A 56,983-nucleotide genomic window follows, 5' to 3' on the forward strand; every position below is an offset into this window, starting at 1 on the left:
TCGATACGCACGCTACAGGGGGCTTGCAAAAATTCAAGAGCAATGCCTCCTAACTGCTGTGGCTCAAAACATAAAAAAGTTGGCTATGCTGCTTTTGAGAGCAGGTAAGGGAGGTGGTTTTAAGTTTATATGGGTTGATATTCATCCATTAATTGTTTATATCCCTTTTATATACCAAAACCCTGCGATCAACAAAGTTGATTCGCAGGGTTTGTCAACATTCTCAGACTCTATAAAGAGTCTTTTATGGTGTAACCCTATTAATGTCTCTAGGAAACAAGCTTGTATTTCTAACGTTTTGAAAACCTAATAATTGCATGGTTAACCTTTCCAAACCCATCCCAAAGCCTCCATGCGGCGGCAATCCATGTTTATGAATCATCAAAAACGATTGCAAATCATCAGGGTTAAGGCTCTTTTTCTCGATTTTCTTCAATTGCTCGTTATAATCATGAATGCGTTGCCCACCGGTTGTAATCTCTAATCCATTTAACAACAGGTCAAAACTTAGCGTATAATTTGGATCGTTTGGATCGTCCATAGCATAGAAAGGTCGTTTACTGGATGGGAAATGCGTCACAAAGATAAATGGGCAGTTATATTCCTTCTTTGCAAATTCACACAACAAACGCTCTTCCTCTGGTTCCAAATCCTCGAAATCGGCGATATTACGCTCAAACTTTTCAGCAAGAATTTCTTTCGCTTCCATAAACTTTACACTGGGTATCTGATCAATCTTTTGCAGAGTTACTTTTAAAAGTTCTAACTCATTCTTGTACTCCGAGTCTAGCAGCTCAAATATATGCTTAAATAGGTCAGTTTCAAGATTCATGATATCCTCGAAGCCCTTAATAAACCCCATTTCAATATCTAGGGACACATATTCATTTAAATGTCTCGATGTGTTATGTTTTTCCGCTCTGAATACAGGTCCGACTTCAAAAACTCGCTCAAAAACGCCAACCATCATTTGTTTATAAAACTGTGGACTTTGAGCAAGAAATACCTCTTTTCCAAAATAGTCAAGTGTAAAAATGTTTGAACCACCTTCAGCGCCAGCGCCTACAATTTTGGGGGAATGAATTTCCGTGAATGATTGTTTTTGTAAATAATCTCTAAATCCACGAACAATACCCTCTTGCAATTTAAAAATAGCCCGCTCACGAGGATTACGTAGTGCCAGGGGTCTGTATTGAAGGTTTGTATCTAAGTTGACATCTAGTTTTTTGTAATTAATGATGATGGGCATTTCTTCGTAGGGTTTCGATAGCACTTCTACATAATGCATTTGAATCTCACAGCCTATAGGGGATCGTTGATCTTCAACTACTAATCCTTTAACCACTATGGAAGAACCTTCGCTGATGGAGTTTAGATCAAACTTAGAGAACTCAACAGAATAAACCGTTTGCATCAGGTCTCTTGCAGATCGTAATATGACGAAAGCAAAGCCACTCATCTTGCGTATTTTATGAACGGTTCCTTGAACTTTAACAACTTGTCCAATATGACTTTTTGCTTCTGAAAATCTTATCGCTTCTGACTCGATTTTCCCCTTAATGAAGTCCATTTCCTATATCAACTCCGATACAATTCGAATTATTTAATAAATTGTATTATAAAAACAGCTTTGCATCAAGAAATCTTTGATTTTTTAGGCTCTTGTTACCTACAACCAATGTCTTATCTAATTTGCGTATTCAAACATAGTGTCTATAGATTAGTGGTGATAGTGAAGAGTAAATTTCATCAACATCAACACTCAAATTTAAAGCTAGTTTGTGTATCGAGTTGAATTTATCAAACAAAACTATACTTTCCCTTCGAATAAATACTTCTTCCTCGCAATATAACCAACTTGTATTCATGCAAGGATAGCAAGGAAGTACAAATTTTTTTCTCTCAATGAAAATAGGGGTTTGATTCTCAAACATTTGAGCGAAAGAAGGAAAGTCACCATAACCGATCGCTACCAACAAGCATGTTCCTTTTGATAGTTTTACACGGCTGGATGTATACCCCACATGAATTGGTTCTCTAATTAGAGTTTTAGACAAAATCCGGGCATGTAATTCAAGACAAGGTTCTGTTACCCTATTTCTTGATCCTAATAACTCCATTAATAACCTTACTTCCAAAAAAGGAAAGTGGAGATTGGGCTTATTTATAATATTGCTTCCGCCGATATTCATGGACATATTGTTTTTCTTTGTCCACTGATAAATTTCATTTATAACAGCTTCTTCCTTAGCATTTATTGATTCATTAAGGTGAATGAGAACCCCTTTGCAGGCGTGAACCTTGGGTAAAGACATAGCCTCTTCTTTAGATAATCCGTGAAGCCCTAAAAAGGGGTCTATTCTGACATAACTCTTTGCTTCATAACCTTTCCTTAGAACAAAAGCCCAATCTTCCTTTTTCATCACCGTAATATACAAATTTGAATGTTCCCCCAACTGTGTCAGAATCCAAGGATCATCATTTAATACTGGGTATAGTATCAAAACGGGTTTCGAATCTCGAACAATCTGTACAAATCTCTGATAATCTCTCCAATCATTTAAGACAAATGATAGATTTTCATTTGCAAGATGCGATAGTAAAGACATTCCAAATCCATATACGTTATTCTTACACACCATAAATAAAGAGGATCTATACGGTAATTGTTTCGTTAGTTTTCTTATATTGCTTTTTATCGTGTCTAAGCTAATCCGTAAATACAAATTATTATTCATAGCCATTGCCCTTCATTACACGTTGTACCGTTCGTTTATTCAACCATATGCGAAACAATTCCGTATCAGGAACTTGGAGGGATGGACCGTCTTTAATAAATAAGGTCTCCCATTGCTGTTTTTCCAAATCATAAACAGGCCAATTGCCATAACAAGCTAATACAGGATGCACCCTATCCCAATGATAATCCTCTTCGAATGGAAGCCAAGGCACATTTCCTTCAACCAGTCTATCCTTTAAGCATCGATTATAATCAATGGCAATGAGAGAAATAATTTGGCTTTGTACCTCTTCCCATTTCTGTTCATCTTTTTCAAACTTGAAATTAAGATGCGGAACCTTAATCTGTGGAACATTATATTTTTCCTTCAGTATCTCAATGAATGGGCCAGAAAACTTGGTGGATTCAACATCCACCAAGCTATATTGGCTCCAATTAATATCTGGGTGTTGATTGATTGACTGCCAAGCATACAATGATCCAAACAAGAAGTTGCCACTTTCAATCTTTAAAGTAGGCGACCAAGAAAGATAGTCCTGATTAAAACAATACTCAAATATAAACTTTAATCTCTGGCATTTAGGACAGCACCCACAAGGTTTTCCCTGGAACAGATATGAATGCCAACAAGAATCCAATTCCATTAATTTCTCGATCCCCAATATCTTGGACAAAACTTGATATACTCCAACAGTGTGTAAAGATGCGATTGGAGAGATGAGCTTGAAATTGACAACATTTAATGCATGAAACAAATCCATCAGGATTTTTAATGAACAATATGTTTCAGTTGGAACTAAATCACACAACCCCTCGTTGGGAAAAGTATGAATTACATCCCATGGTAGCCCCACAGCAAGATAGGCTGGCTTACTGGAATTGAGATCAAAGTAAGGAGCCGCAAACGTCACATGAATATCATCGGCTTGATGAAAAGACACATTACCCAATTGGCGATTTGCTCCTACCACAGATACTTTGTAATATTCCTCTGGTTGACTCAAGACAAAATTGATGTGACCTTCTTCGCTATGTTGGTCATTGTCATAAGTAACTAAGTAATGAACTGTTTTGACCTGTGCAACATCCAATAGAATCTGGCATAGTGTCGAATCTTTTCCACCTGTGTATCCCAAGAAATACGCATTTGAATCAAGGTAAAAAAATGGGGTTTGCTGTTCATCGCCAATCTTTTTAAACAACAAAGATGCAGTTGGACGGCCATACAAGTGAGTGTATGTTCTGGTAACTAAATCATAGTGTTGTTGAATATAGATTACTACTCTAGGGTCCAAATCGTCCGATAAAACAACTTCTTGTGCAAAACAAAGATCAATTGTAGCCCAAGATAACAACGTCGCTCGAACAAGTTCAATTCCTATTGGGTGAGGTTTCTTCTCTGACAAAAACTGATAACGCCCAAGATGTACCTGATCCGCCCAAGCATCAACATAGACATTTCCCTTATCAAGGGTACTTTGCAAACGTACAGATAACATCAGGCTATCTCCACCTTTTTGGGGAATTGGGCAATCGTCTTCGCAATTTGCTGCCTTAACTCGTCATCTGACTTTCCATCCAGTCTAATGTCATGTTGTTCGAGGTAATCTGGGTTGAATAGTGTATCGATGTATTTTAAACCACAATCGGGTAGTACCGTCGTAATAATCGGCTCTGGATTAATAACTTCTGTTCTTTCGAAAAATTTTTTAATCCCGGCTAATACACATCCTGAAGATGTTCCTGCGCAAATTTGCTCACGATCTAATAGTTCATAACATAACCGGAAAGAATCTATATCTTTTACAGATATGATGTCATCGACAACGGAAAAGTCCATATTTTGGGAAATAAAGTTATCACTGATTGAATGAATGAGATGATCGGAATATAGTGGGGTTTTTTGGAGGAATGTATCACGATAAATCCCGCCTTCTGGTTCTACACCAATAACTTTAATACTTGGATTTTTTTCTTTAAGATATCTACCGATCCCGGAAATAGTCCCTCCAGTACCAATAGTAGAAAAAAAGTAATCAATCTTACCTCTCAATTGTTCATACAACTCTGGGCCTGTTGTCTGATAATGTGCAAGTGGATTGTTGATGTCAACAAATTGATCAATAAGGACAGAATTTTTTATTTCTTGGCTTAAACTCTTTGCTACCCATACATAACCGCCTTCTTCATCCGAAGGAACATCCGAATCACAAACAACAACATGCGCACCATAAGACTTTAGTAACGCAATTTTTTCTATAGAAACTGAATCAAAAACAGTGCATATAAGATTTAGTTGATTAATCTTACATGCCAAGCACAAACCAAGTCCCGTATTCCCACTTGTAGCAGCAATAACTGTATTGCCTGGATGAATTTTTTTCTTTCGAACGGCTTCTTGAATCATATAATATGCTGGACGATCCTTTATTGAGAAAGTGGGATTGAGGTACTCCAATTTAGCAAACACATTTAAGTCTCGAAACAAACGACTTATCCTCATCATAGGCGTATTTCCCAAAAAGGATTCAATCCCTTCAAATATCACCAAACCACTCCTTTTACTATAAAGGAGAATAAAAGAACTTCACAAAACGATGGATGAATTACAAGATCATACAATATCAAAGGGTACGATTTCCAATATTGAAAAAGCGAAAGGCAAAGTATCCCCAAAAACCCTTGAAATCTATTTAGACAAATTAGAACTAACTGAGGATGAAGTTCTACGGAGAGTTAAAATAGTGCAAGAGGAAATGAATGAGTATTACGACCAGTTGGAGGCAATTGAAACAATTCTTAACAGGGGTTTTTTAGATACGGCTAAAAAACAGCTAGAACGGTTTCAACTTGAAGAATACCACCCGTTAACCCCATTTCTATTTTTCTTACAAGGTCGGATTTGTTTTGAGGAAAAAGACATAAAGAAAGCGGAGGATAACTTCCACACTGCAATTAAACTTTGTAAGGATTATAGATTGAATCCAAAAGACAATCTAATTGCTGCTTGTTATGCAGAATTAGGCCGATCACGCCATAAACAAGATGACATGAAAAAAGCTATTAAATTCGTTGATCAAGGCCTCTCTAATTATGACGAAACAAAAGGAAAAAGAGAAATCAAGTTCAGATTATTAGGAAACAAAACCCTTTACCTGTTAAAATCGTCCCAAAATGATCAAGCATCTTGGTTATTGGACAAAGTTTGGACTGAGGTGGAAGGGAATTTTTATGATGACTACTCTGTATTAAATCTGTATAAATTCAGGTCAATGTTTTTGCGGGATAAAAAACTATATGACGAGGCTCATCAATGCTGTCACAAAGGCATGCAAATTGCCAGGAACCATTGGAGCCATAGAATAGGACGCTATCTCGATTTTCTGATCATATCAGGTAGCATTTATTTAAAACAGGGAGAACTCAAAAAGGCACTAGACCGATTTCAATTAGCATTAGACTCTGATGTAGATTACCGCGCACCTCGAAGACATATGGATGCCCACACATACCTCGGTATTCTATTCAACACTAAAAAAAAGTGGTCCGAGGCTACCATTCACTTAGACGAAGCGATCAGAATCGGACGTGAAGAATCAGATGCTTTTCGTCTAGTAAAAGCACTGATCGTTAGAGGGAATGTATATTTTCTTCAAGATCAATTTTCAGAGGCTCTTCCATATTACGAAGAAGCTGTAGAGATTTCTAAAAAGTATGGGTACAAACAAAGGGAATATACAGCTTTATTGAAATCAGCGGATTGTTTTGATAATCTAGACGAGAAGGAACGACGCCGTGATTGCTTAGATAGTATGTATCGCCTTCAAAAAGACCTTCAGATAAAAAGTGAGGATGAGATCTATGAAGTATAACCTTTTCATTTCTTCATCCATGGTCGGCGACGACGATGATGATGACTAGACAACCATAAGTTATAACAGAATTCATTTAAATACGTTATTAAACAAACAGGGGAGTATTTAACATCTCCCCTGTTTTTAGTTATTACAGCTTTGTAAGATATATTTTATTTGCGTTCTTATCAATTGCTTTAATTACAGCCTCAGCAATTTTACCCTCATAAGCTGTATCATAAATCAGCTTTCCGTTTACCTCCACTCGATACATCGGCTTCGGTTTGGTTACTTTCTTTTTCAAACCAAGTGCCTCTGCCAATCCTTCAACAATTGCCGCTGCCAATCCATCCAAGAACTTTGGATCGCGCAACAGCTTATTTTCTTTTGGATTGTCAATGAACAGACATTCCAGTAGTACCGCAGGCATCCGGGTATCACGCAAAACGGCAATTCGAGAACGCGCCGCCTGACTATCATTTTTAGCCGGGTTTCCATGCGCACCAATTCCATAACCCTTGAGATAAGACAATACCTGATCATTAATCACTTTTTGGATTTGTTTGGTCCGAGCCGGTGCGTTATGAGCCACAAATGACTCAAAGCCCGAACCTCCCCCCGCATTACAATGCAGAGATAAAAAGAAGTCAGCGTTTTTGCTATTTGCAAAAGCAATTCTTTTGCGCAGTCCCTCTGGCGGTGCCGGATAGGTTGGAGAAGTGTTCTTATTCCGAGTCATTGACGTAGCCGCATTCGCATAATCACCAAGATAGTTATTAACCAACTCCGCAAGCCGTAAGGCTACGTCTGCCTCCTTCAAACCATAATCAACTGCGCCAGAATCTTTCCCACCATGTCCTGGGTCAATTACAATCAAGTTCATAAATGAATCCTCCCCTTTTTGATAAATGAAAAGGGAACAGCTCCGCGTTTCGCGCCGCTCTCCTTCGTCGATCAGCCGCTTTCACTTGGAGGTGTTCCCTTGCGCTAATCCACAGCACTTAGACTATCAATTAATCGCTTTTGGGTTGTACACAAAAATCCCCAATGCAACGGCAAGGCCACAGAATGAGTTAAAGACCGTCTCATAAACCGCCCATTGTTCGGGTGCAATATTCAAGCCTAAAGCACCTAGTAGCAATTTAACAAACGCGAAAAGCAATCCCCATACTTTCGGATCACGCAGTCTCAGCATGATATTTTGCATTTTTATTTAACCTCCATTAGATCGATTTTTGAGCAAAAGAAAAGAGCGCCATTATAGCGCCCGTAACCAATGCCCCAATCACCACGCGCCATAGCCAGACTTGCTGGCTCTCCACTTTTTGCGCGATGTTATACGCTTCATCCGCTTTGTAAAGGGCCTCTCTTGCTCTTTCCTCCGTTTGGCCCACGCCTTCCAGCTTGGATTCCATCACACTGAGGCGAGTAAGAATCTGCTGTGACGTGGTACGAAACTCATTCCCTATGTCTTGGATCGATTCATACATTTCTTTAACGGAAATAAAAAAGCCCGCATCCTTTTCCTGCAATTAGACCACCACCTTAAAAAACGATGGGGTAAACTTTTGTTACCCCACCCCTAAACCACCCATTCCAATAAAGCCGCTTTTAATTCATTTAACTTTGCCTTTAACTCGTCAGTGGATTGGGCACCATCAAAATCAATTTGGTCAATCTTTTCCTGTGGCGTCATTGGTGGGGGTGGGGCCGTAGGAATGTGGGCATTGACTACCGCGCTCACTAATTCTTCCGTCACGGTTTCATCTACTTCTATCGTTACATCTAAACAAAATCCTACCTCTGCATTTGGATCAGGCGTTCCAAACATCGTAATGGGTTGAATGGATGCCGCTATGAATTCGTCATATAGCTTGGAAATGAAATTCCCTTTCTCATAGAAATATCGTGGCATTGTCTCACCCCCTAATAAACAATATTGATAGGGGCCATCCATGTGGCCGCCGCTTCAACTAGGTTAATCGTCATGTTACTCCCAGAATCCTGCATTCCTTGAATCTGAATAAAGTCCCCCTTTGCCATTTTTGCGATTCCTGTGCATGAGAGATCAAGAGCCGAACCATTTGTGTAAACTTGATTCACCGCTACAATATAGAAACCATTATGCAACAGCCTTACCCCCCGGCGACTAGCAGCCGCACCCCCGACAAATTGCACCCTTCCATAAATAAAGAAAAAACCATCCTGCGGCGCGATGATTCTGCTCAAATCACTTTGATCCATCATACTGGTGGTGGTATACCACGATGTGGTTTCGATACTTAGCGTTGTATAGTTTCCGCTACTGGTTAGCACTTGCGTAGCTGTGGAAACTCTTTTCGTTGATGGGGCCAGCGCATATGGAATGGTAAATTCCCGTAAATCCTTGATGATAAATTGAGAGGCGTCTGTGGCCCCATTGGGAATGGTCAGTTGTGCCAAAGGGATTTCCCAAATGGTTGCCGTTTGGGTTAATGTAGTCGAGTTTTCCAAGATGGCATATATAATGGTATTGGCGGTGAAATCCGCTCGCAGAACGACTGTATCCGTTCGATTTGCCCCCGTGTTGTTGGGACTGATCGACATTAAATAATCACTGCCTGAGTGTTTGAAAAGGTGGCCCTGTATATAGGCATACCCATTAGAAATTCTGATATGGAGACCCGTTCCCGCTGTAACGGATAGGTCAGAATCCTTGGTGTCCATGATCGATCCCCGCGCGATCACGCCAGGACTGCGGAAGAACTTCATCAAGTCTCGCCAATCCGCTTCTAAGCTGGCCTGAGAATCCCAAGGGAAACTTTTTAATGTGGCTGGCATCTTCTCACCTTCTTTCCAAATTTCCAAGCCTTGCTTCTAAATTGCGATATTGATCAAAGAGCCGAAAACGGGTACCCACTCCGGGAGTGCCCACTTGTGGCACGATTTGCTCCCCGTCTTTGCTAAGGATCAACGTGATAGAGCGGATCACGTCTTGAATCTTTTCCTTTTTAATCTCTACGGTGCAACGATCCCCCAAGTCATAATCCAGAAGGTAGCGAGTTGGGAAAACATCCAACGGTGAAATTTCTAATCCCGTCTTTTCCGTATTATCAGTAAGAGCCTTAACCAACGCTTGTAACAATTCGTCTTTGTCGCTTGTGCTTCGATGATCCACAAACATCTCAATGGTTCCGTACAGGCTCCGGCTTGGCTCATCTCCACTATATTGGAAAGTCCGGGCTTCCTTCTCACCGCCGCCTCCAACGATGCCAAAATTAGCCGTAGGTGCTTCCACACTGTAGCGGTATGGCCCAAGGTTGCCGCGATCCCTTGAGAAAACAACTACATTGGACTTCTCATTGGGTCGATACACTTGAAATTCCAATACCTTGTTATTGATTTGGATCACGCGGAATCCCAATCCCCCACCCGTCACCCCCGCTTCTTGGAGCTTGGAAACGAGTGGATGAAGGCGAGAACGGATTGTCACCGTTTGCCCCCGTTGTTTATCGGAAGCCGTGGTAAGACCGGGAATTCGCCTCGATGCGGATGCTTCTTCTGCCGCATTCTTTCTAACAAGGTGAATCATGGCCGATTCTGCTGGCCCTTTGAACATGTCATAATCATAGCCCGCCCCGGCAATCGAGTAATAAGGTGGTGGAAACGCCAGTCTTGCCGCTAACAAGCCATTATCATCCACACCATAGAAGGTATAACCATCATCCTCTTTTTGCTCATCCTTTAACTCAAAATTTTTGATAGGGCCGGAAAAAATAGGGGCACCGTCTCGCGTGACAAGAATCCCGGCAATTCCTCCGCCTTGCCGCCTCACTTCCAACAACAATTCCACATCCGGCGAATCAAGGGGGAGTTCCAGCGTCCATTTCCCCACGTCATTAAACTTCATGACCATCTCCAATTTTGTAAAGTGAGTAATAGAGCCTACCCGGTCTAAATTTCGATCTCTGATCCACAGTTCATACAACGGCATAGCATCAAACTCCTAAGTAACGCTCTTGAAAAGAAAGTTCTATTTTTGAATCCGCCGTGGCCCCGGACATCTCTACCCGGACGATGTTGGCCCCGGCTCCAATCTTCCACAGTGTAGAGCCAAAGGCTAAAGACGGATAAAGGCTTGTCCCATCATCCGGTTCAATTACTCTCTGTTTGGTGTCTATCGTGATATATTGGCCCTGCGTTAATGTGACATTGTTAAAAGCCAATGAATACCCGGTAGTCAAATTAATGATTTTCGGATTCTGACCCGGTCCGATGATCTTCCACACCGGGAACGTTTCAATATCTCCCCCGTTTGTAATCGTGATTTCCCCCGTAACGGCTTCACTTCCCAAGCGAAGTGGAAGCAACGGAAACCACTTGGGCGGGTTGCTGTCAATTTGGAATGAAGCCGAAAAAATGTTATTGGAATAGAAAAAAGGATCGAAAGCCCGAAACGTGAGCGTCATTTTCCGCCACGCTGCCATGTCGTTGGCAGAGGTTTGTCCTTCCATCCCTTTGGCATACACACAATGGACGTACCTTTCTATTCCATCCGGCGCGATCACCTTTAACCTTCCGATCCCTTTGTAACTATTGAACATGGTCCGCAACTGCCGCACCTTTTGGAATAGATCAGCGCGGTTTTGTCCAAACAGAACCACATCAATATCCATCTCACGCAGTGGCGTTCGCACCATCTTCAGTTGCGTCCCATAATCAAACGGTATATCACTTTCTACATATTCAAAGTCAGCCATATCAAAGCCGCGCCATCCAGCCACATCTAACCACCCTTGCCCCGTCAATTCTTGCTCCTGACTGTCAGGCATAATCCAGATGATCCGTTCAATGTTGTCAACCATATAGCCATTCCAACCTTTGCAATTCGTTAGAGATCAGCTTTTCTGATGGCTGATTAGACCCATAAACATGAAAAGTATATTGGTTGTTTTGGGTAGATGTGGGCATTGGTGATGAAGATGAATGGCGAATATCGGGAATCCCCGCCGCTGCTAGACCGTTTGCGGCCCGCGATACCATTAAGGCGGATTTCTCTATACCAAGTGCCAATCCTTGGCCTACATAGGCACCAAGTTTAAAAGTCACACGAGATGGTGAGTGAATATCCAGCGCGCTTTTTATCGTATTTTTAACGGTACTTGCAATGGATTGGGCTTTGCGAACGACGGCACCCATCAAGGAACTTAACCCATTAAGAAGCCCCTGAATGATATTCCTCCCGATCCCATAAAGGTTGATCCCACGAAGATAAGAAACCGCACTGCCCCATCTTGAGCGAATCGCGCCCAATACATTTGACATGGAAATAGAGACAATGGAACGAATCGAACTCCAATTCCCAGTAACTACGGATTTTAAAATCTGAGAAACACTTTTAACAACGGATGAAATTATGGGAAACCGAGCTTGCACCAGTCCAACCACAAAGTTTACCCAGGAAGTAAAAGCACTGCGAAGGCCCGACCACATGGATTTAATAAGGGCAAGCCCGCCTGAAACGAGTGCTTTAAACCCTTTCAAGATTCGCCCTAAGAACAACAGGTTCATAAGATTCCAGATGAATTCCTCCGCACCAGAAAAAAGCTGTTTTGTTCCGGCCCACATCGCGGAAAAATTCCCGGTGAACAGTCCGGCAAACAGCTTGACCAACCCCAATATCACATTTAAAGCCCCACTCACTATGCCTTTTACGTTTTCCCAGATGCTCACAATTAAAAACTGGACTATCGGCATCACCACAGAAACAATCGCCTGTATCCCAGTAAATACATTGCGGGTGGCTTGCAAAATCATTTCCCCGTTCTGAGTCCAAAAGGTTTGTATCTGTGTCGCAATCCCCTGCACAAAGGTAAGAACAGCCTGAAGTGCCGGAGTAATGACAGGCAGAAGCGCCGCAAATGCTTGGCCCAAGAGACTACCCAACTTGCCAAAAACAGCACCGACAAAAACAAAAAAAGACTGAAGCAATTGAAATAGTTGCGTCAGTCCGGGAGCAAGCGATTGAAATGAGTTTTTAAGGCTTTCCACGGCCCCTTTACTTTGGGTAAACCCACTAATGAAACCTTGTACCAATGTCACGATGGGCACATGCGAGAAGGCTTCACTCAATGCATTTCCTGCACTCCCTAAAATGGATGGCAGTTGTTGCACCATCTTGATGAGACCAGGCAATTGACCTTTGATCCTTTCAAAAAGTGGTTTAGTCATTTGGGCCGACACTTGTTTCCATGTATCATTCAATGTTGCCATCAATCCGTTAAAGGTGGTGGCTTGTTTGGCCATCGACCCACCAAAGGATTTTTCCATTCCGCCAATCAGTTTAGGCAAAGCATCTGAGGCCATCAGCTTCCCCTGCTCGGATAACTTCATTACCTCTTTGACACTTAATCCCATCGCATCGGCCAACAACTGCCAACTGGGGATTCCCCTTTCCGCCAGTTGCATCATTTCCTCAGCAGAAATTTTCCCCTTGGCCCCGATTTGGAACAAGGCCATTGAGCCCCTTGCAACTCTTCCTGACCCCCGACTGCGGAAACCGCGTCGCCCACAATCGTGAGGGTCTTTGTCAATTCCTTTCCTTGGAACCCGGCCATGTGAAGCAACTTCGCGGCCTTGTCCAGCCCTTCAAACTCGAACGGGGTTTTGGCGGCGAGTTGTTGCAGGTCTTTCATGGTTTGGGCCGCTATTTCTTGGGATTTGGTCAGCGTTTCCCATGCAATAGCCGACTGCTCCAGCATGGCGTTGTATTGGACTCCCGTTGTTACCGCTTGAGACATGGCGGCAACCCCCGCGCCAATTGCCACAGTAATGGCAGAACCCACCGCCGCCATTGCCCCCGTTGCTACAGCCCCAAACTTGCTAAACTGAACCCCTAACCCATTGATCTGCTGATCGGCGCCGCGATCATCAATTTTAAGCGTTGCGTAAAGCTCCCCAACCTGAAGGGCCATTTACTCACCTCCCCCGCACAAAGTTTAAAAACTCCTGTTCCGCTTCGTCGTGATCCGTTATTTTTTCGTCATGCTCGCTGAACGCTTGCAGGGTTCGACTCTCTCCACTCAGACCAAGTAACAGAGACACAAAACGCCGGAATGTCATCCCATCCAACGACTGAACAAGATTGATCCCATATTCCCGTTGAAAATCGGCCTCCACCAAGTACCAATGTTCAATGGCAAAGCCGAAAAAATCTTTACCGTGGGGCCGTCCTACTTTCCCACTGGCCCTTGCTCCGTCATGGACTTGGATTGTTCCTCAATCACAAGGCGCAATAGTTGGGTTAATTGGTCAAAACTTAACTTTTTAGATATTTCCACAAGGGTCTCGCTTGAAAAGATCCCTTCCAGCATGTCCACCGTCTCTTGCATACTCAATTCCGCGCCTTTCCCCTTGCGTTGCTCAAGTGAAATGACTTTAAGCATCAGATCAGCACGCGGAGCCGCCGGAATCGCATAGTTTTTGCCACCAACTTTAATTTGAATGGATTTTTGCTCACTCTCTTGAATAAAAGAATCAAAATCAATAAATGACATCTGTTTTCCTCCTAGTCGTTAAACTCGGTCAAGTCTGTTGCCGTTGGGGTAAACTCTTCAATTTTCCCATCGATCACCCATGAAAAGTTCCAACTGGCAATGTCATTGGTTCCCCCACCCATGTCTGAAATGGAGGGAGCGCCTAAGATATAAAAGCCGTGCTTCTTGGATGGGGTAATCATCTTTAGCCTCGTCTGGGCGGCTTGGTCCAACTCTTTCGCCAATTTATCAATCAAGGCCTGTCCCGCGTCCCGCTCACCCGTTGCAATGTCCTCCAAGTAATTGGCCTCAAACTCCAGTTTCCAACCGCGTTGCACGACCATTTGCCCTTTAAATCCTTGCTTACAAAAACTGTTGGTTTCTGCCGTCTCATCTTCCCCGCCAAATTTAAACGACGTGATTCCACACAATTTAAGCCACTTGGGGGTGGTGGGATCAGTCAATTTGTCTTCAATGGAGAAGAGGAATTTTGACGCAACCATCTCTTTACCCATCGGTCATTTCCTCCAATCTGACGACAAAATTAATTGAGAATTCATGGCGTCCATTTCGATCCACGCCAATGTGTGCCGGAGGATAAGAAAGAATCAAAGAAACATAATTCCCTTCCGGCATCAGATAACCGGAAAAGTGGTTCACCGCCTGATAAATGGCATACGCTTTTTCTCCAGCCGCTAAGCTGTTGATGGCCCGGACAAGAATTTGCACATGCTGGCGAAAGTAGATGCGTTTGCCGTTGATCGATTCGGCATGACTCCCACCTGTGGCATAGATTGCAATCACTTCATCAGGAGCCGGCGGCAAAGCATGAATAAAAATGTTTCCACTTGTTCCGGTTGCATCAAAAAAGCCCAATCTCTTCGTTTGAAGAAACTGGGCCATCTGTTCCAATATCCTCATGTTCCCACACGACCTTTAATCGCTTGTTGTGCTGTTTTGACAATCTCCCCTTGTTTTTGATTCGCCACATCTTCCAACCATTTGCCCTTGCGCCCGTTCTGGAATCGGTATTCCGGGTGTTCGTGCAAACGGCGAGCATAAGGAGTGTTGTAGGATACGCAGCCCGACAAGATGGATTCATCAAACGACGCAACACCCGAACGGAGCAAGGTTCCCTCATTTAGCGGCACATCCTCATTGGCAAGAGCCAACATCTTTTCTGTTCCGGCAATCACGCCATCCAATAACGCACTTCTGAAGCGGGCCAAGCCTGTCCGATCCGGTTTGAATCGAAATGTCATTGCAAATACACCTCAATATGGGATAAATCAAAATCACATTGCTCGGCCACGCTGATCACCTCAAATTCCTGACCCCGAAAAATCACCATTGATCCGGTGGTTATAATGATTGGCACATCAAAAAAAGCCCGGTATCTCGCCACGATCTCCGCGCCTTTCTCATTTCTTATTAGTTGGTTATATGGTTCAATCCGGCACCTTCCATTAATGGGATCACCATAGATAGGCCCATATGCACCATGTCCAAGCAGTGGTTTTACTTGGGCCGAGTGGATCAACAAAAAGGGAAAAATCCGCATTAATACCAAGCCCCCTTTGTTGTAAGTAATCCCGCTTTCATCAGGTACTTAATCGCAATGGGGTTGTATTGGGAAATAGCCCCACCCCCGCCATCTGATCCAGACTTGCCGGAAAAGGAAAAGTTCCCGATGCTGACTGAACCAATCACGCCGACCGCCACATCAAACCCCTCGCTAAAATTGCCGATGTAAGATGCTTGGGCCAAGGTTGCCAGCTTTAACGCCTCTTTCTGTGCCTCTGTTACATTGGATAGATCATCCACTATAGGCACCGTCACCAGCAGGCCAATGGATTCAGAAGCACGCTCTAATAACCACACGGCATTGGGGAAGTCTTTCCCCGTGTATTGCTTCAACTCTTCCGGTGTGGCAAAGACGGGAATCATCCCTTGTCACTCTTCTTGCTTGATTTGGTTGGTTGTGGCGGCTCCACTTCTTGGTATGTTCGATCTTTTTCCAAACGTTCTACATGATCCGGGTCAATTACTTCCCATGCATGGCCCGTTTCCGTGTTCATAAACCAAGGCATTCACATGACCCCCTTTATGATTTATTAGCCGTTAGAACAGCCAGAGCTTTCGGCTTTACTGCTTTGGCACCATATAAGGACAAGCCTTTAACCGCATCGGCAAAGCGCTTTTCTGGGCGGTAAGCTTCGATCTTGGTCAACTGTGAAGCGAAGGTAATCGCTGACGTGTGACCCGCTATGATCTTATATTTGGCTCCCGATGCGTTCGGCACATTGTTTGACGTGTACACATCAAAACCAGCCGCACGGCCGATAAAACCATTTTGCAATATCTGACCCCCCAAGGCGGTGGCCCGGATAAAGCGATCATCTTTTAATAGAAGGCCGTGATACCATTCCGGCACAACCACCCATCGATTGGTTCGCGGAATATCATTTTCGGAAAGAACCACCGACAAATCAACAAGGTAGTCATAGGCAGAATCCTTGGTAGGCACAATCGGCGTAGTATCGTTCCCGATTGCACTAACCGCATCCGTATATAGATTAGCGATGAATCGATCTTTCACATCAGCCAGTGCATAAGAGGCTTCTTCCATCGCCTTTTGCATGATTTTTGGGTTTTGTTGGGCGCGATCAACATCATCAACTTGGAAGTTAAAGGCTTTCGCCTGGTCAATCACCAGCGCTCTTGTCCCATCACTTAACGTTTCCGGCCCAGCCATATCTGTGTTTTTTGTATAATCAAAGACACTAATAGGGCCGACATTTTGAATGTGGACTGTATCCCCGTATTCCCGAATTTCCCCCTCATAGTCGGTGTTTACCAAGTTCCCGTAAACAAGGTTTTTCCGCAGATTTTCTAAAAGCTGTGCAGACCATATTTCTGGGATAAAGTTATCAATAGCCATTTAAATGCCTCCTATCGATTTAACAAATGGTTGAGTTCCCCCGCCGCCAAAGCACGGTTGACCTCTTCCGGCGGCATCCGCTTTAAATCCTCGCGAGTGATCCGACGGTTCCCGTTTTCTTGGAAGGATTGGCCGCCCTTGCTCGGTGGCTGCTGTTCCTCTTTAGCTTGCTGGCGAATCAAGTAAGGTTTTTCTTGGGCCAATGCATCAAGCGCCTCCCGGACGCCTTTCACACTGCCATCCTCGCCAATCTCCACCCCTTCCCGGCTCATCAGGGTAAAAGCGGCATCCGCATCCACTATGCCCAGTTCTGCCGCGATGGACTTTACCTCGGCTTTCAATAGGCTTTGTTGCACCTTTTCTTTCCACTGGTTGATTTGTTGCTCAAAATCGCCGTCTGGGCTGATCCCAAGCTGAGAAACCACGTTTTGCCTAAATGCTTCAAATTGATCTTTGATCTCTTTCGCTTTGGTTCGGTACTTGGCCGATTCAGCACGAAGAGATTTGACATATTCCTCATTAAAGACTTTACTTTCAGATTCAAGTGAAACAGCTAATTCATTTTCATGTGGCTGATGCTCCATCTCAAAAGACCTCCCAACTTTTTAAGTTGCTATTAGGCAGGATTACTAGTTGTCACGAAGAAGACAAAAAATGTAAAAGATAATTTTGGGGTGATAAAATGCCTTACAAAAGAACTGCTGTCTATATAGAAAACGAATTTTTCGGCCATATCAAAGAACTCCCCGGCGTTTTGGGCAGTTATCATAAAAGACACCCACTAGATTTTAAGAAAAGGTCTGGAATACCTGTCGACTTAAAGCTTCAAAAATTGATGTATGAAGATCTTTTAGACCTTAGTAAACAAAATAACTGCACCATTGAAGAGTTAATTATCCTTTTTGTCGCGGAAGTTATGTACAAAACAATTTCCAACGACATTAAAGCCGAAAAACAGCAAAAACAAATCAAAAAAAATAATTCCCCTTCTATGCAAGGAGAGTTAATGCTATTTACCTAAATCAACCTATGGAAAAACGGTTGATTTCTTTTTTATCGGGCCTGCCCAATCTGTTCACGACCATAATCACGGCGTCTGTCGGTTTCTTTAATGAATGTCCTCATTATTGCCTGCCATTCTCTTACCTTGGCCCGTGCCCTTTTGCATTCTTCTACTGTTAAAGCCACCGCTTCCCGTTGCTTCCATTTGCGGATTTGACGTTCAATATAGCGTTGTTTCTGCCGCTCTTTATATGCACCTTCTCTTACATCCACTTGCTCAATCGGTTCGCCCTCAAAATAAGCGGAAACCGAATGGCGGCAATTGGGATGTAACAAGCCATTGTTTATTGCCACTTGTAATGGCCTGTATTTTGGATGGTTGCCAGAAATGCTAAACACTTTTCCTTGCCACGGCTTGCATAACGGCGATGGATCAGGATGGGCCGACACTTTCACTAGGCCATGTTCATTGTGGTTTAAACGGTCAATATGGCCTTTGATCTGCGCTCGCGCCACGGCTGACCGCGTTGCCATCTCCGTATAGGAAGCCATATCCCAAGAACGGCCCGACCGATCTATAAACGAAGTGATCCCCTGATCAGCAAGGTCATTTAACAACCGTTGCGCCCCTTGCCGTCTATTATCCACTCCGGTTATAACCCCCATTGCGGAACGGGTCACGATCTCCCGGTATTTGGCCCCTAACGCATTTAACATAATATCGTGTGTTGCTGTTAATGTGGAAATAAGTTCTCCGGCCAATTGCTCCACAGCGAGCGTATGGATTTGCGTAAAAGAGATTGAATAGGGGATTTGTTCGGCCCGATTGAGCGCGTTTTTTAAACTGTTTGGCGATCTCACTCGCTCAACGTCTGCCTCTGCCGCCTCAATGCCCATTTCATAAGCCTTTTGCACCACTTCATAAACGGCATGGGGAGTAAAAACCCCTAATTCCCCCATGATCCGGCGCAACTCACGGTCTAATTGGGCCGCAATCTCGATCTGCCGCTCCGGGTATCTCATCCCCTGTTGGATCGCCTTTTTCAGCAACGTTAAAAGCCGTAATTGCATATCAATATAAAGGTTACTGACGGCTTCATAAAGCCGCTGCTCGTCATAACCACTAATAGGCATTATTCGCTCACCATCTGCATTTCCGGCATGGTCTCGCTGAACGAAGCCAGCCCCAACACTTCGGGATCAGTGAGGGCCATGCCGTTTTCCTGTTTGATCCGTTCCACTTCCTCTTTGATTTGTGATTCGGACCATGTGGGATTCAACCACCGAACCGCCGTTTCAATGGAAAGCGCCTTGGCCTGTTGCAACTGGTTCACCACGGCAGAAAGCTGGCTCATGTCCGTTTCGATGCTATCCGAAAACTCAAGGTCTACCGTAGTAGTTAAGTCATAAGCGGCGCCCAAATGGGTATTGGCAATGGTTCGCATGATATGGATCATGTCCACAATCGCCTTTTTTGCTAGACGTTTCTTTTTAGCAGCCAGCATGAGAGACTTTCTTTCCCTCGCGCTGATCTCTGTTGCCGTCACCGCCGCCTGATCCCCCATTAGTCCAAAACTGGACGGGCTATATCCCGCAATCGTGATAATTTGCCGGATTAGGTTTATGGCCGTTTGCTCATGCTCCTGACACCTAATATTGAATTGCGTCGCGGTGAGGCTGTTCACATCAAACGCCGTGACACCCTGAAGCTTAACGTAAACCTCCCCGTCTACATCAAAAGCGCTGTTCCCCATTTCGTCAAAATCCATCATGGTTTCGGGAACATGGATTCGCGATTTTGCTAGTCGAATATCCCTTAACCAAGAACCATACACTTCATCCAATGCATCAAAGAGCGTTTCCAGCCCTGCGAAATCGCTCATTCCTAGTCCTAACCCGCGAAATTGGCGATTAGGCAACCGATTGGGAAGATAGCGACAGGCAACACCTTTCCAACCCGTATGGACTTGTGGTTGAATATAGGCCGTTTCTTCGTATTGAGTAAGCGGCACCTCTTGGCCCAACTGCGTAGATGTTCCAATATGGGCCGATGACAAGATATTCCCTTGGTGATCGTATTTTTCAATCAACCAAAGATATTGACCTGGTGTGATTTCTCTCACCCGTTTATAAAAAATCACGCTCATCAAAAGGCCATTCCGAAACACCGGAACCGCATTTTCTGGCGGCGTGACTGTAAGGATTGGATATTCGCTTAATTCCTTATCCCATATGGGTTTTAAGAAAACACCACCAAGCGCGGCGGCCATCTCAAACGCTTCTAACAACCGAGCGTTCACATCACATTGCTCAATCATATCAAGAAGTTTTTCTTGCTCCACCTGCAATAGTGGGTTGCTTTCCTCTTGCTTGGCCTCTTTGATGCACCATGTCGGCGGCTCTCCCATGATCAAATCACCCGACAATTGAGCCAAAGCCGCAGGTACAGGAACATGGATGGCCTTTTTATGATCCTTATTTGCTCTGGCCCAATACCAACCGGGATGGCCCGCATAAAACTCTCGAAGGAACAAAGGATCGCCGCTATACCATGCCGCGTGTTCCATCATCTTGTCATAGATGCGTTGCCAATCTAGCGGGCTTCCCCAATCTGTATAGGCGTTGTAAATATCATTAATAATCATGCTTATCCTCTCCGCATAAACAAATGCTTCATCGTATAGGCACAGTAGCGGACGGCGTCCAATGTGTGATCATGTTGCTTCACGGGCCGATCCTCGCCGCGCTCTTGGCTTCGTTCGTCCCATACATAAGCGTGAACTTCTTCAAGGAAGTGTCTACACCTCGACTGCACAAAAAAACGGTCTGTCTCCATGAGGGAGGCAACCGTTTCGATACCCGGAACGACGTCATTTTTTGCGGGGCCAATCTTCCGGCGTTCCGATGGTGGCAACTTGTTATAAAGCTCCATCAGAAACGCCTGAGCGCTTGGATCGATCAGGATAAATTCAATAGGCCATGAATGACGGGAATAGAACTTGATAAACTCCTTAACATACTGGCTCGGTGATTTCTTCAGCCCGTCCCGCCCACTATGGTAAAACTCATCAATGACATGGAAGCGGCCCATGCTATCCAGCCCACATAACATGAATGTGGTCGCGTTACTATTCCCATAATCCACCCCAATCCACGTCTTCACAATGTTCTGTGGCAACTCCTTCAACACATGGCGGCCCTCGTCGAACATCGAATAAATGACGCCTTCCGCAGTGACCCACTGACCCAAAATGTTCCGTTTATAGAACACACCGCTAAATTGCCGCTTTAACCGTTCCTTTACGGATTCGCTAAGGCTCAAGTTATCGTCCAGCAAGAAGTGAAGGCGAACCAACTTTCTTTCTTGGGCCTGATCAATAAAGTCAACTTTGAACCAATGCCTTGGCCCCTTGGGGTTGCAGTTAAAGAACAACTTGGCCCCCGGCACCGAACAACGGCCAATACACTGATCAACAAACGAGCGCGGCATGAGAGCCACTTCATCCAAGTAAACGCCCGCCGCCGTCAATCCTTGGACAGCATCTTGGGATTTCTCGTTTGATCCCCCAAACAGGTAATAAATGTTGCTCCCAATTTGGATATGCCGATCTTCTGCCGAACGGACATATTTATACTTGATCCCTTTGGCAGTCAAAATATCAAACATGGGCTTAAGGACGTTTCGGTTTAAAGCGCCCACCGAGCGGCCCGCAATGATAAACGCTTGACCCTCAAAACAGGCAAGTGACCACATCAAGAAACTATCAATCATGGCTATCGTTTTCCCGGCCCTAATGCTACCCTCCGCAATCACGCCATCATAATGAGCAAATGGGCTTTCCGGCATCCACCACATAAGCAGTTGCTTCTGCTTTTTGGAGAACGGTTTAAACTGGAATCCCTTATTCATCGTTGAACACGTCTTTCACTTCACCACGTAAAGCATCCAAGTAAATTTGCACATTGGGCGCTTCTGGTGCTTTGTTCTTTTGCTCCAGTTCTTGCCGCTTGAGTTCGATTTCTTGGCCCTTAAATTCAAGCTCTTTCTCCCGGTTGATCTTATCCCAAAGGGTGCCAATGACAATGGCGCTATCTCTCGCGTTAGTCTTCTGAATCAACTCAGGATTATACACGTGTTCGATGTAAGCATTAATCACTGACCAAGCTTTTTCTATATGCTCTTTCTTTTTTTGGTTTCTTAGTTCTTCGAATTGATCCGCCGGAGAATTCTTAACAACTTTATGAACCGTACTCACGGAAACATTAAACATTCGAGCGGTTTCACTGAGGTTTCCACAACTTGCATAATGAGCAATAATTGCTTCCCGCGTTTTTTCATCCAGTTTCTTTCCTCTACGGCCCACTACATCCACACCACCTCACCATAAACAAAGCGCCCTTTTCAGAGCGCCTTGTTAGTAATGTATACGATTCTATTCACTACTATCATATTACATCCTTTAACAAGGAAATTGTCGCCAAAATCATGTCAAAAAGCTGCCCTATATATTACTATCTATTCTTGTGGTTTTAATGGTCCTATTTCTTCATATTTTAACTCCAAAAAGTCTACAGTTTTCTTTTCTTTATCGTACATAGGAATAAGAGAAAATATAGGTTTGTAACTTTTGTTATCTTTATTAAGCGGCGCAACAATATAGAAATCTCCATATGTATCAATAATCACCTTACGAATTAACTGGTTGTTTTTGCTTTGTTTTTGTTCAATAACATAGAATTCTGTTTGGCTATACGCTTTAAAATAACCATGAAAAAAAGGGAGAATTGGCAAAGCAGAAATAATAATGATAGTAAATATATTGGACAGAAGGTTCTTCTTTTCATTAACTGCTATCATTTTATCTTCTTTTATACGATAGCTTTTTATTCTTTCAACTATAGATAGTCCTTTCTGATCTCTAGTCTTTTTCCAAAAATCATAGGGTATAACAACAAATGATAACAAAGGAAATAATAAAAACTGTATCAACACTTCAGTTGGAAGTTTTAATGGAATAATAGATAGAACAGAAAATATTAAGAAGTAAAGGGAAATTATAAAATATTTTATTTTACGCGGTTTTTTGTATAAATAATATAAGCCTATATAATAAAATGTAAATGCATAGACTAATCTTGAACTAGGCTTTAACAGCTTCAACAATGTGATATCAATATAAAAATCTGGTATTTTATAAGCTGTATATAATGCAAAATAATAAACATATGTCCATATGTACCAAATCACGATTAGACAACCAATAAATAATTCTACTGCTATAAGTTGATGCCACCAAGCAGTTCCCCACTCAGTTGATAATTTAACTGGATTGAACCCGTTAACTATTTGCTGTTTCCGTTGTCTTCTTCTACGGCGAGCGGTTGGATTTACAGGCATATGTTCCCCCACCTATCACAAATGATTATTCTTAATTTTATTATAAATAGGCACTCTAGGTTCATCAAACTACCCAGAGTGCCTTTCTATATTATCAAATAATATTTAAAGTAAGTGCCAGCTTTCTAAGTGCCTCATTTTTCAATCGATAATAAGTGCGTTTATTCCACTCCAATTTTATACATACCATATTATCTGTTGGCCTAGATAAATCAAAATACCTCATTTCAATTATCATTCTTTCTTCTGAATTTAATGCCTGCAAAGCCCTCTCAATCCTCATAATTTGTAATTTCTTATCAGCTAAACGAATAGCATATTTTTCGGTCATTGAATTATATTCACTATACAATGGGCTAGTTTTCTCTTGATACACAGGTATATATGAAGGGAGTTGTTCCTCTTCAATTGCTAACTTTAAAATAGGATAATCTCTTAGTATCCTTTCTACTTGCTTACGATATTCTGGTTTTCTCCAAGATTTTGGCGCTTGCTTCTCTACTACTCCCAATCTATTTCACTCCTATATCTAAATACTATCTCACACAACTCGTCATATAGCTTTATGTACTTTTGGTATTCTACCGGCTTGATCAAAGGGTTTGCCAAATACTCTGCCCCTTTGACGATCCGCTCCAAAAGCTGAAAATATTCCTGTTCTGTCATTCCCCATCAGTCCCTTGGTGGCAAATCAACAAATTGTTGGTATGGGCCATAAAAGCCGTATCTAAAGCGGTTGACACCAACGTCCCGCCCTTTGGCGATAATGGATTGAATCACCTTTGATCCGGGGGCATATCTTCCGGGATCAGTGTCATCAGGATTTTCCCAAAGGAACTCGACCACATCCGCGTCTTGTTCAATATCCCCACTCTCGCGCAAATGCTCAAGCGATGGCTCAATAGCCTTTTTCCCTTCCCGGTTCATTTGGGCCAACAAAATAAACACGCAATCCAACTCCATCGCCAATCGTTTGGCCGCTTGGGTGACTTGTCTAGCCCATGAAATTTTCCATTGCTTGATCCATGTGGGTAATCAATTAAGTATGCCTGTTGCATTTATCAATCTGCAAGAAAATCAAGCTCGCGCCGGGGCTGCTCATTTATTAATGCCTCTTTGGATGATTTCCGAACTCGATTTCAATATGGATAGTATGGATCGCATACAACTAGCCCATTTATTAGCTAGTACATTTAACGTGTCTATATCTTTCGCAAATGAACGTATAAAATTAATCGATAGAAGGATAAAGGAGTTGTATATAAATAGGGATTACATGAAATTAAGAAGACTTATTCACTTATAGGCCGGAGGTTTAGTCAATGGGGAAAAGAGAGGTTGCAATTGTAGGTAAGGGATTTACCAAAGATTTTTTTGATGTAGATGCATTTGATTGCGATTTACACAAATATCCAATGCTCTGTGTAGATAAAAGCCATAGTGCCATTATAGCGTTTGAATTAGCTGATATGGGATTATCCCAAATGGGCCTTAAACCGGGTGACTATTTACTATTTAGCGATTTCTGCACAGACTCTGTTCACAACAAGATCATTCTTGTTCGTATGGAGGATAGATATATCATCCGATTAGCAAAAGCAATTTCGCCAGATACTTCAATTGTCGGCACACCGGGGGATATTTACCCATCAATGGTTCTACCATCAGAAAACATCAGGATCATCGGTGTCATGTCAGGTTTCATTAAGCCGCATGACAACTTAGAAATACTTCCGGGAGGGGATTTATAAATGAAAGGTCATATTGCCAAAAAAACCACTAAAAAAGGAACCGTCAGATATTATCCTGTTATTGAAGCGAAGGACGAAAAAGGGGAGAGAAAACGAAAATGGCTCAAAGGATTCAAAACCAAAAAAGAAGCCCAAAAACATCTTAATGAAATACTACATAAAATGGAAATCGGCACCTTTGTAGAACCTTCAAAGGTTACATTAGGGGATTTTTTAGGGCGCTGGTTAAATGATTATGCCAAAGTAAACACCGCTCCACGAACTTATCAAGGATATGAATATATTATTACTCAGCATATCATTCCACAAATCGGCCAGATAAAAATGGATCAGCTAAAGCCGTTACATATACAAGGCTACTACACGAATCGACTAACAGAAGGCCGAATGGACGGAAAAGGTGGGCTATCTAATCGTTCTGTACTTCATCATCACCGTGTTCTAAATGAAGCACTTAACCATGCAGTCAAATGGCAGTTGCTTCCTATCAATCCCGTCAATGCAATCACGCCACCCAAACCACAAAAGAAAAAAATCACGGTGTTAACAAAAGAACAGGTCATTTCCCTGCTTCAAGGAACAAAAGGATACAAATATTATTATCCAATCTATCTAGCCGTTAATACAGGGATGCGTAGAGGGGAAATATTAGGACTTCGGTGGGAAGATATCGATTTCAGCAACCATACTATCAGCATCAATCAAACCCTGCAAAAACTGAAGGGAATAGGATTACAGTTTAGAGACACAACCAAAACAGATGGTAGTAGAAGATCCATTGCAATATCGGAATCTGTAGTCGAAACATTAAAGAGATTGAAAACAGTTCAGGCAAAAAACAAACTTCGATTCGGGCCTACCTATCAAGATCATGACTTAGTTTTTTGCAACAAAGATGGCTCACCTTTTGATCCTGACAATGTTTCACGGGAATTTTGCCGTTATATAAAAAGACTAGAAATCCCTCACGTCCGTTTCCATGATCTTCGCCATACTCACGCTACATTACTATTACAGCAAGGTGAACATCCAAAAGTCGTATCTGAACGGCTAGGCCATTCAACCATTGCCATTACAATGGACATTTATTCTTCTCACGTCATGCCCAATATGCAAAAAGAAGCCGCCAAAAAATTTGACGACTTTCTGTTTGGTAACTGAAACCCTTTAGGCCAATAAAGGGTAGATAAATGGTAGAACAAAGAGGTTTTTAAAGGGGATTTCGCACCTCAAAATGAGAATCAAAAATCCCCAAAACCCTTGATACATTTGGCGGAGAGGGTGGGATTCGAACCCACGGATGCCTCACGACATCGGCGGTTTTCAAGACCGCTGCCTTAAACCACTCGACCACCTCTCCATGATGGTGAAAGTGAGTTACAGATATTAATTATACAGATTTTTTTGCGATTGTCAAATGAAAAAACAAAGTGGATCGGGAGCGGAACCATCAGGGTATCCGCCCCCTAAACACTTATTTCCCCAAAATTTCCAATCCGCCCATATACGGTTGCAACACTTTGGGAATGCGGATGGTGCCGTCGGCCTGTTGGTGATTTTCAAGAATCGCGGCCACGGTGCGTCCCACCGCCAAGCCAGAGCCGTTGAGGGTGTGCGCAAACTCCGGCTTCGCTTTGGCATCGCGGCGGAAGCGAATATTGGCGCGCCGTGCCTGGAAGTCGCCGCAGTTGCTGCAGGAGGAGATTTCACGGTATTGGCCGTTGCTCGGCATCCACACTTCCAAATCATACGTCTTGGTTGCGCTAAAGCCCATATCGCCAGTGCACAAGGTGATGACACGATACGGAAGCTCCAGCCGTTGCAATACCGTTTCGGCATTGGCTACCATCTTCTCCAATTCATCATACGATGTCTCCGGTTGGACGATCTTGATCATCTCTACCTTGTTAAATTGGTGCAAACGAATCAAACCACGGGTATCTCGGCCAGCCGAACCCGCCTCGGAACGGAAACAGCTCGTATACGCGGTGTAATACTTGGGCAGGTCATCGCCGTTCATGATCTCGCCTGCATGATAGTTGGTCACCGGCACTTCCGACGTCGGAATCAGGAAATAATCCTGATTGTCGGCCAATTTGAAAGCATCCTCCTCAAACTTGGGCAGTTGCCCCGTTCCCGTCATTGCCTGCCGGTTGACGATATAAGGGGGAATCATCTCTGTGTACCCATGTTCGGTGGTGTGCAAGTCGAGCATAAAGTTGATCAAAGCCCGTTCTAGCCGTGCCCCCAACCCTTTGTAGAAAACAAACCGTGAACCAGCGACTTTGGCCGCCCGTTCAAAATCGAGGATGTCCAGCTCCTCCGCGATTTCCCAATGAGGCTTCACTTCATAATCCGTTTGCGGCACCTCACCCCAAGTGCGAACCACCACATTTTCTTCTTCCGAAGTACCCACTGGCACGCTCTCATGTGGCATGTTGGGCAGAGTCAAGAGCAAGCCTTCCAATCGCTCATCCAACTGGCGCAGTTCTTCGTCCAACCGCTTAATCTCGTCCCCCACGCGGCGCATCTCCAAAATATGCTCTTGGGCATCTTCTTTGTTCTTCTTTTTCTCCGCGATTAATTTGGAAACGACATTGCGCTGGTTTTTCAACTGTTCAGTTTGCTGAATCAGTTCACGGCGGCGTTGGTCGAGATCGATAAACGCGTCTAATCCGGACAAGTCGCCCCCCCGCGTTTGCAACCGTTGTTTGACCTCTTCCAATTGGCCGCGCAACAATTTGATGTCTAACATCAAGGCACCTCCTATCATAAATCAAAAAAAGGGCCTCCATCCACAAAAGGGACGGAAGGCCCGCGTTGCCACCCTTATTGACCCATAAGCGCACACGCTTACAAGTCCGCTCTAACGAGATATCGGCTCGCTCCGTCAGCACTTAGGCGGGACGATCCCGCGGTCGCACCTCGCTCTGAGGGTGGATTCGCTGGCGACCCGGGACGACTCCCACCAACCGTCGCCTCTCTAAGCCGGCATCCTCCAGCTACTATTCCTCTTCATTGCGGTTCGCATCTTATAAAAATGTGTTGTTCTATTATATCCTATTTTGCCACATTTGTAACCATCGATTCGCGCACCATCTCAACAAAATAGGCGTGAAAACGGACATCATCCGTCAACTCTGGATGGAATGCCGCGCAGAGCAACCGATCCTGTCTCGCCGCCACGATTTTGTCTTCGATGACCGACAGCACTTCCACACCCTCGCCCACTTTTTCTATATAGGGGGCACGGATAAAGACTGCTGGAAACACATCAGCCACGCCCTTGATCGCCAAGTCCGCTTCAAAGCTTTCACGCTGGCGTCCGAAGGCATTGCGCTTCACATCGATGTCCATCAAATCGAGATGGGGTTCGTCTAGGTTCTCCACCCGTTTGGCGATCATGATCAGTCCTGCACATGTGCCGAAAATGGGTTTCCCCTGCTCATGCAGTCGCATGATCGGCTCCCGCAATCCATATTGCCGCATCAGCTTGCCGATCGTGGTCGACTCGCCGCCCGGGATCACCAATCCGTCCAAGTCGGCCAGTTCTTCAGCACGTTTGACCGCCACCGCTTCCGCCCCGGCCAATTCAAGCAAGCGGATATGTTCCCGCACTGCTCCTTGCAAAGCGAGTACACCAATCTTCATCGTTCGAAACCTCCTACCAACCGCGTTCTTGCATCCGTTCAGCCGCGCTCAGTTTGGAGATTTCCAGACCGGTCATCGGTTCTCCCAAACCTTTGGACACTTCTGCGATTAACTCGAAGTCTTCATAATGGGTAGTCGCCTGCACAATGGCTTTCGCGTATTTCTCCGGATTCTCCGATTTGAAGATACCCGAACCGACAAAGACACCATCTGCGCCCAGTTGCATCATCAACGCTGCGTCGGCCGGAGTTGCCACCCCACCGGCTGCGAAGTTAACCACAGGCAGACGGCCGGTCTCGTGAATTTGCAACAGCAATTCAAACGGCGCACCCAATTGCTTAGCTTCTGCCATCAACTCATCACGAGACATGCTTTTCACTTTGCGGATCTGGCTTTGCATCATACGCATATGGCGAACCGCTTCCACGATATTCCCTGTGCCTGGTTCTCCTTTGGTGCGGATCATGGAAGCCCCTTCACCAATACGGCGCAAAGCTTCACCCAAGTCGCGCGCCCCGCAGACAAAAGGCACCGTGAATTGCGATTTGTCGATGTGGTACAAGTCATCTGCAGGTGTAAGCACTTCACTTTCGTCAATGTAGTCTACACCCATCGCTTCCAACAGGCGCGCTTCCACGAAATGCCCAATCCGCGCCTTCGCCATTACGGGAATGGTTACCGCATTCATCACTTCTTCGATGATCGTTGGATCCGCCATGCGGGCCACCCCGCCGGCCGCACGGATATCTGAAGGAACGCGCTCTAGCGCCATAACTGCCACAGCACCAGCTTGTTCCGCTATTTTCGCTTGCTCCGCGTTGACGACGTCCATAATTACGCCGCCTTTTTGCATTTCGGCCATGCCGCGTTTTACCCGATCAGTTCCTGTCTGGCGAGTTGTCATCTTTGTTGCCCCCTATAGCCTTATCAAAATGGTCGAGAGGCGATCTGCCTTTCCTCTCTCATTTATTATAAAGAATTATGGCCATTTGAAAACAACCTAGTTAAACCAGCCCTTGATCGTATCTCCTGCTTTGCGGAAAAACAGGCGGAACTCACTAGCTTGTTCCACTGGTGCAGCGGCGACCATTTGGATCGGTGCTACCCCTTTGACAGGCTGATTTTTGTACAGCAATCTCGCCTCGCCAACCACATCCCCTTTGTTGAGCGGGGCTTGGACACCCTTGTTAAACGTCACTTGGATGGTGTAATTTTCCTCTTCACCGATACGAGCAGGGACCACCAGCTTTTCACTGGCTACCACGGGAACGGTCCGTTCCACCCCATTAGGAAGGGCGAGCGTTTCTTTTCCCCGAATCTTGCCATTCTGGGCGATCCATTCCTTTGGTTGGAAGGAGCCGAAGCCATAATCCAACAACTTCTTGGTCTCCGCAAACCGTGCATGGTCGGAGCCGGTGCCCATCACAACTGAAATCAATCGATAACCTCTTTGTTCGGCCGTCCCTGTGAAACAATATCCGGCACGGTTGGTATGTCCCGTCTTCACTCCGTCGACGCCTTCATAAAATTGGTTAAACCCTGGCAGCATTTTGTTCCAGTTTGGTTTTTTCTGAGCGTGATCCGTGCCTTCAAAGAACGTGGCCTCCGTCATGGCGGTGGTTTGCAACACTTCCGGATAAGTGCGGATCAATTCTCTCGCCAAAATGGCCGAATCCCGGGCTGACATCACATGGTCACCAGAAACTTGAGGTGGATCAGGATACAAATGCAAGTCCAAACCAGAAGCGCAGCGATAATGAGTATGTACCATGCCTAAAGCCTGCGCTTTTTGGTTCATGAGCTCCACGAACCCTTCTTCCGTTCCCCCCACATGTTCCGCAAGAGCCACAGTCGCATCATTGGCAGAGTAGACCAACATCGCCGTGAACAACTCTTTTACCGTCACCTTTTCGCCTGCTTTAAGAAACAGCTGGGCTTCTTCAATGTTGGCAGCTCGTTGACTGACGGTGACTACATCTTCCCACTTCAGTTTGCCTTCGTTGATTTTATCCAACACAACAAAAGCCGACATCATCTTGGTCATGCTGGCTGGCGCCCTCTCTTCATCCGCCTTAAACTCCCCCAGAACGGCGCCCGAGTCAAAATCCAGCAAAATATATGACTTCGCTTTGATATCCGGGGTCAATTCCTCTGCCGACACTGCGATCGGCAAGAAGAAAAGGGCGGATATGGACAGCAAAACAAAAAGCGCGATCATTCGCGCAATGCGCATAGATTTCATTTTTTGTCCTCCCACCCAAAATCATTTTAAAACAAGCGTGCCGATCCGCCATATTTAAGCTGAAAATGGAGAGCTGAATGATGAGCCGAGGGCTTTGCTGTTTGTATCAGAGAGGCCCTCGATCCGTCGTTCAGCATCCCTTTCCATTTCATGGCTGATCGACTCACGTAATTTATAAATGAACATTTATATTCAAAAAGGACGATAATCTGATATTAAATATATCAGAAAAGGAGAGCAAAAAGAAATGAACAAGCAGAAAAGTTCTGCTTGTTCACAAAAACGCCGTTTATACGTGGTAGTTTGGCGCTTCTTTGGTGATTTGTACATCATGCGGATGACTCTCGCGCAAGGAAGCTGAAGTGATGCGGATAAACTGGCTTTTCTCCTTCAGATCAACCAGCGTAGCAGCACCGCAATATCCCATACCAGCCCGGATTCCCCCGACCAATTGGTAGACTGTATCAGCCAATGGCCCTTTGTATGGTACACGTCCCTCAATGCCCTCAGGCACCAGCTTTTGCTCGTTTTCTTGGAAATAACGATCCTTGCTTCCCGCTTGCATTGCACCGATTGAACCCATGCCGCGATACACTTTGAAGCGGCGTCCTTGGAAGATTTCCGTTTCTCCTGGAGATTCCTCCGTGCCGGCAAACAAGCTACCCAACATCACCGCATCAGCGCCTGCTGCCAACGCTTTGACGATGTCCCCAGAATAACGGATTCCGCCATCGGCAATAATCGGCACGCCATACTGACGGGCTACGTTGGCACAATCATAGATCGCGGTCACTTGGGGCACGCCGATTCCCGCAACCACGCGAGTGGTGCAGATCGATCCTGGGCCGATACCCACTTTCACCACACTGGCGCCCGCTTCAATCAAGTCGCGCGTACCTTCGCCGGTGGCCACGTTTCCAGCGACGATAACGAGATCGGGGTATTGCGCTCTCAACGCGCGAACCGTTTCCAACACACCTGCCGAATGACCATGAGCCGTATCTACCACAATCAAGTCCACTTCCGCTTCTACCAATGCGGCAACACGACGCATGGTATCTTTGGACACGCCAACCGCTGCCCCAACCAACAGGCGCCCTTGGCTGTCTTTGGCTGAATTGGGGAAGAGGGTTGCCTTTTCAATATCCTTAATCGTAATAAGCCCTTTAAGGATGCCCTGATTGTCAACCAGCGGCAATTTTTCAATCTTATGTTGTTGCAAAATCACTTCCGCTTCAGCAAGTGTCGTCCCCACAGGTGCCGTGACGAGATTTTCTTTCGTCATCACTTCAGAAATGGGGGTGGAAAAATTACGCACAAACCGCAGGTCACGGTTAGTGAGGATTCCAACCAATTTGCGTTGTTCATCGACGATCGGCACGCCCGAAATGCGGTATTTAGCCATCAATTCTTCCGCTTCGTGCACTTTATGTTCAGGCGTCAAATAAAAGGGATTGGTAATCACTCCGCTTTCGGAACGTTTAACCCGATCCACTTCTTCCGCCTGCTCTTCAACTTTCATGTTTTTATGAATGATTCCGATGCCACCTTGTCGCGCCATGGCAATGGCCATCGCTGACTCGGTGACGGTATCCATCCCCGCACTGATCAAAGGTATGTTCAACTGTACCTTGTCCGCCAGCTTGGTGGCCACACTGACATCGCGCGGCAAAACTTCAGACTTGGCCGGAACTAACAACACATCGTCAAATGTGAATCCTTCTTTGGCAAATTTCTCTTCCCACATACCTCACTATCCCCTTTGGCCCTGAGTTTTTTTTGCAAGTTTAACAAGCCTTACACAATACTGTCAAGAATTCGCCCGACAAACATTGGTTTTCCACGAGCTTCCCGAAGTTATCCACAGGAACTGTGCATAACTATGGCGATATTGTGGATAACTTGTGGGATACTTGTTTTTTTATTTCCAAGGAAATAATTGCGGTTCGGTGCTCTTCTTGTGGTGTAGTATGTCCATAATGCCATAAGTCATTGGTATCCTGTGTCCACCGTTTCGCTTTCCAGAGGGCGAACCCTCATCGCTTTCGCAACTTTTCCGGCCACACTTTAACTCAGTTATAGCATGCAACTTTTTTTCTTACAATAAGCGTAGCTAAAGCCCCATGGATAGGGAGGTGACACGCACATGGACATTCAGTCAATCAAACTCATCCGCACTGAAAATCCCGACCGTTGGTTGTGGGCAGCATTCATGCCCTTCCAAAACGAAGAAACGGCTCGCCGCTATCTGATGGACGTTTATTCCCGCGCCCAGGCAGAGCATCCCGACCATTTGGCCTACCGCAATGTGCCTGCCTTCACCTCATACATGAAACAGGCCGTTGCCCTGATCCAAGATAGCGGCCGTAGTAACCAGCCTTGGGCTCGCCCCATCCTGCTTTATTATGGCATGATGAGCATGTTCAAAGCGTGGCTTTTGACCCGCCTGCCCGATTACCCCCAAAACGCCACGGTTTTACGTCATGGACTGTCCACCCGCAAAAGAAAGCGGAACGGCTTTCGCTTTGTTGAAGATGACATCCGGATTCAACGAGAAGGGTTGTTTCCCCTCGTCGCGGAAGCACTTCATCTCCCTGCACAAACGGGTGAAAGTTATACGGCCAAAGACCTGTTTGGTTTTATTGCGGAATTGCAACCGGCCTATCGGCTCCTTTTTGAACAGGAAAGCTTAATCCCTGTGTTTTTTTCGCGTTCTGACGATGACATCCTCCTACACATCCCCGAACGGGTGCAGGATTACTTTCATTGCTCTGCGGAGCGCCTTGCGGACAAATTGAACCGCGTGGGCTCCATCGCCTTTTACGCAGTGGAATTCGGCAAAGCTGCCGGTCATCTGACATTGCGGATGACGATTGACCCAAGCTCCACCGACCTTTGTACCGCGGAATCCGTCTGGTTAAATTTCCAGCACCCTTGGTTTTATGAAGACAAAAAGGGCGACCATTACCTGTGGTTAGGAAATGGCCGCCCTATCGCTCCGATCCCAGAGCTTTTAGCTCACCTGATGTTGCTGTTTTCTCTTAGCATGTTGTGTCGGTATGATCCGCCGCTATGGGGAGAAATCATGTTGGACAACCAACATGCTGAGCAAATCCTCATCAATGAATTGCTTGATTTAGTACCACGGAAATTCCCGCAGCTGATGCTAGCTATCTTCACCGGGGAGAAATCCGTCTTACGTGTCGAGTGAGGGATCACACCCCGCTCACTCTTCGGTCGGCGCAGAGGCGGCTTCCAACTCACCTTCATCATCATCGGTGTTCACTTTAGCCACCGCCGCCACTTCATCATCGTCCAGCTTAATCAGTCTCACGCCTTGCGCATAGCGACCCATGATAGAAATCTCGTTCACATTGAGGCGAATCACAATGCCGGACTGGGTGACAATCATGAGATCCTCATCGTCGGAAACCACTTTGTGTCCGATGACATCCCCTTTTTTCTCTGTCAAGCTGAGTGTTTTAATACCTTTACCACCGCGGGATTGCACACGGTATTCTTCCATCGGTGTGCGCTTACCATAGCCGTTGCGAGTAACGATCATCACGTTTTTGTCCGGGATGACGATATCCATATCAATGACCCGGTCGTCCTCACCCAAGGTGATCCCTTTCACCCCGGTGGCGGAACGTCCCATTTCCCGCACTTCCATCTCAGGGAAACGGATAGACATACCGCCTTTGGTTCCCATGATGACTTCCTGATTCCCGTCAGTCAAACGGACACCAATCAATTCGTCGCCGTCGCGCAGATTGATCGCGAACAAGCCGTTGCGGCGAATGTTTTCAAATTCGCTGAGAGCGGTCTTCTTGACCACCCCTTCTGCGGTGCCGAAGAAGAGATATTGGTTGGCGGCGAATTCTTTTACCGGAATGATCGCTTGAATCCGCTCATCCTGATCGATTTGGATCAGGTTGATGATCGCCGTTCCTTTGGCTGTCCGTCCTAATTCAGGCACTTCGTAAGCTTTCAAGCGATACACTTTCCCTTTGTTGGAAAAGAAAAGCAGATGATTATGGGAATGGGTGACAAAGATGTGTTGGACAAAGTCGTCATCACGTGTCCCCATGCCGGTGATCCCTTTGCCACCGCGGCGCTGAGCCCGGTAGGTGGAAAGCGGCATCCGCTTGATGTATCCCCGATGGGTCATCATGATTGCCACTTCATCTTCCGGAATGAGATCCTCTTCCTCGATGTTGTCCACGTCCACCTTGATCATGGTGCGACGCTCATCTCCATAAGTTTCCTTGATTTCGATGATTTCTTTGCGCAGAACCCCACGGATTTTGCCTTCATCGGCCAAGATGGCCTTCAACTCCGCGATCAGCTTCTGCAACTCTTGGTATTCGCTTTCGATTTTTTCACGTTCCAAACCAGTCAACCGGTGCAAACGCATATCCAAGATCGCTTGCGCTTGCTTCTCGCTCAAGCCAAACGATTCCATCAGGCCGGTGCGAGCCTCAGCCGTATTGGCGGACGACCGGATCAGGGCGATGACCTCATCGATCTGGTCAAGCGCAATCCGCAACCCTTCCAGGATGTGGGCCCGCTCTTCCGCCTTGTTGAGTTCGAATTGCGTGCGTCTGCGAATAACTTCAACCTGATGCAAAATGTAGTAATGCAATACTTCTTTCAGATTGAGCACTCGCGGCTGGCCATCGACGAGAGCCAGGGTGTTTACGCCGAAGCTCGTTTGTAAGCTGGTATGCTTAAAGAGATTGTTGAGAACCACCCGCGGATTAACGTCACGGCGTAATTCCACCACCACGCGCATACCATTGCGGTCCGACTCATCGCGCAAATCGGTGATGCCCTCAATTTTTTTGTCGCGCACCAAATCGGCGATTTTCTCAACCAGTTTAGCTTTGTTGACTTGATACGGCAGTTCTTCAATAATGATCCGCATCTTGCCGTTGCCCGCTTCTTCAATGCGCGTTTTAGCCCGGATCTGAATGCTACCGCGACCCGTGCGGTATGCCTTTCTTATGCCATCATAACCAAGGATGATGCCCCCGGTCGGGAAGTCAGGACCTTTGATGATCTTCATCAAGTCGTCCACGGTGGCTTCCGGATTTTCTAGGAGCAGCAAAATCCCGTCAATCACTTCCCGCAGGTTATGGGGAGGAATATTGGTTGCCATCCCCACGGCGATCCCCGATGCTCCGTTCACAATCAAGTTGGGGAAACGCGCCGGCAACACAAGCGGCTCTTCTTGCTGCCCGTCATAGTTGGGCCCGAAATCAATGGTGTCCTTCTGAATGTCCCGTAGCATTTCCATGGTGATCGGGGCCATTCTGGCCTCGGTGTAACGCATGGCCGCCGGGGGGTCGCCATCGATCGACCCGAAGTTCCCATGTCCGTCAACGAGCGGATAACGGTAGGAAAAGTCCTGAGCCATCCGCACCATCGCATCATACACCGCCACATCTCCGTGAGGGTGGTACTGCGCAGTCACGTTACCGGTGACACGGGACGATTTTTTGTACGGTTTGTCAGGGGTCATTCCCAACTCATACAGCGTGTAAAGAATTCGCCGATGCACAGGCTTTAACCCGTCACGCACATCGGGAAGAGCACGGCTGACAATGACGCTCATCGCATAATCCAGGAAAGAAGTTTTCATTTCCTGGCTGATATTTATTTTCTGTATCCTTTGCATATCTGCCATCTTTTCATCTCCCCGTTACTTACCCACTGCTCTATACATCGAGATTCGCCTGATTCGCGTATTCCTGGATGAACTCGCGCCGCGGTTCAACCCGGTCGCCCATCAGCATCTCAAATACCGAATCCGAATCGATCGCATCTTGGAGGGACACTTGCAACAATGTTCTTGATTCCGGATCCATCGTCGTTTCCCACAGCTGGGTTGCGTTCATCTCGCCCAACCCTTTGTACCGCTGGATTTCGATTTTCCCGTTCTTTCCTTCAATTTCCTTGAGAATTTCTTCTTTCATCCGGTCATTATACGCGTAACGAATCGTTTTGCCTTGCGTGATTTTATATAAAGGCGGCTGTGCGATGTACACGTAGCCGTGTTCGATTAACGGGCGCATGTAGCGGTAGAAGAATGTCAACAAAAGGGTACGGATGTGCGCCCCGTCGACATCGGCGTCCGTCATGATGACGATTTTATGATAGCGCGCTTTTTCGATATTGAAGTCGTCGCCGATACCCGTTCCCAAAGCGGTGATAATGGTGCGGATCTCTTCGTTGGACAAGGCCTTGTCAAGCCGAGCCTTCTCTACGTTGAGCACCTTCCCCCTCAGGGGCAAAATCGCTTGGAACATCCGGTCGCGCCCTTGTTTGGCCGTTCCTCCCGCAGAGTCCCCCTCCACAATGAACAATTCGCTTTCAGCGGCGTTCCGCGAGGTACAGTCAGCCAATTTCCCGGGCAATGAGCTTACTTCAAGGGCATTCTTCCGGCGGGTCAACTCGCGCGCTTTCCGGGCCGCTTCCCGTGCCCGTGCAGCCATGACCGCTTTGCCGATCACTTTCTTCGCCACCGCTGGATTCTCCTCCAGGTAGGTTTGGAAGTGTTCGGTAAACAGTTGCTCCGTCGCCGATCTGGCCTCACTGTTGCCCAATTTGGTTTTGGTCTGTCCTTCGAACTGTGGGTCAGAAATCTTGACACTGATGATCGCGGTCAAGCCTTCGCGCACGTCATCACCAGTCAAGTTGCTGTCGTTATCTTTCAGCAAGTTGTTACGTCGGGCATAATCGTTGATAACCCGTGTCAACGCCGATTTGAAGCCGGCCTCGTGCGTTCCACCTTCATGGGTGTGAATATTGTTGGCGTAAGAGTAGATGTTGGAGGAGAAAGAATCATTGTATTGCATAGCGATCTCCGCTTGAATCGACTCTTTCTCGCCTGAAATATAAATCGGCGGTTCGTGCAACACTTCCCGATTGCGGTTCAAGTGTTCAACATAGGATTGAATGCCGCCTTCATATTGGAAGACGACGTGTTTCCCTTCACCGCGTTTATCCTCCAACACAATTTTGATGCCCCGGTTTAAAAACGCTAATTCTCTAAGCCGGGACTGTAGCGTCTCAAAATCATAAACCGTCGTCTCGGTAAATATGGTGGGGTCCGGTTTAAATGTCACCGTTGTCCCTGTTTCTTCCGTTTCGCCGACGACTTGCAAGTCATGTTCCGGCACCCCACGCCGATATGACTGGCGATGGATTTTGCCTTCCCGCTTTACTTCAACTTGCAACCATTCGGACAGGGCGTTAACGACAGATACGCCTACCCCGTGCAACCCGCCGGAGAACTTGTACCCTTCCCCGTCGAATTTCCCACCGGCATGCAATACGGTCAACACCACTTCTACAGCCGGGCGGCCCATTTTGGGATGAATCCCGACCGGAATACCGCTTCCGTTGTCAATGACGGTCACGCTGTTATCTTCGTTGACGATCACTTGGATCGTATCGCAACGACCAGCCAGCGCCTCGTCAATGCTGTTGTCCACTACTTCCCACACCAAGTGGTGCAATCCGCGGCTTGATGTCGAACCGATGTACATCCCGGGACGTCTCCGAACAGCTTCTAAACCTTCAAGTACCTGAATCTGTGTTTCATCATAATTGGTTTTATTTACGGACACGTTTGGTCACCTGCTTCCTTATCCAGAACTACTTGAAATCCAACCACAGGTCATTTCCACGGCTTCTGGCTCTGATCCGCCCTTTTTTTCAAGGTGGTTGATGAGATGGGCGAAGCGAACACGCGATCTTTGGTAATCACGTAGGACTTGACCTCATCTGGGGAAATGTGTTCCAGCCTCCCCGCTTTTTTGGCTAATTGTACAAAATGCGCCTCATTGGGCGCTTGTTCCGTCGCGCCTGCATCCAAGATGGCCACCACCTCCCGAATGCATATCATGCGACTGCCTCCCAGGTGAATAAACACCTTATCCCCCCAGTTCTGTGATGCTCCCTTGCCGCACCTGATAAATGCGGGCCCGCGCAATCGTTTCGGGGTCAATCCCCTCCAAGCCGGTCGTGGTGACAAATGTTTGCACTTTCCCGCGAATCGCCTCAAGCAAATGCGTTTTGCGTGAATCATCAAGCTCTGACAACACATCATCTAATAATAAAATTGGATAATAGCCCGTTTCTTGGCGGATGAGTTCAATTTCAGCCAATTTCAGGGACAAGGCGGCGGTGCGCTGCTGTCCTTGAGAGCCGTACAAATGCAAATTTAATCCGTTTACAGACAAATAAAGGTCATCCCGATGCGGTCCGACCAGCGTGCTGCCGCGCATCAGTTCTTTATCCCTCTTCTGTTCCAATTCCTGTTTCAGTAGGTTACCCCATTCTTGTTCATCTTGCAAAGCGGATATCGGCAAGGAAGAGCGGTACTCCACCAGGAGTTCTTCTTGCTGGCGGGTGATCGCGCGGTGGATCTCTTTGGCCCATTCTTGCAAAGAGGCGAGGAACTGAAAGCGTTTTTTCCACAATTGAACGGAGATGTGGATAAACTGTTCATCCAACACCTCCAGCAACGAAAACTGAGCGTTTCTTTTTTGCGCCAACTGCTTCAACAAGCTATTGCGCTGCGTCAACAGTTTGTTCAGTTGGGTCAGGTTGTGCACATAAGTGGGGCTGACTTGCCCGATCTCCATATCTAAAAAGCGCCGCCGGATTTGCGGGCTTCCTTTGACGATAGCGAGATCTTCTGGAGCAAAAAGGACAGCGGGCAACGTGCCGATGTATTGGCTCAGCTTTCGCTGTTCGATGCCGTTTCGAATCACTTTTTTCCCTTTTTCGGAAAGTTTTACTTCGAGGCGCACGCCCTGCTGTCCTCTTTTTACGCTCGCTTTGATGTTTGCATGATTTTGGCCAAACTGGATGAGATCCTTGTGTGAACGGGAACGGTGGGATTTCCCCAACGCCAAACAATACAACGATTCAAGCAGATTGGTCTTCCCTTGGGCGTTGGGGCCCACAAAGAGATGAAGCTCTTCCGGACAGGAAAGAGAGACATCACTTAAATTACGATAATGTTTGCATTCCAAGCTTTCTACACGCAAGCGGGGTTCCTCCCTTAGTCTTGAACCACTTGCACCGAACCAAAACCATCCACTGCCACAATATCTTGTGGATAAAGCTTTCTTCCCCTTCTCGTTTCCACTTCACCGTTCACTTTCACTTCAACATCCATGAGGAAGTGCTTGGCCTGTCCTCCACTGTCAATCATATCTAACATTTTAAGCAATTGGCCCAGTGTAATATAAGAGCCTTCTATGTGAATTTTTTTCAAAATGGCAAACCCTCCTATGCCCGTCATCGGGTGCGAATGGGGACGATCAAGTGCAAAGAATCCTCGCGGGCAGTGGGCAGGATGAGAAACGGCGTCATCGGTCCGGTGAATTGGATGCGAATCTCGTCGCTTTCAATCGAACGGAGGGCCTCCATCATATACCTCGCATTGAAAGAGATGCTCAGCTCTGGTCCATTCACTTTCGCGACCACTTCTTCCGTAACGCTTCCGATATCTTGAGCGGCGGAATTAACTTCTACTTTTCCGTCTCTTAACGTCCATTTTATCACATTATCCCGTCCATCCCGACTAATAAGCGACGCACGATCAACGGATTGTAACAATTCTTTGGTGGAAGAGATCAATTCCGTCTCCCCATTTTGCGGAATGACACGATTGGTGTCCGGATACATCCCTTCCAACAATCTGGAGTAAAATTCCAATCCATCTGTTTTGGCAAGCAGTTGGTTTTCGGCGACGATGATATCCACAACCCCAGTGTAATCGGCCAATGTTTTAGCAAGCTCTGACAAGCTTTTGCCAGGAACGATCACATTGCTGAGCGAGATATCCTCGGAGCCCTCCACGCTAGCCTGCTGCTTGGACAAGCGGTGGCTATCTGTTGCCACACAGGTGAGAACTCCCCGCTCCAATTGAAACAGCACACCTGTCAACACCCCACGCGCTTCATTGGTTGCCACCGCAAAACCGGTTTGGCGGATCAAGGACTTCAACGTGTCTGCAGAAATGCTAAACATCTGGTCTGTGGATAAGTGTGGCAACCGCGGATATTCTACTGGATCAAATCCGTTCAAATGAAATTCGGCTGTTTCGGAGCGAATCGTTGCTTGGAATTTCTCATTGACCAGCCATTCTACTTGATCACCAGGGAGTTTGCGCACCAAATCGGCAAAAATCCGCCCGGGCAGAACGACACTACCCATTTTTTCCACAAATACTTGTTCTAAATCATCTTTCTTCTTGGGTACACGTACTTGAATGGTGATATCGGAATTACTCCCCGTCAGAGCGAGTCCCTCTTCATCGGCTTGAATTTTCATCCCAGTCAAGATAGGAATGGTTGTCTTGGAAGATACCGCTTTGGATACTTGCGATACGGCATCAACCAGAGCTGTTTTGGCCACACGGAACTTCATCATTCATCCTCCTTGTATGTAAAAACAAAATATAAAAGGAAAGGGGATTGAGTCATCAACAAGGTGCCTGTTTCATATATATCTTTTTTTAAAAACAGCAGTAATAGTACTAGGGCCTGTGGATAATGTGTATAAGTGGGTTAAACCTAGATGAACAGCCTATACACGGGTGTGGAAAAAGTGTGCATAGGCTGTCCCTAGTTGTCCACATCATTCACAGGGCTGTGCAAAAAGTGAAGACTTCCACTTAAAAATAGAAAGAGAAAAACGCCGTTCACAAGTTAGACAAAAAAATCGACATCGGGATTTCTATATAAGAAGAATAATTCCCTCAAGCGGGTTGCTAGGGTTATGATCTGCGTTTGATGCGGCTTGTCAACTCGTTGATCGCCTGTTCCAGCTGTGGGTCTTGAGTTAGGACGCGGCTGATCTTCTCATGGGCGTGAATCACTGTGGTGTGGTCGCGTCCGCCGAAATCTTCCCCGATCTTGGGCAGAGAGTGGTCTGTCAATTCACGGCAGAGGTACATGGCGATTTGGCGCGGAAAAGCGACCGACTTGGTTCGCTTCTTGCTTTTTAACTCCTCCACACGCAACCGGTAGTAATTGCACACTTCCTGCTGGATGTCCTGGATGCTGATTACCTTGGGGCGCGAATGCGGCATGATGTCTTTCAACGCTTCGGCTGCCAACTCCGGCGAAACTGGCTGGTTCATCAGCGCAGAGTAAGCGACGACCCGGATGAGCGCCCCTTCCAGCTCGCGAATGTTGGTGTCGACGCGGTCGGCGATAAAGGCGAGAACTTCGCTCGGAACATCTAAATTATCAGCTATCGCCTTCTTTCGCAATATCGCGATCCGGGTTTCCAGATCAGGCGGCTGCACGTCGGTGATCAAGCCCCATTCGAATCGGGAACGCAGCCTGTCTTCCAGCGTGGGGATCTCTTTGGGAGGACGGTCGCTGGAAATGATGATTTGTTTGTTGGCTTCATGCAGGGCGTTGAACGTGTGAAAGAATTCTTCCTGCGTCTGTTCTTTTCCCGCTAGAAATTGAATATCGTCTATTAACAAGATATCCACGGAGCGGTATTTGTTTCGAAATTGGATTGTCTTATTGTCCCGGATCGAATTGATAAATTCATTGGTGAATTTTTCGGACGAGATGTAGACGACACGGCTCGATGTGGAGTGTCCCAGCACATAATGGCCGATGGCGTGCATCAAGTGGGTTTTTCCCAGGCCGACGCCCCCATAGATGAAGAGCGGGTTGTAAGCTTTGGCAGGTGCTTCCGCCACCGCCAAGGAAGCGGCATGGGCGAAGCGGTTGCCGGACCCGATCACGAAGGTGTCAAACGTATAGCGCGGATTCAGTTGTGACTTGGCCGGAGCTTCTTCTTCTGGCGTTTCTGGAACGCGTTGCGCCGGAGCCTCGTCTTGATCGTCGTTTTTTTCGGCGGTGTGGCTGACAAATTTCACTCCGAGTGACGAGCCGGTTACTTCGCGTAAGGTGTCCCGCACGAGGTCGGCATACCGGGACTCCAGCCAATCGCGCGCAAAATCGTTCGGAGCAGACACAATGAGGATATCCGCCTCCAAATCGACGGCTTCCGTCGCCTTCAGCCAGGTTTCGAAACTGGGCTTGCTGATCTTGTCTTGTATAGCTTCAAGTGTTCTTGCCCATAATTCCTGTATGTGAGCCACTTGAACCCCTCCTTTGCGACAGTTTATTGACAAAATATGGACAGAGACGTGTCCAAACTGAAACAGATTTATGAAACCATTTATGCACAGGTTTTCCCCTGTATTCATAAGCGTTTGAGGCAGTTATCAACACAACTCACAGGCTGTGGATATTTTTTTTCACAGGCTGTGGAAAGAGACAAATCGACTTATCCACATTGTGTGGATAAAGAACCATCAAACGACAATTATCCACAAGAAAACAAAATAAGAATATCAAAAGATACCAGTATTTACAATGAAAAATAATAAGTTATCCACAATCCACAAGGGATTGCGTCAACAGTTATTAACAGGTGTGGATGTTGTGGACAGATGGAGGATAATGTCGGGATAACGCGTGGATAGAAAACCCTATATCCACATGTGGATAACTGCTTGTGCACAAATCCCGTTCCTTGACAGGGCACAGTTCACCTAGCTATAATGAGAGAGATTGCCCATCGGTATGTAATCCAAGTAAGTTACAGAAGGGAGGGTTCCTGGTTGATGGATTCCCTATCTGGTTACCAACATGGTTGCTTCACCAGATAGTGGGCTGATAAGACCAGGTCGTCTATATGAAACGCACTTATCAACCAAGCAAGCGCAAGCGCAAGAATGTCCATGGTTTCCGTGCTCGCATGGCAACCAAAAATGGCCGCAAGGTATTGGCGCGCCGCAGAAGAAAAGGAAGAAAAGTATTATCCGCTTAATTGGCCACTCACTGATGTGGCCTTTTTTCCTATCTTCTTATATCCCCTCTGTTTAATTCGCCCGCTTTTGCTCTATAATGGTGATTGATCGGTACTTTTGTTTGGGAAGGAGCCGTCTCTTTGCAACAGGAATATCGTCTAAAGAGGCGAAACGATTTTACAAGGGTTTTTCGAGCGGGACATTCGGTGGCGAACCGCCAATTTGTCGTTGTGATGTACGCACGCAAGGATGAAGGGCTTCCGCGCATCGGTGTTTCCGTCAGCAAAAAAGTGGGAAACGCAGTAGTGCGCAACCGAGTGAAGCGGTTGATCAAAGAAGCGATGCGGGCTTGGATTTCCCATTTGCAGCCGCACACCGACTTCGTGGTTATCGCCCGCAACCCCGCCAAGGACATGGATTACCATCAAGTGAGGTCAAGCCTTTACCATGTGCTGAACAAAGGAAAAGCCTTTGCGAAGAAGCCGCCGCATCCACTTTCAAAATAAAGAGGAGATTGGGATGAAAGCGTTCGCCCTAGGCCTAATAACATTTTATCGTCGGTTCATCTCACCTTTGAAGCCGCAGCCTACCTGCCGTTTTGTGCCTACCTGCTCCGAGTATGCACTGACCGCGATTCAGCGCCACGGTGTTATCGTGGGGGGGTGGCTCACATTGAAAAGGTTGCTCAAATGTCATCCCTTTCATCCTGGCGGATTTGATTATGTACCAGAGAAATCCGTGAAGCGGACGGAGAAACGGACGGGCCAATAATAAATATGGAAGAGATGAGGGGGGCACTCCCGTGTTGAAACATAAGCGTAGCATCGCCATCCTGATGCTGTTTGTGATGGCTGTTGTCATGCTGACTGGCTGTACGCCAAACCAACAACAATATAAGATTAATCACGAAAATCCAAGTTTGTGGCAGAAGTTCTTAGTCATTCCCATGTCTGAGCTGTTGGACTGGTTTAAGATGTTGCTCGGCAACTATGGCTGGTCGATCTTGGTAGTCACATTCCTTGTGCGCTTGATCGTGTTCCCGCTTACATGGAAACAGCAACAAAGCTCTAAAGCGATGCAAGAATTGCAACCGCACATCGTAAAAATCAGAGAGAAATATAAAAACAACCAGCAGAAGTTGCAGGAAGAGACAATGAAGCTGTTCCAAAAGCACAATATCAATCCTATGGCGGGTTGTTTTCCCATGCTGATCCAAATCCCTATTTTGTTCGCGTTCTACCAAGCGATCATGGGAAATGAGCATATCTTCACATCTGATTTCCTCTATCTTGAATTGGGACAACCAGACCCTTATTATATTTTGCCTCTGTTGGCGGCGTTTACTACGTATTTGCAATTTATCGCTACCGGTGCAGCGGATAACCCACAAACCAAGGTGATGCTCTGGATCATGCCGATCATGATCTTTTTATTGGCGTATCAGTTTCCGTCGGCACTCTCCCTGTACTGGGTGTATGGGAACATTTTCACGATTCTCCAGTATTTGATCTTCTTCAATAAGAAAAAAGTGAAGGGCAATGTATCGGAGGGGACTGCTCGTTGACGAAAGTGACCGTCGAAGCAGAAACAATCGAAGAGGCGCTCGACCAGGCCTGCGCCCAATTACGGACTTCTCGCGACCAGGTTTCCTATCGTGTGCTGTCTGAACCGAATAAAGGATTGCTTGGTATCATCGGTCGGCGCCAAGCCGTGGTAGAAGTCACGCTTGTAGAGGATCCCGTCCAAAAAGGGGTGCGCTTCCTGACGGAGTTGGTCGCCAAGCTCGGAGTGGAGGCGAAAGTACATGTCCACACACCACTCGACGAGCAGGATGCCGTGGTGTTGGAGTTGGTCGGGAAAGAGCTGGGGCCGCTCATTGGACGCAGGGGCCAAACGATCGAGGCTTTGCAATTGTTGACGCATACGGTGGCCAACCGGGGGGCGGAAACCCCGGTTTGGTTCCAATTGGATGCTGGCGGGTATCGGAAACGCCGTTTGGACCTCTTGGTGGGCGTCACCGAAAAGGCGGTGGCGGAAGCACAAGCGAAAAAAGGATCTGTGGAGCTTTCACCGATGCCTGCGCATGAGCGGAAACTGGTGCATCTGATCGCCCAGAATCATGCGGGCATCGACACGCGGAGCGTCGGCGTCGAACCTGAGCGCCGCGTGGTCATTGAGTGGAACAGCCAAAGCTGAATCGCGGAGGGCTTTGTCGATAAAAGAGCTGCTTTCCACTCATGACGTCGTGTAAAACGAAAAGCGCAATAATTGGGCTCACGCCACTGTTTACGAAAGTTCGTCTCTCCCCAAATCGGGGAGTTTTTTTGTTTACTAATCTGTTTTGCTTGCCGTTTCAGGCTATGCTAAGATTAACTATTAGGAAAATCTTAGAGGTGACACAATGGAGACGGATACAATCGCAGCGGTCGCGACACCGGCAGGCGAGGGAGGGATCGCCGTCATACGGGTGAGTGGTCCCGAGGCGGTGTCGATTGTCGACCAACTCTATAAAGGGAAAAAGAAATTGGCTGAAGTGGAGACGCATACGGTGCATTATGGGCATGTCGTGCATCCGCGGACAGAGGAACGGATAGATGAAGTGTTGGTGACGGTGATGCGTGCACCGCGCACCTTCACCCGCGAAGATGTGGTGGAAGTGAGTTGCCACGGCGGGATGGTTCCTGTGCAAAAAACGTTGGAAGCGTTATTTGCGGCTGGCGCCCGGTTGGCTGAACCGGGTGAATTTACAAAACGCGCCTTTTTGAATGGCCGGATCGACCTTTCGCAAGCGGAGGCGGTGATCGACCTGATCCGGTCCAAGACGGATCGGGCGGCCAAAATTGCCCTGTCTCAGGCGGAAGGGCGGCTTTCCCGGTTGATCAACAAACTGCGTAGCGAAATTCTGGAGACGTTGGCTCATTTAGCAGTGAATGTCGATTATCCCGAGTATGATGCGGAAGAGATGACCTCTCAATTTTTGGAGGAGCGATGCCGCTACATATCTAGCCAAATCGAGAAATTGCTCTCCACCGCCAAACAGGGAAAAATCTATCGCGAAGGGATTCAAACGGCGATCATCGGGCGCCCCAATGTGGGGAAATCTTCGTTGATGAATGCACTGACTCAAGAGAATAAGGCCATTGTGACGGATATACCGGGCACCACCCGCGACGTCATCGAAGAGTATGTGAATGTGCGGGGGATTCCTTTGCGTTTATTGGACACTGCCGGCATTCGCGAGACGGAGGATGTGGTGGAGAAGATCGGGGTAGAACGTTCGCGTCAAGCATTGCAACAAGCTGATCTGGTGTTGCTGGTACTTAACTTTGCTGAACCGCTTGCCGAGGAGGATCGGCGGCTGTTGGAGCTGATTGGGCGCCATACGGCAGTGGTAATTGTCAATAAAATGGATTTGCCGGGCCAATTGGATTTGGAGGAGGTCAAGCAACTGATCGGCGACAAGCCGCTGATCACCACCTCGTTGAAAGAAGAGCGGGGCATCGAAGATTTGGAAGAGGCGATTTCCCAACTCTTCCACTTGGGCAAGATGGACATGGGAGAGGGAACGTATGTGAGCAACGCGCGGCACATCCACTTGCTAAACCAAGCCAAGGAAAGCGTGGATGAAGTGATTCAGGGAATCGAAGCGGGGATGCCGCTGGATATGGTGGAGATTGACCTGAAGAACGCTTGGCAATACTTGGGCGAAGTGATTGGGGATGCTGTGGCGGAGGATTTGATCGATCAAATATTTTCGCAGTTCTGCTTAGGAAAATAGAGAATGGGGTGACAAAGATGACGACCTATGATGCTGGGCATTATGATGTGGTCGTGGTGGGAGCGGGCCATGCCGGATGCGAATCCGCTTTGGCTGCCGCCCGCATGGGGTGTTCCACCTTGTTGTTGACAATCAGCCTGGATACGATTGCGTACATGCCTTGCAATCCGTCCATCGGGGGGCCAGCGAAAGGGCATGTGGTGCGGGAAATCGATGCGTTAGGTGGGGAAATGGGAAAGGTGATTGATAAGACCCATATCCAAATGCGCATGTTGAACACGGGTAAAGGCCCTGCTGTGTACGCGTTGCGGGCGCAGGCGGACAAGGTGTTGTACCAGCGTGAAATGAAGAAAACCTTGGAAACGACGCCCAATCTGACAGTGCATCAAGGGCTGGTGGAGCGACTGATCGTGGACAATGGTGTGTGCCATGGGGTAGTAACCCGTACCGGTGCGAAGTATTTCGCCAAAGCGGTCGTGTTGACTACTGGCACGTATCTGCGGGGGAAAGTCATTATCGGGGATCTTTCTTATGAAAGTGGCCCCAACAATCAACAGCCTGCAGTTGAGTTGGCGCATCATCTGTTGGAACTAGGGTTTGACATGGTGCGCTTCAAAACGGGAACGCCTCCGCGCGTGAACAAAAACACCATTGATACGAGCAAGATGGAGGAGCAACCGGGGGATAAGGAGCCGCGGGCTTTCTCATATGAGACGACCGAGTTCATCACCGACCAGCTTCCTTGTTGGTTGACTCACACCAATGAGCGCACGCACCAATTTATCCGTGACAATTTGCATCGGGCGCCCATGTATTCAGGTGTGATTGAAGGAACGGGACCGCGCTATTGCCCGTCGATTGAAGATAAGATCGTGCGCTTCGCTGACAAAGGGCGGCATCAGATCTTTATCGAGCCGGAGGGCAGGGAGACGATGGAGATGTACGTGCAAGGGCTCTCCACCAGTTTGCCGGAAGATGTTCAATTGTCGATCCTGCGCACGATTGAAGGGATGGAAAAAGTAGAGATGATGCGTACGGGGTATGCGATTGAGTATGATTCCATCGTCCCTACGCAATTGTGGCCTTCGCTGGAAACCAAACGGGTGGAAAATCTGTTCACCGCTGGCCAATTGAATGGCACGTCGGGATATGAAGAAGCGGCGGCGCAAGGGATTATGGCCGGAATCAACGCCGCACGTAAAGTGCAAGGCAAAGAGCCGGTGATCCTTGATCGTTCCCAGGCGTATATCGGTGTGCTGATTGATGATTTGGTGACCAAAGGAACCAATGAGCCGTACCGCTTGCTCACGTCCCGTGCCGAATATCGCTTGCTGCTTCGCCATGACAACGCTGATTTGCGATTGACCGACATCGGCTATGAAATCGGGCTGATCAGCGAGGAGCGCTATGCCCGCTTCAACAGCAAACGACAAGCAATTGCCCGGGAAATCGAGCGATTGCGTGAAACGAAAGTGCGTCCGACGCCTGAAGTGCAATCCATTTTGGTTTCCATGGGAACGACGGAAATCAATAATGCCGTTGAGCTGGCGACGTTGATCAAGCGTCCGGAGCTGGGGTATAAGGAGATTGCGCAGATGTCGCCGCCACCGGAGCCGCTGCCGGCCGATGTGGAAGAACAAGTGGAGATCCAATTGAAGTATGAAGGATATATCAAAAAAGCGTTGCAACAAGTGGAGAAGATGAAACGAATGGATGAGAAGCGGATTCCGGCTTGGGTCGATTATAGCAAGATTGCTGGTATTTCCTCGGAAGCGCGCGAGAAGCTGGAGAAAGTGCGCCCGCTTTCCTTGGGCCAGGCGTCCCGCATCTCCGGCGTCAATCCTGCTGACATCTCCATTTTGATGGTTCATATTGAACAAGGCGGCAAAGCATATTTGAAACAAGATTCATGACCGGGACCTGAATGAGTAGCACATAGCATGGAATTCAAAACGGGTCGCGAGCGGGCGGTCGGTTTTTAAGGAGGGCGTTTATGCGTGAGCTAGGCGAATGGCTCCGAGAACAGGTTGCGCCGTGGGGCCTTTTGTTGTCGGAGCGCCAGCTGCAGCAGTTTGCGCTGTATTATGAGCATTTGATCAAAATCAATGAAGTGATGAATCTCACCTCCATCACGGATGTGCGGGAGGTGTATGTGAAGCACTTTTATGATTCGCTCACCTTGGCGCAAGTGGTGGACGTAAGCCAAGTGACTTCGTTGATCGATGTAGGTACCGGAGCCGGATTCCCAGGGATTCCGCTAAAAATCGCTTTTCCAGAACTAAAACTGACGTTGTTGGATTCATTGAAGAAAAGGGTGGGGTTCTTGCAGGAAGTGGCGGATCTATTGGAGCTGGATCATGTCACTTGCGTGCATGGCCGGGCGGAAGAGATGGCCAAACAAAAAGGGTTCCGAGAGGCTTATGACATGGCCACTGCCAGGGCAGTCGCCCGCCTCAATGTGTTGGCGGAGTACTGTTTACCGTTTGTGAAAGTGGGCGGAACGTTTGTGTCAATGAAAGGGCCGTCGGCAGAAGAGGAGATGAAAGAGGCGAAGCGGGCATTGCATGTGCTGGGTAAAACCACATGCCAACGCAAAGAACTGGTTCTTCCTGAAGCGATGGGGACGCGCAATCTCATCATTATGCAGAAAAGGGATCACACGCCCAAGGCGTATCCGCGCAAAGCGGGGACACCGACAAAACAGCCGTTGGTATGACAAACCTGCGAGAAAAAAATAAAGCCGAATGACTCAATGATGGTGGAGTGCGCATTCGGCTTTTCGCATTACCCTAAATTGTTAATCAAACTGTGGAGGCCGCGCAAAGCGAGCTTCCTTTTTTCTATTTTGTCCATTTCTTGCCGTTTGCGGCTGTTTTCGGAATGGGGGGTTAAGAATTCTTCCCAAGAGTTGTAGCCGCCATAGGCATCTTCAAATTCAATATCATCCCGTTTCAGGCTGGCATCCATTTCCGGCTCTTCGTCTTGAGAAGAGTCACGGCTGAATGGTTGCATGGTTGGTTGTGTGTTTTCAAATAATGGACCGTCCTCAAAGGCGAAAAAAGGAGACTGATGATTGGTTTGTTGTTGTGGTTGCTCTTCCCAAAAAGACGCCGTGTTTTGTTGTATGGGGGCTTTGTTGGCCCGATGGTCCACGAGCGACTCGATTTTCTGCTGGAAGCGGGCTTTTTTCTGGCGGTTCCGCCTGCGAGAGGAAAATGGCTCCAATGGTTGCGATTGCGTATCTTCCGCTTCATATTGAATCCCTTGAGCGGCCTCTTGGAAAGAGGAAGACTCTTGGTAAGAGACTGATTCCCGATAAGAGGATGATTCACGGAAAGGTGAGTGATGCATGGGAGCCTGCGATTCAAATGAAAATGGGCCCATGGGTTGGTGGTTGGCTTGCTGCCCATTGTCTTGCTGTTCTTGCCCGTCATGATCCATGTATTGGATACGTTTGTTAGCTGCAAGGCGTTTCCGTAGTTTCAAGTCCCGTTCGCGATAAATAGGTTGGATCGGTTCCTCTTCTTTTGATTCGTCATTGTCAGGTTGTTGGGCGGAATCCGGTTCAAAAGCCAAGGGTGTGAACAAGTTGGGCATAGAAGAAGGTTCCCCCCAAGGCGAATAAGAGAAGGCTTCCTGTTCTTGCTCCGGTTCGTCATCTTCCAAGGCGATCCGCTCCACCGGATAAACCGCGTGTTCTTCTTTCTCTTCTTGTTCCGCTTGGAAGGGAATCCGATTTTTTCGTCGCAATCCTTTTTTGCGAGTTGAAGCGGGCGGGGTTTCTTGAAAAAAGCTATATGGACTAGCGTATTCAACTTCTTGCGCTTCCAGCACTTCCCATTCCTCATCGGCCTGTTCCGCATCTTCCTCTAAGGGGTGGGTCTGGTAATGCGCCGATTCCTGGTAAGCCGTTTCCTCAGAATAAGAGATGGATATCTCCTCTTCTTCTTGTTTCACCTCGCCCCTAGCGACATGGATGGTGTGCGTGGTTGTTTCCCCAGTGGGTGTATGTAAGGTGGTTTGGTGCAATGTCAATTTGAGATCCGCATCTGCATGTTCGCTAGCAGAGGAGGGTTCGTCACTTGACTCCCTATTTGTTAACGATTGGCTTACCAGGGTGGTAATCATGTTGGGAGTCAATTGAATGTAGTAAGCCGTTTTTCCGCTCTCTTGCAATTTTCGGACGCTTTCGTGATCGGAAGGTTCCGTGCCGATGATGATCAAGTCGTACTGGGATTCATGTTGTGTCATTTCTCCCCCTCCTTTTTCGTAGCCAGGTGGTGAATCCCTACGCTCTGACAAGTTCTTCTGTTTTTATTATCGCTTTTTTTTCAAGCAATCGCTAGGGTTATTTTATAAAAATGGGTTTTAAAAGCATTCCCCCAAGGGTTTCCTTGGGGGTTGTGTATTGTATCATTTTTTTACCGATTTGCTGCCTTTTTTCTCGGTGACTGCAGCCGCTTCCGCGAAGGAGTCAGGTACATGGAATTCTTGATGAATCGTGGCTGCCGCTTCCAGCATGTCTTTGGTTGGTACTGCACGAGCTTTGGATTGGGCAAACTTGCATAGCCCGAAGCCATTGGCGAATTGGGCTTCAATGCCGTAATCTTCAGCGAAGATCAGCTTGTCCCCGAAGCGTTCACGGTAAAACGGTTTAAACGGAATGGAAGCCCCACCGGTTAGGATGATGTAGGTGATGTCATCCCCGTAGTCGAGACGGTTCCAAACTTCGTTGACCAACGCTTCGCCTACTTCTTTGATGCATTCTTGGACGATCGCGCTAACGTCATGCACTTTTCCTTTGAAGCTGATCTCGCCGGAACGCACGACGCGAGGCAAACTCCAGATGGGGTATTCTTTTCCGTTGGAATCTGGATCAGCTTGGCGAGTGAAGTCCAGCAAGCGTTTCGCCAACAATTCATACACATTGAGCATTGCATGGCGGGAGGTGAAGCTTTGACGTTTGATGATGGTTTCTCCGTGCAACGTTTCAATGTCCGAAGTACCAAATCCTAAATCGTTGATGCTCACTTTTTGAATGAACAGATCCTCATTCAACAGTTTGCCGTCCCGATCCAATGCGATGTGGAAGAGGGTGGCCATCGGCTGGCTGATCACGAAGAGATTTTCACGCTTGATTTCAAACTCAATCCGGCGCCATGGCAGGTTGCCTTGTTTCACTTCAAAGGTATGTTTACCGATGAGACGGCGTTTCAGCTCATCTTTATAATCAATATAGCTATCAGTCGGCAGGGCGACGGATACTACCGGTTCCGTGCTTCCTTGCAACATCAATCCTGTGCTCACGCGGAACATGATCTGATATTCTTGCTCACGGAACCAAGTAGGGCTGAATAACCGACGCTTATGGGAGTCGAACAGTTCATCATCGCCGGCTTGTTCAATGGCCAGCTTACCGCAGAACCATTCACGGTCACCTTCACGTTCACGATACATAATGTTATGTGGATCATTGTTATAAGTGATCTCCCCGACGCGGTTCGGAACGACCATGTTCCGAATAAACATCTTATAGAATTTGCCGTTGGCACGTGTGACGACTTTGGTGCCATAGTACCCTTGGTCATTCCCTATGTATACAGGTACACTCATTTTCAGATATCCTCCTCAAGTGAATGAAATGCCCTTCTTCCCACGATTCTATCAATTGTGAAGGCGAAGGGTCAACAGAATCAGACCAATATCTACAAAGATGTGCAATTTATGCAACAGCCAAAAAACTGACAAGAATATCACACAGATTTGCGCGCTATCCATGCAATGAAACCATTTGTCACCAGAAGGGTTGGACATGTTTCACGTGGAACATTTCCTGAACATTTTTTGAGAAATGGCTAGCGGGCAGGGTGTGATATGACTGCCAGCGAATGGTATTAATAGATCGGGCTACTTCGAGATAACCGTAAGGTGGTGTCTGTGTCAATGAAACAACCGTTCACACGACTATTCGGTTTGGTGGATAAAGGGGACAAAAGCCTGGACCAAGTGAAGCACATTTCAGTGGAAATCATTGAGCCAAGCCCGTATCAACCTCGAACGGTCTTCCAAGAAGATCGGATTGATGAATTGTGCCAGTCCATTCGTTCGCATGGCGTTATTCAGCCGATAGTTGTGCGACGGAACGGGCACGGGGGTTATGAACTGATTGCGGGTGAACGGCGCCTGCGGGCAGTTAGAAAGCTAGGCATGGAAACCGTCCCAGCGATCATTCGCAATATGACTGACAACCAAGCGGCGTCAGCTGCCTTGATTGAGAATTTGCAACGGGAAAATCTAACGGCAATCGAAGAAGCACATGCGTATCAACGATTGTTGGAATTGAATCAGTTGACACAAGAAAGTTTAGCACAGCGCTTGGGTAAAGGACAATCAACGATTGCGAACAAATTGCGGCTGTTGCATTTGCCTAAAGAGGTGCAAATGGCCTTGCTCAAGCGATCCATCACCGAGCGGCATGCCCGGGCGCTCTTGTCCCTGAAAGATGAGGCGCTGCAATTGCAGGTGTTGGCGGATATCATTGAACACGATTTGAATGTGAAACAGACAGAAGAGCGAATCAGCAAACTGCTGGCTTCCACGGAGAAAACGAAGAAAAGCCGGCGCAAGTCAGTGTCCCGCGATTTACGCATCGCCATCAATACGATTCGGCAATCGGTGGATATGGTGAAGCAGAGCGGCTTGCTGGTGCAGGCGGATGAACAGGAGCATGATGAGTTTTATGAGGTAATCATCCGCATTCCGAAACAGGGGGATTAAAACGATTTCATTATTTTTTCCTTTCGTTCTCACTTGACTATTATTAAAATAAAGGGAGAAAAGAATGAAAAGCGAGGCAACAAAGCTTCAAAGACGGTTGGACAGGATGGTTTCGCCAAGACGTCTGTGGAGGCGGTCGCCTCTTTTTCTTTACAAGAGCTTTGAAACGTTGTTGTAAGCGGGAAAAGGGGATTCGATCCCGGTTCCGCCCCGCATGAAGAGAAGAACGGCATGGAGTGGAAGCGGCGTCGCTTGCCTGGGTTGAAACGCCTTGAATAGGAAAGATTGGTTTGTTTTCGAGATAAGGCGTTTGCCCATCCCCGCCTGCTTAATCAGGCTGAAGTTTCATAGTTTCATTCCCTTGCCTGCAAGACTAGGGGATTAGTCATGAGGAAACGGGATTGCCTGAGAATGGAGAGCTTGAACGGTTAAAGGGTGATGGGGAATAGCGGCATGCGGCCCCCTTTGGTTTGCTCCAACCTCGCTACAACGACAGGCAGGAATGCCCCGGTTCATGAAGCGGGGCGATGAATCCTCGAACATGCCAGCGGATGTTTGGGAGAAGAGGTGGAACAATGGGCAAAATCATTGCAATTGCCAATCAAAAAGGAGGCGTGGGCGTGCGTCCGTAAGGGGCGGTGAGTATCGCTTCAAAGGAAGTTCGGGATTAGAGAGAGATCCCGATGGTCGACTGACTTACCTGAGGGGGAAACGCCGATCAGGGAACATCGCCTGTCAGTAACGCGCAAGGCTTGCATGGCTGATGTCAAGTGGATGCGCAAGACCAAGGAGTGATATGGTCAAGGCTAGACTGCTTGAAACCCAGTTTCCTTGCCTTAACCATCCGGGGTGCGCCAGCCCAATGGGCAAGCGCGCAGGAAAGTTTGTCGGGAGCATTGCCCGCGCTCTTCGGCACTCTCTAACTTTCCTCGGCGTATCGACGATACGTAAAGGAGACGAACGGGAACCTAAGTCACTCCCTTGTACTCATCGTTCTAAACGGAGATCACCTAAGGTGAGGCTGGGCCTAGAGAAAAGCCAGCCGTTTTCACTATGGTGACGGAGCCCCCATAGTAGTCTGAGGTAGGGAAAGCCTGCTACGTGGCGAAGGGGGGCAGGTTGTCCAAATGATAGTGTGCCGGAGGTATGCGTAATGCAAAGAGCCGAGGTCATCCTATCATTGCTAAGCCAAAAAGCGAAGGAACAGCCGCACTTTCGCTTTCGTCGACTTTACCGCAATTTGTTTAATCCCGATTTCTATCGATATGCGCTCACGCAGGCGCAGGAAACATCCGTTACGGAGGCCGATTTGGCGCCGCACGGACAGGCTTACATAGCGATGATAGAAAAAATGATTCATCAATTGAGAACTGAGACCTACCGATTTGCACCCTATGACTTTGGCAAGGTGGACAAGCCAGGGCAACAGCCCAAATGGGAAGATCGCTTGTTGCGCGGCGCAGTTACTCAGCTTATTTCCGCGATCTTTGAGCCGCATTTTTGGGATGGTTCGCATGGTGTCTACCCGATGCCTACCATAGAAGGCGCTTTGCGGGTCATACGTGAAGCTGTTGGCGTGGATTGGCTGGTAGGAGGGGCACTTCCTATTCGTTGGAATCCAAACCAACAGGCTTTATTGCTGAAGTTGTTACGGGAGCGGCTGGAGGATGGGCGGTTGTTGGAGCTGATTCGGCGTATGTTGAATGCCGATCGTCGGCAGATGACCGAGCGCACCGAACCAATAGTTGTTCATGCCGATGGGGAAAGGCTTTCGTTTCCTTGCCAGTTGCTGTTCCATGCTCTGGATCAATGCATGCGGCGATATGTTCAAGCAGCATCGTCTCCAATAGATATGCATTATATCCGGTGGAACCGATATTTGTTTGTAGGTGTCAAAGGATCGAAACGGATGGCCCAAGCACTTCGCGATCACCTGCATGATTGTCTGAAAAATGAACTTCGATTTGAATCGTTTGCGCCTTTGACGCTGGTTCATGTGCAAGACAAGCAACGGATGCGTTTTGGCCCATATGAACTTGCACCGGATTGCAGAGAGCCGGGGCGACTTACTCCCTTGGTGCCACATGTGGTTATTCAAGAGCTTATGCGTCCTTTCCGCCGTGAAGGGAAGCCGGCGCGCCATCCAGGACGGCTCCACCTTAGTGTTCCGGAGCTGGTGAGCTTGTACGCCGGGGAGATGAAGGGATTATATCAGACGTACCGCTATGCGGCAGATGTGAGGGCCAAGTTGGGCAAGTTCCGTTATTATCACTATGGCAGTCTGCTTAAAACCATCGCCAGCAAAGAGAAGATATCGGTAAGGCAAGTGTTGCGCAAATACGGTTCGCGCGAATCGGGGAGCAAACAAACCCTTGCGGTAAAGGGGGAGACGGGGTGGATCTCTTATTTTAACGAACCACTCAGTCGGTGTTCTTTTATGAATGAAGAACGGCTTAGGGACAGCTGGAGAGCC

At 47.0% G+C, this 56,983-nt stretch carries 59 protein-coding genes, 1 tRNA gene and 1 other annotated feature (1 of these 61 cut by a window edge); of the genes, 16 read left to right on the forward strand and 44 right to left on the reverse strand.

The genetic code is table 11. The annotated features are described in order from the left end of the window. Positions 1-244: 244 nt before the first annotated feature. The 4 genes from aspS to QQZ12_RS10930 form a co-directional block, all read right to left on the reverse strand. Positions 245-1,570: an aspartate--tRNA(Asn) ligase gene (aspS, locus tag QQZ12_RS10915; RefSeq protein WP_284724431.1), complete on the reverse strand. Its 1,326-nt coding sequence runs from the start codon at positions 1,568-1,570 to the stop codon at positions 245-247. 130 nt (positions 1,571-1,700) lie between these two features. Next, a complete protein-coding gene (locus QQZ12_RS10920) occupies positions 1,701-2,738 on the reverse strand; it encodes an alanine racemase (RefSeq protein ID WP_102991159.1) in 1,038 nt (345 codons plus the stop codon). After that, positions 2,731-4,239 (reverse strand): hypothetical protein, encoded by a 1,509-nt coding sequence (locus tag QQZ12_RS10925; RefSeq protein ID WP_102991158.1) that lies wholly within the window; start codon positions 4,237-4,239, stop codon positions 2,731-2,733. Before QQZ12_RS10925 ends, QQZ12_RS10920 begins: the two co-directional genes overlap by 8 nt. Next, positions 4,239-5,288 carry a PLP-dependent cysteine synthase family protein gene (locus QQZ12_RS10930; RefSeq protein ID WP_102991157.1) on the reverse strand — a complete coding sequence of 350 codons (1,050 nt, stop codon included), beginning with the start codon at positions 5,286-5,288 and terminating at the stop codon, positions 4,239-4,241. The genes QQZ12_RS10925 and QQZ12_RS10930 overlap by 1 nt, the downstream gene beginning before the upstream one ends. A 49-nt stretch (positions 5,289-5,337) precedes the next feature. On the opposite strand from QQZ12_RS10930, the gene QQZ12_RS10935 reads away from it, so the two are divergent. After that, a complete protein-coding gene (locus QQZ12_RS10935) occupies positions 5,338-6,612 on the forward strand; it encodes a tetratricopeptide repeat protein (RefSeq protein ID WP_284724432.1) in 1,275 nt (424 codons plus the stop codon). Positions 6,613-6,745: 133 nt separating this feature from the next. Here the strand turns inward: QQZ12_RS10935 and QQZ12_RS10940 are convergent, their stop codons facing one another. The 18 genes from QQZ12_RS10940 to QQZ12_RS11025 all read right to left on the reverse strand — a co-directional run bounded on the left by QQZ12_RS10940 (position 6,746) and on the right by QQZ12_RS11025 (position 17,633). Then, positions 6,746-7,477: an N-acetylmuramoyl-L-alanine amidase family protein gene (locus tag QQZ12_RS10940; RefSeq protein WP_102991152.1), complete on the reverse strand. Its 732-nt coding sequence runs from the start codon at positions 7,475-7,477 to the stop codon at positions 6,746-6,748. Positions 7,478-7,603: 126 nt separating this feature from the next. Then, positions 7,604-7,801 (reverse strand): hypothetical protein, encoded by a 198-nt coding sequence (locus QQZ12_RS10945; protein ID WP_102991151.1) that lies wholly within the window; start codon positions 7,799-7,801, stop codon positions 7,604-7,606. A gap of 16 nt (positions 7,802-7,817) precedes the next feature. Next, a complete protein-coding gene (locus QQZ12_RS10950; RefSeq protein ID WP_102991150.1) occupies positions 7,818-8,126 on the reverse strand; it encodes a hemolysin XhlA family protein in 309 nt (102 codons plus the stop codon). 50 nt (positions 8,127-8,176) lie between these two features. Beyond that, on the reverse strand, positions 8,177-8,509 hold the full coding sequence (locus tag QQZ12_RS10955; protein ID WP_102991149.1) for a hypothetical protein: 333 nt from the start codon (positions 8,507-8,509) through the stop codon (positions 8,177-8,179). An 11-nt stretch (positions 8,510-8,520) separates the two neighbouring features. Next, positions 8,521-9,414, reverse strand: a complete 894-nt coding sequence (locus tag QQZ12_RS10960) for a hypothetical protein (RefSeq protein ID WP_284724433.1) — start codon at positions 9,412-9,414, stop codon at positions 8,521-8,523. Between the two features lie 4 nt (positions 9,415-9,418). Then, on the reverse strand, positions 9,419-10,567 hold the full coding sequence (locus tag QQZ12_RS10965; protein ID WP_102991147.1) for a siphovirus ReqiPepy6 Gp37-like family protein: 1,149 nt from the start codon (positions 10,565-10,567) through the stop codon (positions 9,419-9,421). A gap of 4 nt (positions 10,568-10,571) precedes the next feature. Continuing rightward, positions 10,572-11,438 carry a phage distal tail protein gene (locus QQZ12_RS10970; protein WP_284724434.1) on the reverse strand — a complete coding sequence of 289 codons (867 nt, stop codon included), beginning with the start codon at positions 11,436-11,438 and terminating at the stop codon, positions 10,572-10,574. Then, positions 11,431-13,086 (reverse strand): tape measure protein, encoded by a 1,656-nt coding sequence (locus QQZ12_RS10975; RefSeq protein ID WP_284724435.1) that lies wholly within the window; start codon positions 13,084-13,086, stop codon positions 11,431-11,433. Before QQZ12_RS10975 ends, QQZ12_RS10970 begins: the two co-directional genes overlap by 8 nt. Then, positions 13,041-13,547: a hypothetical protein gene (locus QQZ12_RS10980; RefSeq protein ID WP_284724436.1), complete on the reverse strand. Its 507-nt coding sequence runs from the start codon at positions 13,545-13,547 to the stop codon at positions 13,041-13,043. The genes QQZ12_RS10975 and QQZ12_RS10980 overlap by 46 nt, the downstream gene beginning before the upstream one ends. Positions 13,548-13,805: 258 nt before the next feature. Then, a complete protein-coding gene (locus QQZ12_RS10985; RefSeq protein WP_284724437.1) occupies positions 13,806-14,129 on the reverse strand; it encodes a hypothetical protein in 324 nt (107 codons plus the stop codon). 11 nt (positions 14,130-14,140) lie between these two features. Then, the gene (locus tag QQZ12_RS10990; protein ID WP_284724438.1) at positions 14,141-14,623 is read right to left on the reverse strand and encodes a phage tail tube protein; all 483 of its coding nucleotides are present in this window, start codon (positions 14,621-14,623) and stop codon (positions 14,141-14,143) included. Continuing rightward, positions 14,616-15,011, reverse strand: coding sequence for a minor capsid protein (locus QQZ12_RS10995; protein WP_284724439.1), 396 nt, complete (start codon positions 15,009-15,011; stop codon positions 14,616-14,618). Before QQZ12_RS10995 ends, QQZ12_RS10990 begins: the two co-directional genes overlap by 8 nt. A gap of 14 nt (positions 15,012-15,025) precedes the next feature. Beyond that, positions 15,026-15,370, reverse strand: coding sequence for a hypothetical protein (locus QQZ12_RS11000; RefSeq protein ID WP_284724440.1), 345 nt, complete (start codon positions 15,368-15,370; stop codon positions 15,026-15,028). Further along, positions 15,367-15,669 carry a hypothetical protein gene (locus QQZ12_RS11005; RefSeq protein WP_284724441.1) on the reverse strand — a complete coding sequence of 101 codons (303 nt, stop codon included), beginning with the start codon at positions 15,667-15,669 and terminating at the stop codon, positions 15,367-15,369. Before QQZ12_RS11005 ends, QQZ12_RS11000 begins: the two co-directional genes overlap by 4 nt. Then, positions 15,669-16,055: a hypothetical protein gene (locus tag QQZ12_RS11010; RefSeq protein ID WP_102991144.1), complete on the reverse strand. Its 387-nt coding sequence runs from the start codon at positions 16,053-16,055 to the stop codon at positions 15,669-15,671. Before QQZ12_RS11010 ends, QQZ12_RS11005 begins: the two co-directional genes overlap by 1 nt. Next, positions 16,052-16,198 (reverse strand): hypothetical protein, encoded by a 147-nt coding sequence (locus tag QQZ12_RS11015; protein ID WP_189318933.1) that lies wholly within the window; start codon positions 16,196-16,198, stop codon positions 16,052-16,054. The genes QQZ12_RS11010 and QQZ12_RS11015 overlap by 4 nt, the downstream gene beginning before the upstream one ends. Before the next feature lie 14 nt (positions 16,199-16,212). Then, entirely contained in the window at positions 16,213-17,049 is an 837-nt protein-coding gene (locus tag QQZ12_RS11020) for a phage major capsid protein (protein WP_102991143.1), read from the reverse strand. Positions 17,050-17,060: 11 nt separating this feature from the next. Next, positions 17,061-17,633: a phage scaffolding protein gene (locus QQZ12_RS11025; protein ID WP_102991142.1), complete on the reverse strand. Its 573-nt coding sequence runs from the start codon at positions 17,631-17,633 to the stop codon at positions 17,061-17,063. Between the two features lie 98 nt (positions 17,634-17,731). On the opposite strand from QQZ12_RS11025, the gene QQZ12_RS11030 reads away from it, so the two are divergent. Then, positions 17,732-18,070 (forward strand): hypothetical protein, encoded by a 339-nt coding sequence (locus tag QQZ12_RS11030; RefSeq protein WP_102991141.1) that lies wholly within the window; start codon positions 17,732-17,734, stop codon positions 18,068-18,070. 32 nt (positions 18,071-18,102) lie between these two features. Here QQZ12_RS11030 and QQZ12_RS11035 read toward each other — a convergent pair whose 3' ends face one another. The 7 genes from QQZ12_RS11035 to QQZ12_RS11065 all read right to left on the reverse strand — a co-directional run bounded on the left by QQZ12_RS11035 (position 18,103) and on the right by QQZ12_RS11065 (position 24,472). Then, positions 18,103-19,185: a phage minor capsid protein gene (locus QQZ12_RS11035; RefSeq protein ID WP_102991140.1), complete on the reverse strand. Its 1,083-nt coding sequence runs from the start codon at positions 19,183-19,185 to the stop codon at positions 18,103-18,105. Then, entirely contained in the window at positions 19,185-20,696 is a 1,512-nt protein-coding gene (locus QQZ12_RS11040) for a phage portal protein (protein ID WP_102991139.1), read from the reverse strand. The genes QQZ12_RS11035 and QQZ12_RS11040 overlap by 1 nt, the downstream gene beginning before the upstream one ends. Before the next feature lie 2 nt (positions 20,697-20,698). Next, complete coding sequence (locus QQZ12_RS11045) at positions 20,699-21,961, reverse strand: PBSX family phage terminase large subunit (protein ID WP_284724442.1); 1,263 nt, start codon at positions 21,959-21,961, stop codon at positions 20,699-20,701. Then, positions 21,954-22,424: an RNA polymerase sigma factor sigma-70 region 4 domain-containing protein gene (locus tag QQZ12_RS11050; protein ID WP_284724443.1), complete on the reverse strand. Its 471-nt coding sequence runs from the start codon at positions 22,422-22,424 to the stop codon at positions 21,954-21,956. The genes QQZ12_RS11045 and QQZ12_RS11050 overlap by 8 nt, the downstream gene beginning before the upstream one ends. A 143-nt stretch (positions 22,425-22,567) precedes the next feature. Then, on the reverse strand, positions 22,568-23,449 hold the full coding sequence (locus tag QQZ12_RS11055) for a hypothetical protein (RefSeq protein ID WP_284724444.1): 882 nt from the start codon (positions 23,447-23,449) through the stop codon (positions 22,568-22,570). 94 nt (positions 23,450-23,543) lie between these two features. After that, positions 23,544-23,960: an ArpU family phage packaging/lysis transcriptional regulator gene (locus QQZ12_RS11060; RefSeq protein WP_102991136.1), complete on the reverse strand. Its 417-nt coding sequence runs from the start codon at positions 23,958-23,960 to the stop codon at positions 23,544-23,546. Positions 23,961-24,121: 161 nt separating this feature from the next. Then, the gene (locus QQZ12_RS11065; protein WP_348651545.1) at positions 24,122-24,472 is read right to left on the reverse strand and encodes a DnaB-like helicase C-terminal domain-containing protein; all 351 of its coding nucleotides are present in this window, start codon (positions 24,470-24,472) and stop codon (positions 24,122-24,124) included. Between QQZ12_RS11065 and QQZ12_RS17110 the strand changes: the two genes are divergently transcribed. From QQZ12_RS17110 to QQZ12_RS11075, 3 genes are read left to right on the forward strand one after another with little or no spacing between them, the layout of a single operon-like run. Continuing rightward, positions 24,435-24,755, forward strand: a complete 321-nt coding sequence (locus QQZ12_RS17110; protein ID WP_416332432.1) for an ImmA/IrrE family metallo-endopeptidase — start codon at positions 24,435-24,437, stop codon at positions 24,753-24,755. The genes QQZ12_RS11065 and QQZ12_RS17110 overlap by 38 nt on opposite strands. Positions 24,756-24,771: 16 nt before the next feature. Continuing rightward, complete coding sequence (locus QQZ12_RS11070; RefSeq protein WP_102991135.1) at positions 24,772-25,200, forward strand: hypothetical protein; 429 nt, start codon at positions 24,772-24,774, stop codon at positions 25,198-25,200. Continuing rightward, positions 25,201-26,361: a site-specific integrase gene (locus tag QQZ12_RS11075; protein WP_284724445.1), complete on the forward strand. Its 1,161-nt coding sequence runs from the start codon at positions 25,201-25,203 to the stop codon at positions 26,359-26,361. Positions 26,362-26,470: 109 nt separating this feature from the next. Here the strand turns inward: QQZ12_RS11075 and QQZ12_RS11080 are convergent. From QQZ12_RS11080 to guaB, 6 genes are all read right to left on the reverse strand, one after another. Then, positions 26,471-26,560: transfer RNA gene (locus QQZ12_RS11080), tRNA-Ser, on the reverse strand. 114 nt (positions 26,561-26,674) lie between these two features. After that, positions 26,675-27,955 (reverse strand): serine--tRNA ligase, encoded by a 1,281-nt coding sequence (gene serS, locus QQZ12_RS11085; RefSeq protein WP_284724446.1) that lies wholly within the window; start codon positions 27,953-27,955, stop codon positions 26,675-26,677. Between the two features lie 44 nt (positions 27,956-27,999). Next, positions 28,000-28,228 (reverse strand) — a binding site (T-box leader). Between the two features lie 32 nt (positions 28,229-28,260). Beyond that, complete coding sequence (gene pdxT / locus QQZ12_RS11090; RefSeq protein WP_102991132.1) at positions 28,261-28,851, reverse strand: pyridoxal 5'-phosphate synthase glutaminase subunit PdxT; 591 nt, start codon at positions 28,849-28,851, stop codon at positions 28,261-28,263. Positions 28,852-28,864: 13 nt separating this feature from the next. Further along, the gene (gene pdxS / locus QQZ12_RS11095; protein ID WP_022737269.1) at positions 28,865-29,755 is read right to left on the reverse strand and encodes a pyridoxal 5'-phosphate synthase lyase subunit PdxS; all 891 of its coding nucleotides are present in this window, start codon (positions 29,753-29,755) and stop codon (positions 28,865-28,867) included. Positions 29,756-29,851: 96 nt separating this feature from the next. Beyond that, the gene (locus QQZ12_RS11100; RefSeq protein ID WP_102991131.1) at positions 29,852-31,093 is read right to left on the reverse strand and encodes a D-alanyl-D-alanine carboxypeptidase family protein; all 1,242 of its coding nucleotides are present in this window, start codon (positions 31,091-31,093) and stop codon (positions 29,852-29,854) included. 289 nt (positions 31,094-31,382) lie between these two features. Next, on the reverse strand, positions 31,383-32,840 hold the full coding sequence (guaB, locus tag QQZ12_RS11105; RefSeq protein ID WP_102991130.1) for an IMP dehydrogenase: 1,458 nt from the start codon (positions 32,838-32,840) through the stop codon (positions 31,383-31,385). Positions 32,841-33,239: 399 nt separating this feature from the next. Here guaB and QQZ12_RS11110 point away from each other — a divergent pair, with 399 nt between their 5' ends. Continuing rightward, positions 33,240-34,304 carry a YaaC family protein gene (locus QQZ12_RS11110; protein WP_284724447.1) on the forward strand — a complete coding sequence of 355 codons (1,065 nt, stop codon included), beginning with the start codon at positions 33,240-33,242 and terminating at the stop codon, positions 34,302-34,304. Between the two features lie 15 nt (positions 34,305-34,319). Here the strand turns inward: QQZ12_RS11110 and gyrA are convergent, their stop codons facing one another. The 7 genes from gyrA to dnaA form a co-directional block, all read right to left on the reverse strand. Then, positions 34,320-36,782 carry a DNA gyrase subunit A gene (gyrA, locus tag QQZ12_RS11115; RefSeq protein ID WP_102991128.1) on the reverse strand — a complete coding sequence of 821 codons (2,463 nt, stop codon included), beginning with the start codon at positions 36,780-36,782 and terminating at the stop codon, positions 34,320-34,322. Between the two features lie 31 nt (positions 36,783-36,813). After that, a complete protein-coding gene (gyrB, locus tag QQZ12_RS11120; RefSeq protein ID WP_102991127.1) occupies positions 36,814-38,727 on the reverse strand; it encodes a DNA topoisomerase (ATP-hydrolyzing) subunit B in 1,914 nt (637 codons plus the stop codon). A gap of 50 nt (positions 38,728-38,777) precedes the next feature. Further along, a complete protein-coding gene (gene remB, locus QQZ12_RS11125; protein ID WP_102991126.1) occupies positions 38,778-39,032 on the reverse strand; it encodes an extracellular matrix regulator RemB in 255 nt (84 codons plus the stop codon). A 1-nt stretch (position 39,033) separates the two neighbouring features. Next, on the reverse strand, positions 39,034-40,155 hold the full coding sequence (recF, locus tag QQZ12_RS11130; protein WP_106341849.1) for a DNA replication/repair protein RecF: 1,122 nt from the start codon (positions 40,153-40,155) through the stop codon (positions 39,034-39,036). 14 nt (positions 40,156-40,169) lie between these two features. Next, a complete protein-coding gene (gene yaaA / locus QQZ12_RS11135; RefSeq protein WP_022737277.1) occupies positions 40,170-40,385 on the reverse strand; it encodes a S4 domain-containing protein YaaA in 216 nt (71 codons plus the stop codon). A 23-nt stretch (positions 40,386-40,408) separates the two neighbouring features. Continuing rightward, on the reverse strand, positions 40,409-41,542 hold the full coding sequence (gene dnaN, locus QQZ12_RS11140) for a DNA polymerase III subunit beta (RefSeq protein WP_102991123.1): 1,134 nt from the start codon (positions 41,540-41,542) through the stop codon (positions 40,409-40,411). Between the two features lie 349 nt (positions 41,543-41,891). Continuing rightward, a complete protein-coding gene (gene dnaA, locus QQZ12_RS11145; RefSeq protein ID WP_029071952.1) occupies positions 41,892-43,241 on the reverse strand; it encodes a chromosomal replication initiator protein DnaA in 1,350 nt (449 codons plus the stop codon). Positions 43,242-43,840: 599 nt separating this feature from the next. On the opposite strand from dnaA, the gene rpmH reads away from it, so the two are divergent. The 8 genes from rpmH (at position 43,841) to rsmG (ending at position 50,449) form a co-directional block, all read left to right on the forward strand. After that, positions 43,841-43,975 (forward strand): 50S ribosomal protein L34, encoded by a 135-nt coding sequence (gene rpmH, locus QQZ12_RS11150; protein ID WP_083464932.1) that lies wholly within the window; start codon positions 43,841-43,843, stop codon positions 43,973-43,975. A gap of 120 nt (positions 43,976-44,095) precedes the next feature. After that, positions 44,096-44,461 carry a ribonuclease P protein component gene (gene rnpA, locus QQZ12_RS11155; RefSeq protein WP_102993722.1) on the forward strand — a complete coding sequence of 122 codons (366 nt, stop codon included), beginning with the start codon at positions 44,096-44,098 and terminating at the stop codon, positions 44,459-44,461. 13 nt (positions 44,462-44,474) lie between these two features. Next, the gene (yidD, locus tag QQZ12_RS11160) at positions 44,475-44,726 is read left to right on the forward strand and encodes a membrane protein insertion efficiency factor YidD (protein WP_102993721.1); all 252 of its coding nucleotides are present in this window, start codon (positions 44,475-44,477) and stop codon (positions 44,724-44,726) included. Positions 44,727-44,802: 76 nt separating this feature from the next. Beyond that, positions 44,803-45,519: a YidC/Oxa1 family membrane protein insertase gene (locus QQZ12_RS11165; protein ID WP_431606309.1), complete on the forward strand. Its 717-nt coding sequence runs from the start codon at positions 44,803-44,805 to the stop codon at positions 45,517-45,519. A 5-nt stretch (positions 45,520-45,524) separates the two neighbouring features. Further along, on the forward strand, positions 45,525-46,151 hold the full coding sequence (jag, locus tag QQZ12_RS11170; protein WP_223248129.1) for an RNA-binding cell elongation regulator Jag/EloR: 627 nt from the start codon (positions 45,525-45,527) through the stop codon (positions 46,149-46,151). Between the two features lie 205 nt (positions 46,152-46,356). Beyond that, positions 46,357-47,733 carry a tRNA uridine-5-carboxymethylaminomethyl(34) synthesis GTPase MnmE gene (gene mnmE / locus QQZ12_RS11175; protein ID WP_102993719.1) on the forward strand — a complete coding sequence of 459 codons (1,377 nt, stop codon included), beginning with the start codon at positions 46,357-46,359 and terminating at the stop codon, positions 47,731-47,733. A gap of 17 nt (positions 47,734-47,750) precedes the next feature. Next, positions 47,751-49,646: a tRNA uridine-5-carboxymethylaminomethyl(34) synthesis enzyme MnmG gene (gene mnmG / locus QQZ12_RS11180; protein ID WP_284724448.1), complete on the forward strand. Its 1,896-nt coding sequence runs from the start codon at positions 47,751-47,753 to the stop codon at positions 49,644-49,646. Positions 49,647-49,726: 80 nt separating this feature from the next. Continuing rightward, complete coding sequence (gene rsmG / locus QQZ12_RS11185) at positions 49,727-50,449, forward strand: 16S rRNA (guanine(527)-N(7))-methyltransferase RsmG (protein WP_102993717.1); 723 nt, start codon at positions 49,727-49,729, stop codon at positions 50,447-50,449. Positions 50,450-50,517: 68 nt separating this feature from the next. Here rsmG and QQZ12_RS11190 read toward each other — a convergent pair whose 3' ends face one another. Next, the gene (locus QQZ12_RS11190) at positions 50,518-51,984 is read right to left on the reverse strand and encodes a hypothetical protein (RefSeq protein WP_102993716.1); all 1,467 of its coding nucleotides are present in this window, start codon (positions 51,982-51,984) and stop codon (positions 50,518-50,520) included. Between the two features lie 162 nt (positions 51,985-52,146). Beyond that, positions 52,147-53,346: a ParM/StbA family protein gene (locus tag QQZ12_RS11195; protein ID WP_102993715.1), complete on the reverse strand. Its 1,200-nt coding sequence runs from the start codon at positions 53,344-53,346 to the stop codon at positions 52,147-52,149. Between the two features lie 330 nt (positions 53,347-53,676). Here QQZ12_RS11195 and noc point away from each other — a divergent pair, with 330 nt between their 5' ends. Both noc and QQZ12_RS11205 read left to right on the forward strand, forming a co-directional pair. Then, a complete protein-coding gene (gene noc / locus QQZ12_RS11200; protein WP_189318930.1) occupies positions 53,677-54,510 on the forward strand; it encodes a nucleoid occlusion protein in 834 nt (277 codons plus the stop codon). Between the two features lie 1,153 nt (positions 54,511-55,663). Beyond that, positions 55,664-56,983, forward strand: the 5' portion of a protein-coding gene (locus QQZ12_RS11205; RefSeq protein ID WP_284724449.1) for a group II intron reverse transcriptase/maturase. 42 nt of this gene lie beyond the right edge of the window; 1,320 of the gene's 1,362 nt are visible here — the first part of the coding sequence; its start codon is at positions 55,664-55,666; its stop codon lies beyond the right edge, outside the window.

The organism is Laceyella tengchongensis (assembly GCF_900182735.1).
GTDB classification, from domain to species: Bacteria; Bacillota; Bacilli; order Thermoactinomycetales; family Thermoactinomycetaceae; genus Laceyella; species Laceyella tengchongensis.

What these genes read in the sequence shown, in the direction of transcription:
- aspS (WP_284724431.1), bottom strand. Translation starts at nt 1,570, where the DNA reads ATGGACTTCATTAAGGGGAAAATCGAGTCAGAAGCGATAAGATTTTCA.
- QQZ12_RS10920 (WP_102991159.1), bottom strand. Translation starts at nt 2,738, where the DNA reads ATGAATAATAATTTGTATTTACGGATTAGCTTAGACACGATAAAAAGC.
- QQZ12_RS10925 (WP_102991158.1), bottom strand. Translation starts at nt 4,239, where the DNA reads ATGTTATCTGTACGTTTGCAAAGTACCCTTGATAAGGGAAATGTCTAT.
- QQZ12_RS10935 (WP_284724432.1), top strand. Translation starts at nt 5,338, where the DNA reads ATGGATGAATTACAAGATCATACAATATCAAAGGGTACGATTTCCAAT.
- QQZ12_RS10940 (WP_102991152.1), bottom strand. Translation starts at nt 7,477, where the DNA reads ATGAACTTGATTGTAATTGACCCAGGACATGGTGGGAAAGATTCTGGC.
- QQZ12_RS10945 (WP_102991151.1), bottom strand. Translation starts at nt 7,801, where the DNA reads ATGCAAAATATCATGCTGAGACTGCGTGATCCGAAAGTATGGGGATTG.
- QQZ12_RS10955 (WP_102991149.1), bottom strand. Translation starts at nt 8,509, where the DNA reads ATGCCACGATATTTCTATGAGAAAGGGAATTTCATTTCCAAGCTATAT.
- QQZ12_RS10960 (WP_284724433.1), bottom strand. Translation starts at nt 9,414, where the DNA reads ATGCCAGCCACATTAAAAAGTTTCCCTTGGGATTCTCAGGCCAGCTTA.
- QQZ12_RS10965 (WP_102991147.1), bottom strand. Translation starts at nt 10,567, where the DNA reads ATGCCGTTGTATGAACTGTGGATCAGAGATCGAAATTTAGACCGGGTA.
- QQZ12_RS10970 (WP_284724434.1), bottom strand. Translation starts at nt 11,438, where the DNA reads ATGGTTGACAACATTGAACGGATCATCTGGATTATGCCTGACAGTCAG.
- QQZ12_RS10980 (WP_284724436.1), bottom strand. Translation starts at nt 13,547, where the DNA reads ATGGCCCTTCAGGTTGGGGAGCTTTACGCAACGCTTAAAATTGATGAT.
- QQZ12_RS10985 (WP_284724437.1), bottom strand. Translation starts at nt 14,129, where the DNA reads ATGTCATTTATTGATTTTGATTCTTTTATTCAAGAGAGTGAGCAAAAA.
- QQZ12_RS10990 (WP_284724438.1), bottom strand. Translation starts at nt 14,623, where the DNA reads ATGGGTAAAGAGATGGTTGCGTCAAAATTCCTCTTCTCCATTGAAGAC.
- QQZ12_RS10995 (WP_284724439.1), bottom strand. Translation starts at nt 15,011, where the DNA reads ATGGCCCAGTTTCTTCAAACGAAGAGATTGGGCTTTTTTGATGCAACC.
- QQZ12_RS11000 (WP_284724440.1), bottom strand. Translation starts at nt 15,370, where the DNA reads ATGACATTTCGATTCAAACCGGATCGGACAGGCTTGGCCCGCTTCAGA.
- QQZ12_RS11005 (WP_284724441.1), bottom strand. Translation starts at nt 15,669, where the DNA reads ATGCGGATTTTTCCCTTTTTGTTGATCCACTCGGCCCAAGTAAAACCA.
- QQZ12_RS11010 (WP_102991144.1), bottom strand. Translation starts at nt 16,055, where the DNA reads ATGATTCCCGTCTTTGCCACACCGGAAGAGTTGAAGCAATACACGGGG.
- QQZ12_RS11015 (WP_189318933.1), bottom strand. Translation starts at nt 16,198, where the DNA reads ATGCCTTGGTTTATGAACACGGAAACGGGCCATGCATGGGAAGTAATT.
- QQZ12_RS11020 (WP_102991143.1), bottom strand. Translation starts at nt 17,049, where the DNA reads ATGGCTATTGATAACTTTATCCCAGAAATATGGTCTGCACAGCTTTTA.
- QQZ12_RS11025 (WP_102991142.1), bottom strand. Translation starts at nt 17,633, where the DNA reads ATGGAGCATCAGCCACATGAAAATGAATTAGCTGTTTCACTTGAATCT.
- QQZ12_RS11030 (WP_102991141.1), top strand. Translation starts at nt 17,732, where the DNA reads ATGCCTTACAAAAGAACTGCTGTCTATATAGAAAACGAATTTTTCGGC.
- QQZ12_RS11035 (WP_102991140.1), bottom strand. Translation starts at nt 19,185, where the DNA reads ATGCCTATTAGTGGTTATGACGAGCAGCGGCTTTATGAAGCCGTCAGT.
- QQZ12_RS11040 (WP_102991139.1), bottom strand. Translation starts at nt 20,696, where the DNA reads ATGATTATTAATGATATTTACAACGCCTATACAGATTGGGGAAGCCCG.
- QQZ12_RS11045 (WP_284724442.1), bottom strand. Translation starts at nt 21,961, where the DNA reads ATGAATAAGGGATTCCAGTTTAAACCGTTCTCCAAAAAGCAGAAGCAA.
- QQZ12_RS11055 (WP_284724444.1), bottom strand. Translation starts at nt 23,449, where the DNA reads ATGCCTGTAAATCCAACCGCTCGCCGTAGAAGAAGACAACGGAAACAG.
- QQZ12_RS11070 (WP_102991135.1), top strand. Translation starts at nt 24,772, where the DNA reads ATGGGGAAAAGAGAGGTTGCAATTGTAGGTAAGGGATTTACCAAAGAT.
- QQZ12_RS11075 (WP_284724445.1), top strand. Translation starts at nt 25,201, where the DNA reads ATGAAAGGTCATATTGCCAAAAAAACCACTAAAAAAGGAACCGTCAGA.
- serS (WP_284724446.1), bottom strand. Translation starts at nt 27,955, where the DNA reads ATGTTAGACATCAAATTGTTGCGCGGCCAATTGGAAGAGGTCAAACAA.
- pdxT (WP_102991132.1), bottom strand. Translation starts at nt 28,851, where the DNA reads ATGAAGATTGGTGTACTCGCTTTGCAAGGAGCAGTGCGGGAACATATC.
- pdxS (WP_022737269.1), bottom strand. Translation starts at nt 29,755, where the DNA reads ATGACAACTCGCCAGACAGGAACTGATCGGGTAAAACGCGGCATGGCC.
- QQZ12_RS11100 (WP_102991131.1), bottom strand. Translation starts at nt 31,093, where the DNA reads ATGAAATCTATGCGCATTGCGCGAATGATCGCGCTTTTTGTTTTGCTG.
- guaB (WP_102991130.1), bottom strand. Translation starts at nt 32,840, where the DNA reads ATGTGGGAAGAGAAATTTGCCAAAGAAGGATTCACATTTGACGATGTG.
- QQZ12_RS11110 (WP_284724447.1), top strand. Translation starts at nt 33,240, where the DNA reads ATGGACATTCAGTCAATCAAACTCATCCGCACTGAAAATCCCGACCGT.
- gyrA (WP_102991128.1), bottom strand. Translation starts at nt 36,782, where the DNA reads ATGGCAGATATGCAAAGGATACAGAAAATAAATATCAGCCAGGAAATG.
- dnaN (WP_102991123.1), bottom strand. Translation starts at nt 41,542, where the DNA reads ATGAAGTTCCGTGTGGCCAAAACAGCTCTGGTTGATGCCGTATCGCAA.
- rpmH (WP_083464932.1), top strand. Translation starts at nt 43,841, where the DNA reads ATGAAACGCACTTATCAACCAAGCAAGCGCAAGCGCAAGAATGTCCAT.
- yidD (WP_102993721.1), top strand. Translation starts at nt 44,475, where the DNA reads ATGAAAGCGTTCGCCCTAGGCCTAATAACATTTTATCGTCGGTTCATC.
- QQZ12_RS11165 (WP_431606309.1), top strand. Translation starts at nt 44,803, where the DNA reads ATGGCTGTTGTCATGCTGACTGGCTGTACGCCAAACCAACAACAATAT.
- mnmE (WP_102993719.1), top strand. Translation starts at nt 46,357, where the DNA reads ATGGAGACGGATACAATCGCAGCGGTCGCGACACCGGCAGGCGAGGGA.
- mnmG (WP_284724448.1), top strand. Translation starts at nt 47,751, where the DNA reads ATGACGACCTATGATGCTGGGCATTATGATGTGGTCGTGGTGGGAGCG.
- rsmG (WP_102993717.1), top strand. Translation starts at nt 49,727, where the DNA reads ATGCGTGAGCTAGGCGAATGGCTCCGAGAACAGGTTGCGCCGTGGGGC.
- QQZ12_RS11190 (WP_102993716.1), bottom strand. Translation starts at nt 51,984, where the DNA reads ATGACACAACATGAATCCCAGTACGACTTGATCATCATCGGCACGGAA.
- QQZ12_RS11195 (WP_102993715.1), bottom strand. Translation starts at nt 53,346, where the DNA reads ATGAGTGTACCTGTATACATAGGGAATGACCAAGGGTACTATGGCACC.
- noc (WP_189318930.1), top strand. Translation starts at nt 53,677, where the DNA reads ATGAAACAACCGTTCACACGACTATTCGGTTTGGTGGATAAAGGGGAC.